The 57,151-nt window shown below is 41.1% G+C and carries 57 protein-coding genes, 1 pseudogene and 1 riboswitch (1 of these 59 running past the window's edge); of the genes and pseudogenes, 30 read left to right on the forward strand and 28 right to left on the reverse strand.

The genetic code is table 11. From position 1 onward, the window contains the following. The 3 genes from VB083_RS06720 to VB083_RS06730 form a co-directional block, all read left to right on the forward strand. Positions 1 to 929, forward strand: partial view of a permease gene (locus VB083_RS06720; RefSeq protein WP_213692193.1) — the 3' portion only. Its footprint begins 235 nt before the window's first position; the window shows 929 of its 1,164 coding nt (coding positions 236–1,164); its start codon lies beyond the left edge, outside the window; it ends in the stop codon at positions 927 to 929. Between the two features lie 67 nt (positions 930 to 996). After that, positions 997 to 3,132 carry a heavy metal translocating P-type ATPase gene (locus tag VB083_RS06725; RefSeq protein ID WP_323401888.1) on the forward strand — a complete coding sequence of 712 codons (2,136 nt, stop codon included), beginning with the start codon at positions 997 to 999 and terminating at the stop codon, positions 3,130 to 3,132. A 43-nt stretch (positions 3,133 to 3,175) separates the two neighbouring features. Next, positions 3,176 to 3,430 carry a (2Fe-2S)-binding protein gene (locus VB083_RS06730; RefSeq protein WP_307879621.1) on the forward strand — a complete coding sequence of 85 codons (255 nt, stop codon included), beginning with the start codon at positions 3,176 to 3,178 and terminating at the stop codon, positions 3,428 to 3,430. An 82-nt stretch (positions 3,431 to 3,512) separates the two neighbouring features. Here VB083_RS06730 and VB083_RS06735 read toward each other — a convergent pair whose 3' ends face one another. From VB083_RS06735 to VB083_RS06750, 4 genes are all read right to left on the reverse strand, one after another. Continuing rightward, positions 3,513 to 4,118, reverse strand: a complete 606-nt coding sequence (locus VB083_RS06735) for a hypothetical protein (RefSeq protein WP_213692195.1) — start codon at positions 4,116 to 4,118, stop codon at positions 3,513 to 3,515. A gap of 14 nt (positions 4,119 to 4,132) precedes the next feature. Next, complete coding sequence (locus tag VB083_RS06740; protein WP_213692196.1) at positions 4,133 to 5,260, reverse strand: VIT1/CCC1 transporter family protein; 1,128 nt, start codon at positions 5,258 to 5,260, stop codon at positions 4,133 to 4,135. 70 nt (positions 5,261 to 5,330) lie between these two features. Beyond that, positions 5,331 to 5,873: a phosphoribosyltransferase family protein gene (locus VB083_RS06745; RefSeq protein ID WP_213692197.1), complete on the reverse strand. Its 543-nt coding sequence runs from the start codon at positions 5,871 to 5,873 to the stop codon at positions 5,331 to 5,333. Positions 5,874 to 5,880: 7 nt separating this feature from the next. Further along, positions 5,881 to 6,984, reverse strand: a complete 1,104-nt coding sequence (locus VB083_RS06750) for an NCS2 family permease (RefSeq protein WP_213692198.1) — start codon at positions 6,982 to 6,984, stop codon at positions 5,881 to 5,883. Between the two features lie 183 nt (positions 6,985 to 7,167). Here VB083_RS06750 and VB083_RS06755 point away from each other — a divergent pair, with 183 nt between their 5' ends. After that, a complete protein-coding gene (locus VB083_RS06755) occupies positions 7,168 to 7,785 on the forward strand; it encodes an FmdE family protein (RefSeq protein WP_307879623.1) in 618 nt (205 codons plus the stop codon). Here VB083_RS06755 and VB083_RS06760 read toward each other — a convergent pair whose 3' ends face one another. The 4 genes from VB083_RS06760 to VB083_RS06775 all read right to left on the reverse strand — a co-directional run bounded on the left by VB083_RS06760 (position 7,786) and on the right by VB083_RS06775 (position 11,981). Beyond that, positions 7,786 to 8,541, reverse strand: a complete 756-nt coding sequence (locus VB083_RS06760; RefSeq protein ID WP_213692200.1) for an ABC transporter ATP-binding protein — start codon at positions 8,539 to 8,541, stop codon at positions 7,786 to 7,788. It lies immediately after the preceding gene. After that, positions 8,538 to 9,608, reverse strand: coding sequence for a FecCD family ABC transporter permease (locus VB083_RS06765; RefSeq protein WP_307879625.1), 1,071 nt, complete (start codon positions 9,606 to 9,608; stop codon positions 8,538 to 8,540). The genes VB083_RS06760 and VB083_RS06765 overlap by 4 nt, the downstream gene beginning before the upstream one ends. A gap of 9 nt (positions 9,609 to 9,617) precedes the next feature. Further along, positions 9,618 to 10,742 (reverse strand): iron ABC transporter substrate-binding protein, encoded by a 1,125-nt coding sequence (locus tag VB083_RS06770; protein WP_213699449.1) that lies wholly within the window; start codon positions 10,740 to 10,742, stop codon positions 9,618 to 9,620. A gap of 123 nt (positions 10,743 to 10,865) precedes the next feature. Then, entirely contained in the window at positions 10,866 to 11,981 is a 1,116-nt protein-coding gene (locus VB083_RS06775; RefSeq protein WP_213692203.1) for an MGDG synthase family glycosyltransferase, read from the reverse strand. Between the two features lie 129 nt (positions 11,982 to 12,110). On the opposite strand from VB083_RS06775, the gene VB083_RS06780 reads away from it, so the two are divergent. After that, positions 12,111 to 12,524: a PaaI family thioesterase gene (locus tag VB083_RS06780; RefSeq protein ID WP_323401889.1), complete on the forward strand. Its 414-nt coding sequence runs from the start codon at positions 12,111 to 12,113 to the stop codon at positions 12,522 to 12,524. Here the strand turns inward: VB083_RS06780 and VB083_RS06785 are convergent. Continuing rightward, a pseudogene (locus VB083_RS06785) lies at positions 12,521 to 13,087 on the reverse strand (peptide-methionine (S)-S-oxide reductase); the annotation flags it as partial. The gene VB083_RS06780 and the pseudogene VB083_RS06785 sit on opposite strands and share 4 nt — an antisense overlap. A gap of 310 nt (positions 13,088 to 13,397) precedes the next feature. Here VB083_RS06785 and VB083_RS06790 point away from each other — a divergent pair. Continuing rightward, positions 13,398 to 14,801, forward strand: a complete 1,404-nt coding sequence (locus VB083_RS06790) for a YfcC family protein (protein ID WP_307879627.1) — start codon at positions 13,398 to 13,400, stop codon at positions 14,799 to 14,801. 4 nt (positions 14,802 to 14,805) lie between these two features. Continuing rightward, complete coding sequence (locus VB083_RS06795) at positions 14,806 to 16,011, forward strand: M20 metallopeptidase family protein (protein ID WP_213692205.1); 1,206 nt, start codon at positions 14,806 to 14,808, stop codon at positions 16,009 to 16,011. A 47-nt stretch (positions 16,012 to 16,058) separates the two neighbouring features. Here VB083_RS06795 and VB083_RS06800 read toward each other — a convergent pair whose 3' ends face one another. From VB083_RS06800 to VB083_RS06825, 6 genes are all read right to left on the reverse strand, one after another. Beyond that, on the reverse strand, positions 16,059 to 16,928 hold the full coding sequence (locus tag VB083_RS06800; protein ID WP_323401890.1) for a DMT family transporter: 870 nt from the start codon (positions 16,926 to 16,928) through the stop codon (positions 16,059 to 16,061). Positions 16,929 to 17,016: 88 nt separating this feature from the next. Beyond that, positions 17,017 to 18,102 (reverse strand): NAD/NADP-dependent octopine/nopaline dehydrogenase family protein, encoded by a 1,086-nt coding sequence (locus VB083_RS06805; RefSeq protein ID WP_213692206.1) that lies wholly within the window; start codon positions 18,100 to 18,102, stop codon positions 17,017 to 17,019. 158 nt (positions 18,103 to 18,260) lie between these two features. After that, a complete protein-coding gene (gene dctP, locus VB083_RS06810) occupies positions 18,261 to 19,268 on the reverse strand; it encodes a TRAP transporter substrate-binding protein DctP (protein WP_307879629.1) in 1,008 nt (335 codons plus the stop codon). 75 nt (positions 19,269 to 19,343) lie between these two features. After that, on the reverse strand, positions 19,344 to 20,447 hold the full coding sequence (locus VB083_RS06815; protein WP_323401891.1) for an NAD/NADP octopine/nopaline dehydrogenase family protein: 1,104 nt from the start codon (positions 20,445 to 20,447) through the stop codon (positions 19,344 to 19,346). A gap of 19 nt (positions 20,448 to 20,466) precedes the next feature. After that, complete coding sequence (locus tag VB083_RS06820; protein WP_307879631.1) at positions 20,467 to 21,771, reverse strand: TRAP transporter large permease; 1,305 nt, start codon at positions 21,769 to 21,771, stop codon at positions 20,467 to 20,469. A gap of 1 nt (position 21,772) precedes the next feature. Continuing rightward, a complete protein-coding gene (locus VB083_RS06825) occupies positions 21,773 to 22,318 on the reverse strand; it encodes a TRAP transporter small permease (protein WP_213692208.1) in 546 nt (181 codons plus the stop codon). Positions 22,319 to 22,616: 298 nt separating this feature from the next. Here VB083_RS06825 and VB083_RS06830 point away from each other — a divergent pair, with 298 nt between their 5' ends. The 5 genes from VB083_RS06830 to VB083_RS06850 all read left to right on the forward strand — a co-directional run bounded on the left by VB083_RS06830 (position 22,617) and on the right by VB083_RS06850 (position 26,510). Further along, a complete protein-coding gene (locus VB083_RS06830) occupies positions 22,617 to 23,339 on the forward strand; it encodes a FadR/GntR family transcriptional regulator (RefSeq protein WP_213692209.1) in 723 nt (240 codons plus the stop codon). Between the two features lie 181 nt (positions 23,340 to 23,520). Next, complete coding sequence (locus tag VB083_RS06835; RefSeq protein WP_213692210.1) at positions 23,521 to 24,276, forward strand: transporter substrate-binding domain-containing protein; 756 nt, start codon at positions 23,521 to 23,523, stop codon at positions 24,274 to 24,276. A gap of 113 nt (positions 24,277 to 24,389) precedes the next feature. Beyond that, positions 24,390 to 25,061 (forward strand): amino acid ABC transporter permease, encoded by a 672-nt coding sequence (locus VB083_RS06840; RefSeq protein WP_323401892.1) that lies wholly within the window; start codon positions 24,390 to 24,392, stop codon positions 25,059 to 25,061. A 5-nt stretch (positions 25,062 to 25,066) separates the two neighbouring features. Next, entirely contained in the window at positions 25,067 to 25,846 is a 780-nt protein-coding gene (locus tag VB083_RS06845; RefSeq protein WP_416242167.1) for an amino acid ABC transporter ATP-binding protein, read from the forward strand. Further along, positions 25,839 to 26,510 carry an amino acid ABC transporter permease gene (locus VB083_RS06850; protein WP_213701666.1) on the forward strand — a complete coding sequence of 224 codons (672 nt, stop codon included), beginning with the start codon at positions 25,839 to 25,841 and terminating at the stop codon, positions 26,508 to 26,510. The genes VB083_RS06845 and VB083_RS06850 overlap by 8 nt, the downstream gene beginning before the upstream one ends. On the opposite strand, the gene VB083_RS06855 is transcribed toward VB083_RS06850, so the two are convergent. Together VB083_RS06855 and VB083_RS06860 are read right to left on the reverse strand one after the other, a co-directional pair. Then, complete coding sequence (locus tag VB083_RS06855) at positions 26,507 to 27,532, reverse strand: molybdopterin-binding protein (protein WP_323401894.1); 1,026 nt, start codon at positions 27,530 to 27,532, stop codon at positions 26,507 to 26,509. The two genes, VB083_RS06850 and VB083_RS06855, sit on opposite strands and share 4 nt — an antisense overlap. A 12-nt stretch (positions 27,533 to 27,544) precedes the next feature. Further along, a complete protein-coding gene (locus VB083_RS06860; protein WP_323401895.1) occupies positions 27,545 to 28,462 on the reverse strand; it encodes a 2-dehydropantoate 2-reductase in 918 nt (305 codons plus the stop codon). 142 nt (positions 28,463 to 28,604) lie between these two features. On the opposite strand from VB083_RS06860, the gene VB083_RS06865 reads away from it, so the two are divergent. The 6 genes from VB083_RS06865 (at position 28,605) to VB083_RS06890 (ending at position 34,356) form a co-directional block, all read left to right on the forward strand. Beyond that, positions 28,605 to 29,486, forward strand: a complete 882-nt coding sequence (locus tag VB083_RS06865) for a phosphate ABC transporter substrate-binding protein (protein WP_213692014.1) — start codon at positions 28,605 to 28,607, stop codon at positions 29,484 to 29,486. Positions 29,487 to 29,576: 90 nt separating this feature from the next. After that, complete coding sequence (gene pstC / locus VB083_RS06870; protein ID WP_213701670.1) at positions 29,577 to 30,443, forward strand: phosphate ABC transporter permease subunit PstC; 867 nt, start codon at positions 29,577 to 29,579, stop codon at positions 30,441 to 30,443. Continuing rightward, positions 30,440 to 31,282, forward strand: a complete 843-nt coding sequence (locus tag VB083_RS06875; protein WP_213692016.1) for a PstA family ABC transporter permease — start codon at positions 30,440 to 30,442, stop codon at positions 31,280 to 31,282. The genes pstC and VB083_RS06875 overlap by 4 nt, the downstream gene beginning before the upstream one ends. A gap of 2 nt (positions 31,283 to 31,284) precedes the next feature. Then, complete coding sequence (locus VB083_RS06880; protein ID WP_213692017.1) at positions 31,285 to 32,043, forward strand: phosphate ABC transporter ATP-binding protein; 759 nt, start codon at positions 31,285 to 31,287, stop codon at positions 32,041 to 32,043. A 21-nt stretch (positions 32,044 to 32,064) separates the two neighbouring features. After that, positions 32,065 to 32,131: riboswitch (Fluoride riboswitch) on the forward strand. Between the two features lie 50 nt (positions 32,132 to 32,181). Beyond that, complete coding sequence (locus VB083_RS06885; RefSeq protein ID WP_213692018.1) at positions 32,182 to 33,351, forward strand: cation:proton antiporter; 1,170 nt, start codon at positions 32,182 to 32,184, stop codon at positions 33,349 to 33,351. 33 nt (positions 33,352 to 33,384) lie between these two features. Continuing rightward, a complete protein-coding gene (locus tag VB083_RS06890) occupies positions 33,385 to 34,356 on the forward strand; it encodes a biotin--[acetyl-CoA-carboxylase] ligase (RefSeq protein ID WP_213699447.1) in 972 nt (323 codons plus the stop codon). Here VB083_RS06890 and bioB read toward each other — a convergent pair. Next, positions 34,338 to 35,318, reverse strand: coding sequence for a biotin synthase BioB (bioB, locus tag VB083_RS06895; protein WP_213692020.1), 981 nt, complete (start codon positions 35,316 to 35,318; stop codon positions 34,338 to 34,340). The genes VB083_RS06890 and bioB overlap by 19 nt on opposite strands. 217 nt (positions 35,319 to 35,535) lie before the next feature. Here bioB and VB083_RS06900 point away from each other — a divergent pair, with 217 nt between their 5' ends. Further along, positions 35,536 to 36,783, forward strand: a complete 1,248-nt coding sequence (locus tag VB083_RS06900) for a putative DNA modification/repair radical SAM protein (protein ID WP_323401896.1) — start codon at positions 35,536 to 35,538, stop codon at positions 36,781 to 36,783. After that, positions 36,780 to 37,580 (forward strand): TIGR03915 family putative DNA repair protein, encoded by an 801-nt coding sequence (locus tag VB083_RS06905; protein WP_213692022.1) that lies wholly within the window; start codon positions 36,780 to 36,782, stop codon positions 37,578 to 37,580. The genes VB083_RS06900 and VB083_RS06905 overlap by 4 nt, the downstream gene beginning before the upstream one ends. Here VB083_RS06905 and VB083_RS06910 read toward each other — a convergent pair. The 3 genes from VB083_RS06910 to VB083_RS06920 all read right to left on the reverse strand — a co-directional run bounded on the left by VB083_RS06910 (position 37,564) and on the right by VB083_RS06920 (position 40,377). Further along, entirely contained in the window at positions 37,564 to 39,177 is a 1,614-nt protein-coding gene (locus tag VB083_RS06910; protein WP_213692023.1) for a Na/Pi cotransporter family protein, read from the reverse strand. The two genes, VB083_RS06905 and VB083_RS06910, sit on opposite strands and share 17 nt — an antisense overlap. 136 nt (positions 39,178 to 39,313) lie before the next feature. Continuing rightward, complete coding sequence (locus VB083_RS06915; protein WP_213692024.1) at positions 39,314 to 40,102, reverse strand: inositol monophosphatase family protein; 789 nt, start codon at positions 40,100 to 40,102, stop codon at positions 39,314 to 39,316. Between the two features lie 20 nt (positions 40,103 to 40,122). Continuing rightward, positions 40,123 to 40,377, reverse strand: a complete 255-nt coding sequence (locus VB083_RS06920) for a hypothetical protein (RefSeq protein WP_213692025.1) — start codon at positions 40,375 to 40,377, stop codon at positions 40,123 to 40,125. 228 nt (positions 40,378 to 40,605) lie between these two features. On the opposite strand from VB083_RS06920, the gene VB083_RS06925 reads away from it, so the two are divergent. From VB083_RS06925 to VB083_RS06945, 5 genes are all read left to right on the forward strand, one after another. After that, positions 40,606 to 40,902 (forward strand): DUF6262 family protein, encoded by a 297-nt coding sequence (locus VB083_RS06925; RefSeq protein WP_307880086.1) that lies wholly within the window; start codon positions 40,606 to 40,608, stop codon positions 40,900 to 40,902. A 100-nt stretch (positions 40,903 to 41,002) separates the two neighbouring features. Further along, positions 41,003 to 42,022: an ABC transporter substrate-binding protein gene (locus VB083_RS06930; RefSeq protein WP_213695347.1), complete on the forward strand. Its 1,020-nt coding sequence runs from the start codon at positions 41,003 to 41,005 to the stop codon at positions 42,020 to 42,022. Continuing rightward, positions 42,022 to 42,945: a betaine/proline/choline family ABC transporter ATP-binding protein gene (locus VB083_RS06935; protein ID WP_213692028.1), complete on the forward strand. Its 924-nt coding sequence runs from the start codon at positions 42,022 to 42,024 to the stop codon at positions 42,943 to 42,945. Before VB083_RS06930 ends, VB083_RS06935 begins: the two co-directional genes overlap by 1 nt. Then, positions 42,926 to 43,777: an ABC transporter permease gene (locus tag VB083_RS06940; protein ID WP_213692045.1), complete on the forward strand. Its 852-nt coding sequence runs from the start codon at positions 42,926 to 42,928 to the stop codon at positions 43,775 to 43,777. The genes VB083_RS06935 and VB083_RS06940 overlap by 20 nt, the downstream gene beginning before the upstream one ends. A 108-nt stretch (positions 43,778 to 43,885) precedes the next feature. Next, positions 43,886 to 45,472 carry a DEAD/DEAH box helicase gene (locus VB083_RS06945; RefSeq protein ID WP_323401897.1) on the forward strand — a complete coding sequence of 529 codons (1,587 nt, stop codon included), beginning with the start codon at positions 43,886 to 43,888 and terminating at the stop codon, positions 45,470 to 45,472. Here the strand turns inward: VB083_RS06945 and VB083_RS06950 are convergent. From VB083_RS06950 to VB083_RS06970, 5 genes are all read right to left on the reverse strand, one after another. Beyond that, positions 45,469 to 46,539, reverse strand: a complete 1,071-nt coding sequence (locus tag VB083_RS06950) for an HD-GYP domain-containing protein (protein WP_213692030.1) — start codon at positions 46,537 to 46,539, stop codon at positions 45,469 to 45,471. The genes VB083_RS06945 and VB083_RS06950 overlap by 4 nt on opposite strands. Before the next feature lie 109 nt (positions 46,540 to 46,648). Continuing rightward, positions 46,649 to 47,494: a methyl-accepting chemotaxis protein gene (locus VB083_RS06955; protein ID WP_213695349.1), complete on the reverse strand. Its 846-nt coding sequence runs from the start codon at positions 47,492 to 47,494 to the stop codon at positions 46,649 to 46,651. A 1-nt stretch (position 47,495) separates the two neighbouring features. Then, the gene (locus VB083_RS06960; protein WP_213695350.1) at positions 47,496 to 48,272 is read right to left on the reverse strand and encodes an MBL fold metallo-hydrolase; all 777 of its coding nucleotides are present in this window, start codon (positions 48,270 to 48,272) and stop codon (positions 47,496 to 47,498) included. A 39-nt stretch (positions 48,273 to 48,311) separates the two neighbouring features. Further along, positions 48,312 to 50,771 (reverse strand): EAL and GGDEF domain-containing protein, encoded by a 2,460-nt coding sequence (locus VB083_RS06965; RefSeq protein WP_213695351.1) that lies wholly within the window; start codon positions 50,769 to 50,771, stop codon positions 48,312 to 48,314. 8 nt (positions 50,772 to 50,779) lie between these two features. After that, positions 50,780 to 51,208, reverse strand: coding sequence for an MOSC domain-containing protein (locus VB083_RS06970; protein ID WP_213695352.1), 429 nt, complete (start codon positions 51,206 to 51,208; stop codon positions 50,780 to 50,782). 126 nt (positions 51,209 to 51,334) lie between these two features. Between VB083_RS06970 and VB083_RS06975 the strand changes: the two genes are divergently transcribed. Further along, positions 51,335 to 51,766, forward strand: coding sequence for a thioesterase family protein (locus tag VB083_RS06975; protein ID WP_213692035.1), 432 nt, complete (start codon positions 51,335 to 51,337; stop codon positions 51,764 to 51,766). Positions 51,767 to 51,827: 61 nt separating this feature from the next. Here VB083_RS06975 and VB083_RS06980 read toward each other — a convergent pair whose 3' ends face one another. Then, the gene (locus tag VB083_RS06980; protein WP_323401898.1) at positions 51,828 to 52,700 is read right to left on the reverse strand and encodes an NAD(P)-dependent oxidoreductase; all 873 of its coding nucleotides are present in this window, start codon (positions 52,698 to 52,700) and stop codon (positions 51,828 to 51,830) included. Positions 52,701 to 52,796: 96 nt separating this feature from the next. Between VB083_RS06980 and VB083_RS06985 the strand changes: the two genes are divergently transcribed. From VB083_RS06985 to VB083_RS06995, 3 genes are read left to right on the forward strand one after another with little or no spacing between them, the layout of a single operon-like run. Continuing rightward, the gene (locus tag VB083_RS06985; RefSeq protein WP_323401899.1) at positions 52,797 to 53,861 is read left to right on the forward strand and encodes a class I fructose-bisphosphate aldolase; all 1,065 of its coding nucleotides are present in this window, start codon (positions 52,797 to 52,799) and stop codon (positions 53,859 to 53,861) included. After that, a complete protein-coding gene (locus VB083_RS06990) occupies positions 53,858 to 54,628 on the forward strand; it encodes a polysaccharide deacetylase family protein (protein WP_323401900.1) in 771 nt (256 codons plus the stop codon). The genes VB083_RS06985 and VB083_RS06990 overlap by 4 nt, the downstream gene beginning before the upstream one ends. Positions 54,629 to 54,658: 30 nt before the next feature. After that, the gene (locus VB083_RS06995) at positions 54,659 to 55,534 is read left to right on the forward strand and encodes a hypothetical protein (protein WP_213692038.1); all 876 of its coding nucleotides are present in this window, start codon (positions 54,659 to 54,661) and stop codon (positions 55,532 to 55,534) included. On the opposite strand, the gene VB083_RS07000 is transcribed toward VB083_RS06995, so the two are convergent. Beyond that, positions 55,531 to 56,154 carry a PHP domain-containing protein gene (locus tag VB083_RS07000; protein WP_323401901.1) on the reverse strand — a complete coding sequence of 208 codons (624 nt, stop codon included), beginning with the start codon at positions 56,152 to 56,154 and terminating at the stop codon, positions 55,531 to 55,533. The genes VB083_RS06995 and VB083_RS07000 overlap by 4 nt on opposite strands. Before the next feature lie 178 nt (positions 56,155 to 56,332). Between VB083_RS07000 and VB083_RS07005 the strand changes: the two genes are divergently transcribed. Continuing rightward, entirely contained in the window at positions 56,333 to 57,055 is a 723-nt protein-coding gene (locus tag VB083_RS07005) for a GntR family transcriptional regulator (protein WP_323401902.1), read from the forward strand. Positions 57,056 to 57,151: the final 96 nt, after the last annotated feature.

Genomic DNA, 57,151 nt, shown 5'->3' on the forward strand with positions numbered 1-57,151 from the left:
AGATTGTTTCGTACTCTGTTGCAGCCGTTTCAGGAACAATTCTTGCTGTCTGTTCATGTACTGTTCTCCCGCTCTTCGCCGGAATCTACGCTCGGGGAGCTGGAATTGGGCCTGCCTCAGCTTTCCTCTATTCAGGACCAGCCATAAATGTTTTGGCAATTATCCTGACAGCAAGGGTTCTCGGTTTTGAAATGGGTTTGGCACGTGCCATTGGAGCCATTGTCTTCAGCGTTCTTATAGGGCTCGCCATGGCTTTTATTTTTAGAAAAGAGGAAGAGAAACGTCAGGAAGGTTTCGCATCCGTACCCATAGAAGAGCCAACACGACCTCTGTGGCAAACTGTATGGACTATGGCCAGTATGGTTATTTTTCTTGTCTTTGCCAACTGGGCTGCTCCTAAACTGGAATCTGGAACGTGGGCAGCAATATATAACGTAAAGTGGGTTTTAGCCGGTCTCGCTCTGCTTTCCACTATCTGGGCCACCGTGAAATGGTTCTCCAGAGATGAACAAAGTGAATGGCTTGGCGCAACATGGGGATATGGCCTTCAGGTTTTACCACTACTTTTCTCAGGAGTGCTGCTCGCTGGTTTCCTGTTGGGACGCCCGGGGCATGAAGCTCTTATTCCGAGTCAATATGTTGCAGCTCTCGTCGGAGGGAATTCCATCTTCTCAAACTTCTTTGCCTCAATCGCCGGAGCTTTCATGTATTTTGCCACACTAACTGAAGTTCCTATTCTTCAGGGGCTTATGGGGGCAGGAATGGGGAAAGGTCCCGCTTTAGCCCTTCTTTTAGCTGGACCCGCTCTTTCTCTCCCTAATATGTTAGTTATTCGAAGCATCATGGGGACTAAAAAAACAATTGCCTATGTCTCTCTTGTCGTTATTCTATCCACTTTAGCAGGAATTATTTACGGAACCTTTTTTTAACGGCTCTGTTTAGCATTTATACATTTGCGCAGGGCTTCGAGAGCAAGCGAAAAGGATGTGAATATATATGCAACACTACAAGCTTAAAGAACTTAACTGCCATGGCTGCGCTTCTCTTATCGAGGCTGAAATATCGAATATTCCCGGCGTTACAGGTGCTCTCTTTGATTTTGATACCAAAATACTGAGAGTTGAAACTGCCAGTAATAATCTCGAAGACCAAGTCAAAGCTATCGTTAATCGTATTGAACCCGGAGTCACCGTGGAATCTCTTGATGAAGAACCTTTTCTTCAGATAAAAAGTTCAACTTCAACATGGAGAGTTCTCTATGAGCGATTTCAAGAAGAAGGAAAAAGCTTAGTTGCAGGAGCGTTACTTTTCGCCATTGGTCTCATTTTCAGAAAACAACTTTCATCAACGCCATACGCTATAGGAGAATATGGCGTTTTCCTCCTTGCCTATTTTCTGAGCGGCCAAGAAGTACTCTGGAACACTCTCAAAAATTTAAAAGCTCGAAAAGGTATGGACGAATTCTTCCTGATGTCTATCGCCACAATTGCTGCCATTCTTATTGGGGAACTTCCAGAGGCTGTAGCAGTTATGCTTTTTTATAGAACAGGAGAACTCTTTCAAGAGATTTCTGCCTCTCGTTCTAGAAGTTCTATCAAGTCTCTTCTGGCTGCCCGCCCTCAACACGCGCAAGTCCTCAGAGATGGGGAGGAAATAGAGCTAAAACCAGAAGATGTCCGCATAGACGATCTTATTATCGTCAGGCCAGGAGAAAAGATACCTCTTGATGGAATGATCGAATCGGGGTTTTCTCAAATCGATCAATCGCCTCTTACCGGAGAACCTGTTCCTATACAAGCCGAACCAGGCAAAAACGTCTATGGAGGAAGCATCAATTTACGCGGTGTTCTTACGATTCGAGTTACATCTCTCTTTGAGGAAACAGCCATAGCTAAAATACTCGAAATGGTAGAATTTGCCGTTGCCCGAAAGTCTCCGACAGAGCGTTTTATTACGACCTTTGCGAAGTATTACACACCAGCGGTTGTTATAGGAGCCGCAGCTGTTGCTATCATTCCACCCCTCGTAGGAAATGGCACATTCGCAAGCTGGCTATACAGAGCCCTTGTACTTCTCGTTATTTCGTGTCCCTGCGCTCTGGTAATCAGTATTCCACTCGGTTATTTTGGAGGAATCGGAGCTGGGTCACGCCAGGGGATTCTTATCAAAGGCGGTAACGTTCTCGATGCTCTTACTTCGGTAAAAACCGTTGCTTTCGATAAAACGGGAACCCTGACACAAGGAGTTTTTTCCGTAACCCAAATTGTTCCTCAAGAGGGCATTGAAGCAAAAGAACTTCTTACACTTGCTGCATCTTTAGAGCAAGGATCAAATCACCCTATAGCCCGTTCTATAACAGATGCTGTTAAAGAAAACAATCTTATCACTCCAGAATCTCTTGAAGAATTTGCCGGCAAGGGGTTACACGGTGTTATAGAAGGAGAAATTATAAACGTAGGGAATTCAAAGCTACTTGATGAAGAGGGCTTCAAAAACATTACAACACCTGAGCAGGGAACGATTGTTCATGTAACTCGCGGTAATCATTATCTCGGATATATTGTTGTTTCAGACGTTATTCGTTCTGACGCTTATCAAACATTACAAGCTTTAAAAAAAGCTGGCGTAGAAAAAACCGTTATGTTAACAGGCGATTCAGAAAGCGGAGCAAAATGGGTGGCAAATAAAGTAGGAGTCGACACCTATGCAGCGAACTTGTTGCCTCAAGACAAAGTTACTGAACTCAACAAGTTGAAATCGGAGTTGCCCATCAAAAATACAACAATCTTTGTCGGAGACGGCCTTAATGATGCTCCTGCGCTGGCAGCATCCGACATCGGCATAGCCATGGGGGGGTTGGGATCTGAAGCTGCCATAGAAACAGCCGACGTGGTCATTTTAGACGATGCTCCTTCTAAAGTGGCAGACGCTCTTCTTCTCGCACGGAGAACTCGGCATATAGTGTGGCAAAACATTGTTCTTGCCCTTGCTACGAAAGGATTTTTCATAGCCCTCGGAATAGCAGGCATAGCAGGGATGTGGGAAGCCGTATTTGCTGATGTAGGAGTTGCCCTTCTGGCTGTGTTGAATTCGACGCGGACAATGAACTTCACCTCGGCGAATACGAGATGAGATAAAGAAGAAAATTTTTGAATTTATAGAGGAGAGGAGACAGATGATGGACTGGGAAAAAGCACCTCGTGATACTGTCGTTTGTTACTGCAAAAATATCAATAAACAACAAATATTGCGTGCCGTAACAGATGGAGCAAAAACCTTGAAAGATATTCAGAATATAACCGGAGCCTGTACTGGAAATCAATGCGAGACATTGAATCCTTCTGGGAAATGTTGTTCAAGTGATATTAACGAACTTCTGCGTATCTATGTACCTGTTTTTGAACGACTTTCAAGTGGCAACTGTGGTTGAAAAAAATAGCGATTATGTCTCGTGGAGACAACAAAGATAAAATCGCATACTAAAGTAAGAGGGGAACAATATCGTTTCCCTCTTACTTTTTGACGGCTTCAATACATCGCGTCAAAGCACGATCATATATCTCTTTATCAGGACAATAGAGACGGAGAACCGTTTTATTTTTTTTCTTTAAGCCAATAACACGCCACTTTTCAAAGGGTTCTATTGTGTCAACACGATTCCAATATACTCTTTTCTCGGCTCTTTTCGTTACATCCAGGTCAGAAACAGGAAATGGACGAGTGGCAAAAAGAGGGGCATGAGAAACGGCACGTCCACGTACAGTTACATACAAAACGCCCTCTCTGTCGAGATAAAAGCGCCCATAGAAACGATTGCTGAAAAATAAAAGAGAAACGAGAACAAAAACACCACTAAACATTAAAGCGGCAAATCCCCCAACCTTAATAGCCAGCCATAAAGCATAAATGGTAAAAACGCCACTCAAACCAAAAATAGCAATAACGCCTATTCCCGTTACTACAATCCAAATAAAGAGGGCAAATATGATAAATTCTATAAGAACAAAAGGATTGGAAAGCATGGGAATTCCCGTTTCCCATGAAAGAGGCTTTTCTTCCCTTTCATTCCGATCACTTCCAGGTTCACGCAATAAAACATCTTTCATGTGCCGAGTCATGATCTTCCTCCCTTCTATCCTCCCAAACTTACTCCTATGAGCCTTCCTATAACATAGGTAACGCCAGCAGCACTAAGCCCAAAGAAAATCTGGCGCAATCCAGAGAAAAGAAGGCTCTTACCTGTAACAAGAGTAATACCGGCACCAATAAGGAAAAGGCCAATGGTACTTAATAGAGCGCTCAATATAATAGCAGCGGTTCCTTCAAGAAAAAAGAAGGGAAAAACGGGAAATATCGCCCCTATAGAAAACAAGAAAAAGGATGTTAAAGCTGCCTCCCATGCGGAACCGCCAAGTTCGTCGGGATCTATACCAAGTTCTTCGCGAGCAAGAGTGTCGAGAGCTGTATTAGGATCAGAAATCATATGATGTGCCATTTGACGGGCTTTTTCTGGAGCAATACCTTTGGCCTGATAGATAAGAGCCAACTCTTCCATTTCTTCTTCAGGACTCTCTTCAAGTTCTTCCTGTTCAATACCAATCTGATTCTCATAAAGTTCTCTGGAACTCTGAACAGAGAGCCATTCACCTAAAGCCATGGAAATAGCTCCTGCTAAAAGGCCTGCCAAACCTGTTATGAGAATAGTATGAGCACTCATTTCTGCACCAGCAACCCCCATAACAAGGCTTAAATTAGAGACGAGACCATCATTCGCTCCAAGTACGGCAGCACGCAGAGCATTGCCTCCTGTTGCCGGGTGGCGACCTTCAAGGCGGGCTACTGCCCCACCTTCAAGACCTTTACCTTCTTTAGATAAAACACGGAAAATTCGAGAGTGAGATCGCTCCTGAGCAGCCATGGATTGGGCAAGTGGATCGTTCTGCTCTGAATATGATGAACCGGCTTTACTTTCTATAGCTGCTACAGAGGGAAGAATAAAAGAGGTGCCCAATACTTTAGAAAGAAAGGTATATGTGCGTAAACGCCATCCTTTTTTGAATACGGGAACCACGCCGCCGGATTCTTCTATTTTTTTCACCCATTTGGCAGCGTGGCTCCGTTCAGTTTCTGCTAAGCGTTTATAAATATCTGCTAAAGACTCATTTTTTTCATGGAGAGTCATTATATCGTAAAGTTCTGCTGCTTCTAGTTCTTCTAAAAGATTTCGTTTATATCGTTTAAGATCATCTGATGCTGTCAATTTTTTCCTCTCCTTCCAGTACATAAAAAGACGCTTCCATTGTACATTCTGGAGAGAAAAGAGAAAAAGATTATTCTTTAAAAACGGGTAATTTTTCGAGATAAATTACATCTTTCCCATCGTAGCCACCCTCTTCGAGTAATACAGCCACCTTAGCCACAACTGTGCAATTGACATGAGAGAGAAGGTTTTCAAGTGCCTTTAATGATCCGCCAGTAGAAACAACATCGTCTACAATGCAAACTTTTTTATTTTCAAGTTTCGCTGCATCAAGTCCATCAAGAACGATAACCTGTGGTTCCCTAGTGGTTATAGACTGTACTTTCTCAATAACAGGATTCTCCATATATCCCTTAACTGACTTGCGGACAATAACATAATTTATACCTAAACGTCTGGCTATAGCATGAGTTAAAGGAATACCCTTTGCCTCGGGACAAACAAGGTAATCTACGCCTTCCGGCAATTTTCGATACAAGTCTTCAGCTGTTCGTTCTATAAGTTCAGTATCGCCAAGCATAACAAAAGAAGCAATAACAAGATCATCTGCAACACGTACTTTTTTTAAATTTCTGGTCAAGCCAGAAAGATGTAATTCGTAAATGTCTTTCACTTTATCATCACACTCCGAAGAAAAATTTGATCGCTAATCCTGCAAGCAAGCCGAAGAAGGGGTTCCAACGGGCAGAGACAAGGGTTGTCGCTGCAATGACCATACCCCATGGGCCAAAGCCAAAAGGCCCAGCAAATTCAGGTGCAGAAACAATAGCTCCCTGGATATTTGTTGCAAAAGTAACGAAAGTTCCAAGAATAAAAAGGAAACCGGCAATGGAAGAACGGTGCACATATCGTCCAATGACAGGAAGAAGTTTGAGAAGCAGAATCAACGCCATAAGAGCCATCATAATAACGGAGGCAAGAATGGGATTGGGGGCTGTTGCCGTTCCGGAAATAATAGCCTCTACAGGTCCACCGCCAAAAAGAGACGAGCCCATATCCGCCAAGCTGGAGTAAATAGCAAGGTGATCAATGTTGGTGTTAACTCCCGCAATATTGCCCGTAATTTTTCCAAAACTGATATTAGCTCCTATGTTGAGACAGGCAAGGGCAAGTCCACCAACTAGGATTCGAGGGTGTTTCCAAATTTGCCACTCGATATTTCCAAAATGGAAGCGTTCACGTGAAAGGTCGACCTTTACCTCTTCAAGGGCTACTTTTTTGCTGACTCGAAGATAGTTATATATAGCTGTGGAAACAAGAACTGAAATAATAATCGTCCAGGCCAGGTCTTTCGTTATAAGCCAAACGGCAAAGCCTGATATCATTGACGCTGTTCCGGACCAACGCTCAGAGTTCAGAAGTTCAACAGCGACATAGGCCAACATAATGCCGACACCGGCCATCATAGATGAAACGATGGTGGGGCCAATAAATTGCACAATGGCTTCATTCAAACCCAGAACTGAAGGAATTATAAGAAAGGCTGCACCCCAGAAAACGAGGCTTAAACGTTCTTTAACGTTACGTCCCATAGTTCCAGCCAGGGTAATCGTCTCTGCCTGAAAGGAAATTGTTGCGACAGAATTAAATGTAAGGGAACCTGCAATACCTATGATAAAAGCGATTGCCGTAGGAAAAGCGGCAAAACCAAAACTTAAAGCGAGTAATCCTTGAGGAATTCCGTTTACTACAACAGCTAGAGCTGTAAGAATATTGGTAAGCATAATGATCACGTTCTCCTTGTATAAGAGTTCAACTTCCGGGGGACCCCGAACGCAAACATTTTTACCCAAAAAGTGTTTTTTGTAAAGGTATAAAGGCAATATTCAGCTTTTCCCCTATTTATTGTTTAAGATATAATAGTGTTATGATTTTAAAAATTAGTAGCACGAAAAAGGAGGCAAAGCATGACTCTACCGACCATAACATCCGAAAATCTTGAACAGATTATCTCCTTTCACGGACACTGGTGTCCTGGTCTGGCTATCGGAATACGAGCTGCCCAGATTGCCCTTTCTCAAATTGGGCACAGTTCTGACGAAGAGATGGTCGCTTTGTGTGAAACTGATATGTGCGGAATAGACGCCGTCCAATTCCTTACGGGATGTACTCTGGGGAAAGGGAATCTTATTGTCCGACCATATGGGAAGATGGCCTTTTCTTTTTACAGAAGGAAAGATGGAAAAGCGATTCGTCTCGTTTTAAAAAAAGATTCCGGAAAGGGAACAGGCAGCTCCGACTATCGGGAACTTCAAAAAAAAGTCAACATGAACACTATTACAGAAGAAGAACGTCTTCACTTTGAAGAACTTAGAAAAGAACGATGTAACGCGATCATGACAATGCCCATCGACGAACTTTTCGAAATAAAAGAAGTACGAGAACCTGTTCCTGCTCACGCTCCAATGACAGGAAGTCTTACATGTGCTCTTTGCGGAGAAAGCGTTATGGAAACAAAGGCACGATTTTTTCAAGGAAATAGCTACTGCCTTCCCTGTTTCGAAAAAATCGTACCTCGTCCATAATCACCATGCAGGGATAATAACTGGAGTTCCATGAATAAATTCAATATCCACGTCAATATCGTAAATATCGGCAATAACAGAGGGAGAAATTTCTTTTTTACCTAAAACGTAGCGAATTTCTCCCTTTTTCATAAAAATAAAGCGATCTCCATATCTCAAAGCCATTGTAAGATCATGAATTGACATCACTGCCGAAAGACCATGTCCTTGAATTATATGCTTTAAGGTTTCCATAATTTCAATCTGATTTCGTACATCAAGACTGCTGATGGGCTCGTCAAGCAATAAAATCTGGGGCTCTTGCACCAAAGCCCTGGCAATCGTTACCTTTTGCAGTTCTCCACCGCTCATTTCATCAAGATAGCGAAGAGCGAGGTCATCAAGACCGAGAGTGTGAATAATTGCATCAACCTTTTTGATGTCACTCTCTGCAAGACGCCACCCAACGTACGGCCGACGGCCAAGGAGAATAGCATCAAAAGCCGTCAGACGAACTTTTTCGCAACTTTGAGGAACATATCCAATACGCCTGGCAATGTCTCGTCCCGACATATGAAGCATATTTTTCTTTTCTAAATGAATAGTTCCTTTTTGAGGTCGATTAATACCATTTAAACAACGAAGAAGCGTTGTTTTTCCAGATCCGTTAGGTCCAAGGATCATTACCATCTCCTGTCTTCCTACAGACAACGATATATCTTTTAAAATAAGATGTTGCCCATAAGCAAAATGGAGATCCTCAACCGAAAGAATCATGAACGGCCCCTCCTCAGAACAAGCCAGATAAAAAGAGGAGCTCCCAAGAAAGACGTCAGCACAGAAACAGGAAGGATACGAGGAGCGAGAATAAGCCTTGCAGCCGTATCAGCTCCCAAAAGAAGAAGGGCACCGAAAATAGCAGTTCCTGGAATAAGAAATCGATGGTCATCACCGATAATCAATCGAACCATATGTGGACATACGAGACCGACGAAACCTATAACACCTACGAAGGCAACTATTACGGCCGAGACAAGGGAAGCACAGAGCATTCCCATAAGACGAATTCGCTGCACCTGAACTCCCAGCCCCAATGCGGCCTCTTCCCCTGCATCAATAGCGTTGTAATCCCATCGATGAATAAAGAAATAAATGAGCACTATACCGATAAAAAGGCTCATAATCCGGAGTTCTTTCCATCCTGCCCTGGCCACATCTCCAAAGGTCCAAAAAACCATAGCCGCCAGCTGGGCATCATCAGCAAAATACTGCAATAACATTGTAGCTGCCGTAAAAAGCGAGGCAAGGGCCACTCCTGTCAAAGCCATTGATTCAGGTGAAGCTCCCCTCATTCTTGAAAGCAAAATAATAATTCCCGTAGCTATCAAGCTCGATAAAAAAGCGGCTCCAGTAGCAGCGAAGGGGCTAAAAATAGCAATAGCATCTGCTTGACTACTATGCATTTTCCCTGCCCCAAGAACCATAACAGAAAGTGCTGCTCCAAAAGCCGCTGCATTTGAAATACCTAAGGTAAAGGGAGATCCCAAAGGATTTCGCAAAATAGATTGCATTACGACACCAGCAACAGAAAGGGCCGCACCTGCAACAAGAGCAGCTAATGTCTGTGGAAGACGGACGTTCCAAATAATCAATCGCCACTTGCTCATTTCTCCTCTTCCTGTGAGTGTAGCAAGAACATCCATCGGAGGAATACGAACGGCCCCTAACGAAATTGACATAACCACCGTTACCGCCAGTAAGACAAGCCCCATACCAAGCCATAACCTTTTTTTAACCTGATATTCTTTATAGACTGGTGAAAGTGTTCCTTCTTCCAAATGCACGATTTGTCCCTACTTTAACGGAATTTTTTTGAATGCCATGTGGCTAAAGAGAGCGTTTATCTCTTCAAAAACACCTTTTCCTACAAGAAATGTATATATTTCATCAGCCTTTTGTGCTGGATCAATATCTTCAAAATGGTCAGGATAAAGAATCTTTCCTACAAAATATGCATCAGCAAGTATGGAACCGAAATTTTGAGTGTACCAATTATATGGAAGAACGCCGTACACATTTCCGCTCTTTACAGCCCGAAGCTCTTTGTAGACGGGGTCATTTTTTAATTCCCACACTGCATTTGTCTGCTCACCGCCGTTCAGAGTAGAGAGATCAACGAAAATGATATCGGGGTCCCATTCAAGAAGCTTTTCTCGCGCAATATCGGCGTGAGTATTTTTATTGGAAACACCGTGATCTGGAGAAGCTACATGGCGTGCTTTGGTAAAGATAAAAGGAGGATAGGCCAATTCTGTCGACCTAAATCCATGAGCACCCCGAGAAGCAACTCCACCGACATAACATGTTTTCCGTTCGGAATCGGCAATATTTTGTGTTCTTTGCTCCAGGTCAGCAATACTCTTTTCAAAATATTCAATAATCGCTTCAGCCCGATCGGCACGATCTACAATTTTGCCCATAATACGTAAAGAAGCATAGAGGTCTTCACGCAAATGTGCCAGATTACCATAATTTAGTCCAACAACGGGAATACCCGTCTTTTCTTGTAAAACCCGAGCCGGAATGCCAGCATCAGGATAGGTTTTAAAGATTACCTCAGGCAAGGGACTTAAACCAAGAATAAGTTCGGGATGGGCATTACCTCGAAACTCTCCCATAAGAGGCATATCTCTAAATTGAGGATTAGCTAAAGCGTAAGGGCGCGGTCCGAAATCTTTTCTTTTTTCATTATCTTCCACAGCAACTACGAGATCTTGCGCCTGCAAATATGTAAGAAGTCTGAGACATCCAGAACCAGAACAGACAACATGTTGAATTGAACTCGGAACCTCAATTTGCTGCCCGGTTCCGTCAGTAATAATCTGCAATGTGTCACTTTTTTCGGAAGCCATTCCTTGGAGAGGGAAAATTACTATACAAAAGAGAAGCATACTACACAACGTCTTGCGCCACTTCATAAATAACACCCCTTCTTCATAAAAAAGCTAAATGATAGCACGAACTTTGTAAATCGTAGCACATATAGGGTGAAAGAGCAAAATCATCTCTGGGGTGTTATTTCCCCTTTTCAATGCAACCTGCTAATGGTTATTCAAAGAAAGCAGAACAGTATCGGCAATCATCTTGGCAGCCTGAGGAGAGGCTAATTTCCGTGTCTCACAGCGCAACTCAAAAAGACGATTATGAGCTGTATGTAACTCCCTCACATGATGCACAACATCAGCAGCTGACCTCGCCCAAATTCCCGCTCCACACGATTCGATATACCGGGCATTATTTATTTCCTGCTTCGGAATAGGATTAATCATGAGCATGGGAACGCCGACGCAAAAAGCTTCACTCACGGTAAGACCTCCCGGCTTAGTAATCATAAGGTCGGCTTCCTTCATATAATGATCCAGATTATTGACAAACCCAAGAAGTTTGCAATGAAGCCTTTCTGGAATCTGTCGGCGTTTCAACTGATCAATAAGATCTTCATTTCGACCAGCAACGAGGGTAAGAGAAAGATGCAATCCCGTTTCAATCAATCCTTCAACAATATCCAAAACGATAGAATTAGGCACACTGCTTGCAACAAACAGAAGGGAAAATGGCGTTTGCGGTAATTTTTTACCAGTAAAAGTATTAAAGCAATCTGCGTATTTCTTCATTACGGGAATACCGGAAATTATAATTTTATTTTCAGGAATTCCGGCCCCTATAAGCTCTTTTTTTACAATATCTCCTCCGACAAAATATGTATCAACACCTTCATTCACCCACATTCTATGAAGGCCATAATCTGTCACCACTCCATAAATTTTCCCATCATACATACCTTGTTCTCTCATATAAGAAAGTACCGTGAGAGGAAAAAAGTGCGTACCCACACAAACATCGGGTTGATTTTCTGTAAGATAACGCATGAATTTCTTAACGTTTTCCATATTGATTTTCTCAAGTAACCGAAGAACGGCACTCTCTTCCCGATCCTGATCGGTTAATTCATACATGACTTTACAAGCGATATGGGCGTGTTCACTCACAAAAGCATAAACATCGCTATATGACCATTTAAAAAGATCACTTGAAAAATCAAGTAAATCCATAACTACATTTGGCACCTTCCGACTATCAAGTTCTTCTTGAATAGCCCTAGCCGCCGTTCTGTGTCCACTGCCGGCCGATACATAAACCAGATGAACCGGTCTCACAGTTTTCAACCTCCTTGTTTAATACAACCTCTTAGTGAATAAAAATAACTTTTGTGTATTATTATATCGTTTCTCTACAACGTGTTTTCTGTAAAAACACTGGTTTTAATAGTGAGGAGTTGAGTACATATGCTTGAAAAATTAGAAGGATCACACGGTTGTTTCGTTTGTGATACAAGCGGCACAAACCCTCGTTCGCTAATGCTTGAAATTTATTGGGATGAAGAAAGACATAATACCGTTATTTCCTTTACCCCCGATATTTCTCATTGCGGGTATGAGGGGGTTGTGCATGGTGGAATAATTGCCTCGATTTTCGATGACTCTATGGCATGGGCTATAAAAAAAGAAATTGGGAGCTGGGCGGTGACTGCCACGTTCGAAATACGATATAAAATGCCAGTGAAAGTAGGTGAGACCTATACTTTTCAAGGGAAAATAGAGACAGCACGAGGAAAAAAGATATGCACATCTGCGCTGGTCAAAGATTGCGATGAAAAGATATTGGCAACAGCATCTGCCTTGTTTATATTAAAAATCTAACGACTGAGCACAATATTTCTTAATCGTCTTTGTCCCTCTTCTGAAAGTTCTAACGAGGAAAGCTCTTTATCAAATGTTTCAATAGTTCCATATCCACCAAGGTAGCCATTGACTCTCGAGACAGCGGTTGACTTAAGAAATTCCTCAAGAGAGGAATAACGATGCTCATATTCACGAAAAAGCTCTCGGTTGAGCCTGAGCCAGTATTTCTGATGATATGCTTCAGCTAAATAAAAAGTTTGTAAGGGAAGAATCTGCGTTTTGACAGATCGTCCTGTTTCTTTTTCTATTCTCTCTTTCCAAGCTAAGGCAGCCTTTTGTTGTTTCTCGTTCGCATAAAAAATAGCAGACATATATTGTCTTGAAAAAAACATGCGTGTGGGATCGTGTCCTTGGGAAAACACATCAAGCAAATGTTCATACGAAATTTGTTCAGGATCATACTCGACCTGAATACTTTCTGTATGATCTCCAATATTGTGATATGTAGGATTCAATGTCGTTCCACCGGTATATCCCACGCGTGTACTTACGACACCTGGAAGGATCCCAAACTGGGCATCTGGCCCCCAAAATCACCCTAAAGCAAAAACAGCCCAAGCCAATACATTCAAGACTCCCATTTTATCGGCCTCCTTTATAGCTACCTAGGCCTACCCCCCATCCCTATTTTCACTATAATACACTAAATAAACTATATTTTGTTAATCTCTGCGCCAAGCACAACACTATTAATTTTTGGCATTGCATTTATTCCTTTAGAAGTGTAATATGACAAAATTGCAAAAAGTAGCAGAGAAAGGGGCCATCAAATTGTAGGTTTATGGTCAGGCATTTTCAAACTTAATTTTTTCATGAAAGGTGGTAAACAAAGTGGAGATATCGACAAAAAAGAAATGGTATGAACGCATTCCTCATCCCTACATCCTTCTCTTCTTTATCGTTGTTTTAGCTGGCATTATGACATATCTTGTGCCTGCCGGTGAATTTGAAAGAACTAAAATTGCCGGACGTATGGCCGTTGTTCCTGGAACATTTCATTATATTGCTCAATCACCAGTCAGCTTCTTCGATCTTTTTAAAGCAATACCCCTCGGGATGATCGCTTCATCGAGCATTATCTTTATTACCTTTATATCAGGAGCCCTTTTCAATGTTCTCGAATCTACAGGCGCTCTTGAAAACGGTGTTGGTGTTACGGTTAAAAAACTTGGAGCAGAGAGCTACAAGAAACTTATCTGGATTGTTACTCTTATTTTCGGCTTTTTGGGTGCAACAGTAGGTTTTGAAAATAATATCGCTCTTGTTCCTATCGCTGTTTTCGTAGCTATTGCTCTTGGCGGTGACTTGATGGTCGGCGCTGGTATGGCTGTTGCTGGAATAGGCATGGGGTTTGCTACATCCCCAATCAACCCTTATACAATTGGTACATCAGACATGATCGCCCAGCTTCCCATGTTCTCTGGCGCCGGTTTGCGATCTCTTTTCTGTTTTACAGCTGTAGCTATTACTGCTCATCACACTTGTCGCTACATGGCTCGTATTCTCGACGATCCAAGTCAAAGCCTTGTCGCCGATATTAGTACTGAAGGCCTTCGACTTACTCATCCTATTGAAGAGTATCACTTGAAAAAGTCGGATAAATTAGTGCTTACAAGCTTCCTTATCGGCCTTGGCATTATACTCTACGGCGTTTTTAAATGGAAATGGTACATCAATGAAATGTCAGCTATCTTTATAATGATTGCCATAGCAGCTGGTCTTTTCGCAAAAATGTCTCCTAGCGATATTATTAATAAGATGATTCAGGGAGCAGGGAATATAGCAGGAGGAGCGCTCGTCATAGGTGTAGCGCGAGGAATTCAGGTGCTTCTTGATATGGGACACGTCAGTGACACGATCGTTAATGCACTTGCTTCCCCATTACAGCATCTTCCTACAATTCTTTCAGCTATCCTCATGACACTTGTTCATAGCGTAATCAACTTCTTCATTCCTTCTGGAAGTGGTCAGGCTATGGCGACAATGCCTATTATGATTCCTCTCAGCGATCTCATTGGTATGACTCGTCAGACAGCTATTATGGCCTTCCAGGTTGGAGATGGAATTATGAATCTTATTTTCCCAACAGTCGGTGGTCTCCTTGCTATGCTTGCATTAGCTCGGGTTCCTTTTGATAGATGGTTCCGATTCTGCTTCCCTCTCATTATCAAAATCTTGTTGGCAAGCTGGATATTCTTGACCATTGCTGTTCTCATTAATTGGGGGCCAGCGTAAAGAAATGAAAGAAAAATTGATATATCGGGCCAAGGAAATAGAAAAAAATATTATTGAATGGCGTCGTCACCTTCACGCCTGGCCTGAACTTTCCTTCAAAGAGGAAGAGACAAGTAAGTATATTGCTTCTTTACTCACGTCTATGGGATATGAGCATATTCACATTGGCACTGCCGGTAGACCCACCGGAGTCGTAGCTGAACTTAACAGTGATCATTCCGGACTCTGTGTTGCACTGCGAGCTGACATAGACGCGTTGCCTATAACTGAAAAGACAGGGCTCTCCTTCGCTTCAAAAAACGAAGGCGTTATGCATGCCTGCGGTCATGATGCACATATAGCTATCCTTTTAGGAGCTGCTCAGCTACTTTCCGAAATTCGAGAAGAACTTCCTGGTAAAGTAAAGCTCATCTTTCAGCCTTCAGAAGAATCGGCCGATTACATTCAAGGAGCACGAGCCGTTATTGATGAACATGCTTTAGACGGAGTAGACGCAATTTTCGGTTTACATGTATGGCAACCTACCCCCAGCGGCGTTCTTGCATGGAAGGAAGGTTCTATTATGGCCTGTTCCGATCGTTGGAAACTAACCATACGAGGAAAAGGCGGACACGGGGCTTCTCCTCATCAAACAAATGACCCTACGATTGCAGCTGCTCATTTTATCGCAATGGCCCAGTCATTTGTAAGCAGAGAACTGGATCCTCTTAAAACAGCCGTTGTTTCTGTCGGAGAAATGAAAGCCGGGAATGCCTTTAATGTCATTCCAGATTATGTATCTCTTATAGGAACAGCTCGAGCCTTCGAACCTGAAGTCAGAGAAGCCATGGCTGGTAGTCTTGAACGAGTAGCAGAACATTGTTGCGCCGCGTTACGCTGCAAAGCAGAATTCATATATGAGAGGAATCTGCCTCCAACAGTTAACGATCCTGAGATGACACGTTTTGGGGTAAAGGCTGCTACGCTGGTTTTCGGAGAAAAGAATGTGATGGAAACTCAACCTACCATGGGGGGAGAGGACTTTAGCTACTATCTGGACAAAGTTCCGGGAGCGTTTTTCTTTCTCGGTATTGGGAATAAAGAAAAAGGCTTTACGTACCCTCATCATCATCCTCGTTTTATGGTAGATGAAGATGTTCTTTCCGCAGGATCTGCTTTTGAAGCCATTCTGGCATTCAATTATCTCAATTCCTGTTCGAAAAAGTTATAAAAAATAGAGGAACGAAGCTCCTTATTCAATTTAAAAGCGTCGTTCCTCTATTCATATTTTGCTCTTTGAACACAAGCAACCCCGCCAATAGCCAATGCTCCTCCAACAAGAGAAAGAACGGAAGGATTTTCTCCTAACCAAAACCATCCTAAGGAAATTGCTATGACAGGCGAAAGATAAAGCAAGCTTGCAACCCTGGAAGCAGGAAATTTGCATAAATCATAGGCCCATAATACATAGGCAATAGCTGTTGGGAAAATTCCTAAATACAAAACTGCACATGAAGAAGAGATTGAAGCAGAAATAACACTCTCAAACAAGTTTCCACTAAACGGAAGCATCATCAATGCTCCAAACCATATAACATATGTAGTTAAAGGAAGGGCTCCGTATTTGGAAAGAAGTTTTTTCTGATATATGAAATAAAAGCTTTCTGAAAAAGCAGCAAAGAGTATCCAGAGAGCACCAAATGAGAAAGAAATACCTCCCCCAATATTGAAAGCAAGAATTCCAGCTCCTAAAAAACTGATGGAAATACCTACCCAACCCTTTCCCCTCATCTTTTCCCTTACAATAAAAAAAGAAAGAATGGCTGTAAATACAGGTGCAGTGGCATTTAATAGGCTTATTGTCCCTGCAGTAACAGTCTTTGCTCCTGTATTGAGAGGAAGATGATAGAGCACCACACCCGTCAGTGAAAAGAATAAAATCATCGGCAGGTCTCGTATTTCAGGAAGACCGAATTTCTTTATCTTAGAGTAAATAACAAGTAACAGCGAGGCAATAATAAAGCGTAATGTTGCTATCTCCATGGGAGTATATCCAGAAAGAGCATATCGTATACTAGGAAAGGCTGATCCCCAGAAGAGAATTGGTAATGCTAAAGCAATAAAGGCCAAGAAATTCTGCTTCTTCACAGACAAAACTCCTCTACTTATAAAAAATAAAAGGAACTCTTTTTATCAACAATTGAAAATGTTGATAAAAAGAGTTCCTCTCAGATTGCTATGATATTAGCTTTATAATCTCATCAATTGACAGATTTGCTACTCCAAGGGATTCGGGAGTCGTTCCCTTTTCAATATAATCCGTGCCATGAAGGAAAGAAGTCATACGGATAGCTAGATCTGAAACAGGAGTTTCCATTCCAGCTTTATTTGCAAAAAGGCTTATTGGAACCAAGACGCCAGGAACATCTTCAGTTAAATATCTTCCTTTTACATTTTGGCCTACCAAATCTCTATAAGGTGTATCTTCACTATTTACATACTCGTAAATAGATTGGGAATCATTTTGACCGTAATACATCTTCAACTGAGAAAGGCACGTTTGTAAGTTAAGACCTAACTTTGCACCAATAGCCATTCGTTCATCATCTAGCTCTTTCATTTTTTCAGAGATAGATGGGGTTATTCCGTCCATATAATGTCTGTAAGTCTTACCATTTTTTTCAATTTCCCCATAATTGAAAAGAACTGGAAATGGGTGAAGTGTATAGTTTATGTTATCAAAATCTATTTCAAGAAGGTTTTGGGCCGGAAGATATTCTACATATCCCTTGAATACATCATTCATTACATCAAGCATTTCGGCATTCATAGATTGAGGAGAAGTTCCCATTTTCATTTGAAACTTTTTTTTGTAAACCATGACCGTATTATATGTATCAATTCTGCAGGCATATGGCATTGAAGCTGTCTCTGAGATAGATATTTTCTTTTCGACTCCAGCTTCTTTCATCATTTTTTTAAGACGCAAACCACTAAAGTTGCCAGGAACAACAATCACATTCTGACCATCTTCAAGATAAGGAATCATCTTTCTAAAAATAGGCTCATGGGCAAAAGATGGAACAATAACAAGGATATAATCGGCACCATCCATAGCCTCTTTGATATCCATGGTTACTCCTGCCAACTTGCCACCTACCTGTATATCACCTTCAAGGAACATCTCTTTTTCTTCTCTCAATTTGAGATAGTCTTCTGTTGCTTCAAGGGGTTCCCACATGACGACAGGATACCCTTTGGCTGCTATTTGAGCACACCACGCTCTGGCGCCGTTGCCACTTCCAAGAATAGTAAATTTCATTTGGATTTCCCCCTATAATGAATTTAAAAAATTATCCTAATTTCATAACATCCTATATTTGATCAGTTTCAAAAAAAGAAGAAGCTTCATTACCTTATTCTTGTCGCAGTTACAGTAGGAATCTGTGCCCGACCTACTGTAACTGCGTATATCAGAACTTACTGTATTATCGAGTCAACTACTTCCTGGGCCCACTCTTCTCCAAGATCTTTCATTATTTCGGGCCAGGCTTCAGCCTGAACTTTTTCAGCTATGACAGAAAGTTCTTCATCTGTAGGACGAACAATCTTAATGCCATAATCTTCAAGTTTTTTCTCGTTAGCAGCCTGATCTTTTTCTGCCTGAATAGCTCTCTTTGCTTCAAACTCAGCGGCAGCATCACGAACAACCTTTTTATCCTCATCGTTAAGCTTGCTGAAAAGCTCCATATTCATGTAAAGGTACCATTGCTCAAAATGAGTGTTCATAGGCAAATAATACTTAATAACATCTCTAAAGTTTGCATAGTATCCTTCCGCACCTGAACCAATAACACCATCCACAATGCCTGTCTGAATAGCTGTAAAAGCTTCAGAGAAAGGAATAGGAGTAGCTTGATACCCCTGAACATTGGCAAGAAGCTGGAATGATTTCAACGGCGGGACACGAACTTTTATCCCCTTTTTAACGTTAGGATCACCAGGTGAAACTGGATCTGCTTTTAAAGCTATACCGCCAAAATAAACCGGATAGGCAGCAAGATATTGAATATCCTGTTTTGCAAAGAGCTCTGCAGCTACATTCATAAGAGGACTTCCTGTTGCGTAATTTTTCTTTGCGCCTTCCCAGTTCTTTACAAGGTAGGGAAGATTAAGAATCTGAATTCTCTTGTCTGCGGCTACTCCAGGTGGCTGACAAGCCATCTCTATAGCGCCAACTCCTACGCGCTCGTGTACAACGGTATAGTCACCAAGCTGGCTAGCCGGATAGATTTCAATTTTTATACGCCCATTGGAATCTTCGAAAACCTTATCAGCAAACCAATGAAGGTCATTATCAATAGCCGTCCCCTGGGGACGTACGTGAGATAATTTCCAGACATACTTGGGTTTGTTCGCTGCAACACTTGCTGTCGCCATTGCAAAAATCATTGCAAAAATGGTCAAAGACATTACAAGTTTCTTCACTGCATATCGCCTCCTCCAAATTTTTTGCTCTCTCGTTTTCATTTTTTGAAAACGTTACGGCCCTTTCATAAATTCTTACCTGCGTTCCCCACAATTCACGAAATTCAAAACTTCCTGAGCTCCCAAGCCTTGTAATCCGAGGCAAGAGAAATTTCGACCAGTCTCTAAATAATCTTCATCTGTTAAAGATGAAAGAAGTGTGATAACACTATCGATAATGGGTGTTTCAACGCCTGCAGCACGTGCAAAACTTACAACAGGTACCAAAAGATTTGGAACATCTTCTGTAATATACCGATGCCTTACCTGTTTGGGAGCGTCTGCTCCGTGCCCCGCATAAATGGGGTTTTTCGAAAGAAGTTCATGCATGGAATTGCCCTGCACAGGATACGTTTTTTTAACCCATTCTGTAGCTCTTTCAAGATTCATGCCATAAGCCTTACCAACGGCAACTCTTTCCGAATCCATAAGTTCTTGAAGTTTGCCTACAGTGGGAGTAACGCCATCACAATAAAATCTGAAATCTCCCTGAGTCGACTCAATCCTGCCTATATTGAGAAGAACAGCTGCACAATGAACAATCATATTAAGATTTGAAAAAGCTATAGGAAGTACATTCTCCATTGTCCAAAGAGGAATAGGGAAAACATCACGTATCTCCTGCACAAGAGTTTCTGTTTTTTTACCAGGCAAAGCTGCAATAGAAAGCCCCTCTTTTAACCCCCAAACCTGAACCTTTCCAGGCTCAACCATCCTGCAGGCATATGGCAATGTATCAGTCTCCGCAAGGGTTACATCAGAAGTGACGCCTTCATCTTTTAAGAGCTTAAAAGCCTCAAGAGATCCAAAGTTCCCAGGGATAAAAACAACTTTCATCCCATCTGCAAGAAAAGGAAGAACTTCTTTCATAATTGGAATTTGGCCAAATGAAGGAACAACAATATATACGATTTCAGCTCCCTCTAAAACTTTGCCCATATCAGAAGAGGCTAACCGCAACTTTCCAAAACCTTCAATAGCTCCTGTTAATTGAATGCCTCCCGCTTTTTGAATGGGAATAAGTTTGTCAACAAATGATGGATGCTCATAAAGACTTACTTTATTACCCATCATAGCTAAGTGAGCACTTAAAGTTTGCCCCCCGTTACCTGCTCCTAAAACTGCGATTGATCTGTGCATTTGATTTTTAGCCTCCATTCTAATGAACGAATCCTAATAGCGTAGGAAGAAACATTGATAGATCAGGCCAAAACGATGTAAGGAAAACGACTGGAACATACCCTAAAAGTAACAACACCATCGCTGGTTTTATAATATCCATGAACTCAACATTACCTATTCTCATTCCCAAATACAGGATGCTCGCATAAGGAGGGGTAACGCCACCCATAGCAAGGTTTACTCCCATGATGGCAGCAAATTGTATGGGGTTGATCCCAATGCTCTGTGCCAAAGGCAGAAGAAGTGGTGCAACCAAAATAATCCCTGTTATATCGTTTACGATCATTCCTACAAAGAAAAGGAGAATATTTATGAGTATGAGAAGAATAACTTTGTTCTGTGTAACACCAAAGAGAAGTTCTACAAGGGCCTGAGGAACTCGCATCATGACAAAGGTCTGGCTCAACATGAGGCAGAAGAAAATCATTATCATAATGGCACCAACGGCCGTCGCAGAATTCCACGCAATCTTGAAGAAATTATTTTTATTAAGTCCTTTATAGATGAAAAAACCTACTGGGATAGAGTAAACAACAGCAACTCCAGCTGCTTCTGTAGGAGTCATTATTCCGCCATAAATTCCACCCAATATAATGAAAGGCATCATGAGAGCTGGCAAAGCCATCCACGTGCGACTTTTAATCTGTTTAAGTTTCTCCTGAGTAGAAAGTTTGGGTTCAATTTTAAGGTCAAACTTTTTCGCCCAAATGACATTGATAAAAGAGAAAAGAAAGGTTACGAGCAGGCCTGGTCCTATCGTAGCAAGGAAACAAGCAAGAATAGACGTTTCTGTAACCCATCCATACACAATCATGACAACACTTGGAGGGATAAGAAGACCAAGAATGGATGAATTTGTAACGAGAGCTGTAGCATATCCCCGAGGATATCCTTCCTGCTCCATTCTCGGAATAAGGATCGGGCCAACTGCGGCAACTCCGGTAAATCCACTTCCAGATATAGCACCTATAATCGCACAGCTCACAGAAGCTACAACACCAAGCCCACCACGTTTTCTCCCGACAAAGACATTTACAAAATCAAGCAGATATTTAGCTATTCCACTCTCACTCATAAGCGTTCCTGCTAATATAAATAAAGGCACACAGAGTAATACCGGGTTCGTTATTTGCCCCAATCCCCACAACATCATGCCCTTCATATTCACTCCGCCTATTAGTGCCATGTACATAAGACTTCCACCAAAACAGAAAGGAAGAGAGACACCTAATGTCAATAAAACGACAAGAACTACCAGCGCTCCAATTGCTACACTCATCATGTTAAATTTCTCCTCCCTCTACTTCAGCTTCAAGAAGATCCTGGCCGCCGCCATTTTTAAAGATATTAAAGTTATGGAAAATTTCGATAGCCGTATAGAACGTCATGACGATCATTCCAATGAAAACAGCAGCTTCCGAATAGATCAGGGGGATATACAACGTAGCGCTTACCTTCTGCATTCTGAGAGAATATTTGAGGAAATCGTATGCCCAATAGTTGAGCCACAAAATAATGACAAAAGATAATACTGATGCCAACATTCTGATGAAGAAGATCGTCTTTTCTTTTTTAACAAAGACTTCAAGAACTCTAGCTACAATCTGTGTTCTCTCACTTGAAGCGTTGATCGCGCCAATAAAATAGAGCCAGACTGTGGGGAAAAGAAGTATTTCCTCTATTCCCATGAGAGGAGCCTTAAAAACGTATCGCAAAAGTACCTGCGCAAAAACCAGAGCCGTTACAATCATCATCAAGATAAATAGTAAGAGATGCTGAATTGACTCTAATTTTCCAAGTAAGCCTGAGCCGTTATTGCTTCCTAACAAAATTACCCCCTCCTTATTTATTAAGAAATATCCCCATTTATTTGTGCAGAAAATAACAATGTACTATCTTCATGTTATCCTAATGTAGGATGATTGGAATAGTTGACATAATAGTATCAGCTCTGAAAAGTGTCAATATCACAAACTTTGGATAATGTATACTTATGTTATTTTAATACGATTATTCTGATCTAGAAGATGGGATATTCATATCTTGATATTTTCACATCTTTATGTTTTAGTTTTCACTTCCTAATGATATATTTATGACAATACATCTTCGAGAGGTGTGACTTCAGTGATAAAACCAGCAAGCAGAACAACTCTTTACCAAGAGGTCCTCAAACAAATGGTAGCGGCCATAAAAGAGGGCATATGGGTGGCAGGGGAGAAAATTCCTAGCGAAATGGAACTGGCAGAACTGTTTCAGGTTGGAAGAAATAGTATAAGGGAAGCAACAAAAGCTTTAGCCATCTTTGGCATTGTAGAGTCAAAACCTGGGCAAGGGACATTTGTTTCTCCAGACGCATTGCGAAAGATAAGCAATAACGAACTCATGAACTATATCTCTGACGATTCTTCATGGAAGGAGCTCATGCAAGTTCGGCTTTTGCTTGAGGTGCAAGCTGCCTATTGGGCTGCTGAAAATGCTACCGATGAAGATATTCAAAAGCTTTATACGATTATGGATTTAAGTACAGATGGGGGAACAAACGTTCGCCCCAGAGATCTAGATCACTTAAAGTATCATAGTGATTTCCATGAAGCTATTGCTGAAATAGGTGGAAATAGTCTTGTTTTGAAGTTACTACGATCTATTCGAAATGAAATAGACACGCAACGGCATAAATATCTTGATATAACAGAAGAAGACTGGAATAGAATGATGGAAGAACATAGGCAAATTGTGGAATATATACGAAACCATGAACCTCAAAAAGCAAGTCAGGCCATGCGTGAACACTTACTTAAAGGTTTATATAACGTAATACGCAATGAAGAGGAAGAAGATAAAGAATAGTTCAATATGCACAATACATGCCATTTTTTATAATTCATTTTTGTTGATACCCCCAACCCATCTTGTCTGTGCCTTTGGTTGACAGCTTTTTATTCTTTCACTATAATCTTTATTCGACTGGCACTTTAGCGTGATGAATTATCATCGAGAAAAATAATTATTTCGTTGAGGGGGTATAAGGATGAAGAAGTTAAGTGCTCTTTTTTTATGTTGTCTCTTCATAGTTTTAGGTGCAAGTGGCTTACTTGCCGCTGAGAAAAAAACCTATATTGTGGGAATTGATGGGGATTACTATCCCTACTCTTTTGTCGGACAAGACGGTAAGCCTACCGGTTTTGATGTGGAATCTATTGAGTGGATCGCTAATGAGATGGGGTTCGAAGTAAAAGTTCAACCTATGGCGTGGGATGGAATTATCCCTGCTCTTCTTGCAAAAAAAATTGATATGGTTTATTCAGGCATGACAGCCTCCCCCGAACGTAGAGAAGTCGTTACATTCAGCAAAGTCTACTGGATTATCAACCAGGCTGTCTGTGTCCAAAATAAATCTGATATCCACATGGGAAATCTTTTTGATGGCAAACATACCATTGGTACTCAGCGCGGTTGTACTGCTGCCATGTGGCTTGAAGACAACCTTGTAAAGACTGGAATTATTCCGAAAGAAAACCTTAAACTTTATGACAATTTCCCTCTGGCAGCCAAAGATCTCGAAAATGGTCGAATCGACGCAGCTATGATGGATGATGTTATCGTTGCCAAGGCTGTGGAAGGTAAGTCTCTCAAGGTTATTGGAACAATCTCCACTGGAGAGGAATATGCTGTTGCAATGCGAAAAGAAGACAAAGATCTTCAGGCTCTCATCAATGAGGGACTCGATAAGTTGATGACTTCCCCAAAATGGAACGAGCTTAAAGTAAAATATAAAATGTTTTAATCCGCTTTACCTCTGTTCATCATTATTTGAGCTAAAAGGGGAATGTCTTTCATTCCCCTTTTTTATGTTACGATTTAGATAAGGGAGAATTTTAAAAAGGGAGAATTTTAAAAATGGAAAGTATTACCGTAGTCATTGAATCCTTACCCTATTTGCTTCAAGGAACTCTCGTTACGTTACGAATAGTTGCCCTGGCCTTGGCTCTAGGACTCTGCATGGGGCTTCCTTTAGCTGTTGCCCAAGTTTATGGTTCTCTCTTTTTACAGAAAATCGTAAAGGGATATGTATGGATTTTTCGCGGTCTCCCTAATCTTGTTCTTCTCTTCTTATTTTTCTTCGGCATTTTCCCCTCTCTCGGAATAGACGCTTCCGCGTTCTTTACAGCTGTCGTTGTTTTGGGACTGCGAAGTGCTGCTTATCAATCGCAGATATTCAGAGGAAGCATCCTCTCTCTCGGAGAGGGACAAATGTTAGCTGCCCGTTCATTGGGGATGAGCAAAATACAGGCTGTTACATGGATTATTTTGCCCCAGGCCATTCGCTTAGCCCTGCCTGGTTGGTCAAATGAATATCCCATTCTACTGACTGATTCTTCTGTAACATACGCTATAGGCGTTCTTGAAATTTTGACACGGGCAAACCTTGTTGTCTCTCGAACATATCAGCCCATGCCTATATTTTTAACATGTGCCATTATATTTATTCTTCTTAATTATGGCGGAATGCGGCTGCTTCACTTTGTAGAAAATAAATTAAGAATTCCCGGATATGGAAATGGAGAATAATCATGATGAGTGATAAAACAGAAAATGTTATTTTACGTGTAGAAAATATCCATAAAACATACGGTGGAATAGAAGTGTTGAAAGGCATTTCTTTCTCTGTCAAAAAAGGAGAAACAAAGGTTTTTATCGGTCCTTCAGGTACTGGTAAAAGTACTTTGCTACGCTGTATCAATCAGCTCACGATTCCTGATTCTGGACAAATCTGGCTCCACGGGGAAGAAGTCACTCATTCAAAAAAGAACATTAATCTTTTTCGCCAAAAAATGGGAATGGTCTTCCAAAACTTTTATCTTTTCGACCATCTCACAGCACTTCGTAATGTAGAGATAGCCCTTATAAAGGTCAAAGGAATGGATAAAAAAAGTGCACGGAAAAAGGCTATGCAGGAACTTGAGCGTGTCGGAATGGCTGCTTTTACTGACCACTATCCCTCCCAGCTTTCTGGTGGGCAAGCTCAGAGGGTTTCTATAGCAAGGGCATTAGCTATGGATCCTGACGTTATGCTGTTTGACGAACCAACATCAGCGCTAGACCCCGAACTTATCGGCGAAGTGCTTGAAGTTATGCGTGATCTTGCAAAAGCTGGCATGACGATGCTCGTTGTTACCCATGAAATGGGCTTTGCCTGTTCCGTAGCAAATGAAATTATGTTTATGGAAGAAGGAAAAATCTTAGAAAGCGGATCGCCAGAAACGTTACTTAATACACCTCAATACGAACGAACTCGTCAATTTTTACGGAAATTGATGGATTTATACGGAGAGCTGGGGAAAAGTAATGAATAATCTGCTTTTTATTCAACAGGATGTGTTGCCAGCCTTACTAGAAGGGCTCGTAATGACCGTAAAGCTTATAATCGCCTCAATCCCCTTTGGATTAGCTACAGGAACATGTGTAGCTCTTGGACGTATTTACGGCAATAAGCCTATATCATTTCTCTGTAAGCTCTACGTTATTTTTTTTAAGGGAACTCCCCTCTTAATACTTCTTTTTATGCTCTATTTCGGCCTTCCATCCTTTGGTATTGCTTTAAGTCCTTTTGCTGCGTCTGTTTTGGGCTTTGTCCTCTGCAACGGAGCATATAACTCCGAATATATCCGAGGAGCTATTCAATCTGTTAAAGGCGGACAACTTATTGCGGCCCAGGCACTAGGCATGACTCGTCGACAGGCAATATGGAATATCATTTTGCCACAAGCGCTTAGACGGGCCATTCCAGGCTGTTCAAATGAAATGATTTACCTTATAAAATACTCTTCGTTAGCCTATATGCTTACTTACATTGAACTTACAGGCGCCGGAAAGATCGTAGCTGCCAGATCATTTAGATATACCCTTGTCTTCACCGTTGTTGGCATCATGTATCTCATAATGGTCTCTTTCGCAAGCTGGCTCCTCTCTCTTTTAGAAAAAAAGCTATATATACCAGGCTGGAGTCAGCATCGTTAATGCATTCTTGAAGCAAAAGAGCAAACTGGATAAAAACATGTTGTGCAACTTCGGCATAGTCCTCCTACGCCCCAACGGCGTATCTCTTTCTGAGTAGGAACAACTCCCGCAAACAGACGATCAAGAATGAGGTCTAAAGATGTGTGATGACAAGCGACAACACATGCCGGAGCACCGATAATATATGATTCATTTGTTCTGGCCAACATTAGGTTCGATCCTGGCAGTACGGGTATTCCTCGGAAAATGACATCATCGGCAATGTTGACAATTGCCTCTGGAGTTCGATCTTCAACATCAATACTCATTCCGCCAGTACAAATAATAATAGACGTCTCTTCTGCTAAAAAGCTGCGCACGGCTTTTGTTATTTCATCTTTTGAATCTCCCACTACAGAGTGCCCCGTAAAAGAAGCCCCATAAAACTGAATTTTCTTCCTTAATTGAGGTTCAAAAGCATCTTGCACAAGACCTTCAGCAATTTCTCTACCTGTAGTTACAAGGGCAACAGAATATGGTCTGAAGGGTAACACAGAGACAGGAGTCGCTAGTTTTTCTACTCGAGCAACCTGATCTTCCTTAACAATAAGAGGAGCAATTCTGAAGGAAGCCACACGCTCGCCTTTTTCTACAGAAATATTTGGTGGTAATGTAGCAAGAACCCAGTCGGTATCTTCATTAATGGCATGTACAACCTCTTCATCAAAGGAAAGCAACCCCCTGTGAGTTGCAAAAAGAGAACATTTTCCCTCACTTGGTCCCTCTAACGTCAGTCCAGATCCTTGTAGGCATCTTGCAAGGCGAAGAGACGCATCATCTTCATGAACCTCTCCTTCTTCAAGCAAGAGAACTGCCAGTTCCTCCCGCCCCATTGATCGAAGAATTGGAACATCTTCTTTTCTTATCTGGTGTCCCCGACAAAAACGAGCCCCCTTAAAACCATTTACCACATCCACTTGCGTAACATCATGAGATAAATGAAGCCCAACTGATTCAGAAACAGGAACTGTATGTACCTTCATGGGGTTCCTCCTCTACATTTTCAGCAATTCCTCATATACTCTCTCATAAACAGGAAGGGAAATTCCTTCATCTTGCGCCAAACGGACTACCGCTCCGACAAAAGTTTCCAATTCTGTAGAGCGACCTTTTGAAGCATCAAGTTCCATGGAAGAACGTGTATGAGGCGGAAAGGATTCTGCCTGAGCCAGAGCTTTGGCTACTGCATCATCGGGAAGGGCAACATTCCTTTTCTTTGCAAGATAATATATTTCCTTCATAAGATCGACAACCAGGTCACGACTTGTCTTCGCAGAAAGCACCGTTCCAAAATTCTCTGCTTTAAGAGTTGTAACAATCGCCATAGGACTCATAAAAATAAACTTTGTCCAAACTGCCCGATCTATGTCTTTGACCAATTCAAATAAAATGCCGGCGTTTTTCATCATATTTTCAAAAGGTAAATGCTTTTCAATGTCTCTATCTAATGGGCCTACTACCATTTTGCAGCTGCCCCCAACTTGCCTGATCACACCAGGGGATTCGATATATGCAGAAATGTAAACACATCCATTAAAGGGAATGCCCGTGAGTTTTTCTTTCTGAAGAATATCTACATTGTCTACACCATTCCCAAGTGGAATCAAAAGTGTTTTATCATGACACAAGGGATATACACTCTTTGCCAGAGAGGGCAAATCGTAGCCTTTGACAGCGAAAAAAATGACATCCACGAGACCTATCTCTTGAGGGCAATCCGAAATAATGTGAGGATGAGCGATAAAAGATTCATGAGGCGTTGTCACTTTTAGCCCTTTTTTCTGAATACTTTCCATATGCTCTCCCCGACATAAAAAGCAAATCTCGTGCTCCGATGACGCTGAGTAAGCAGCAGCAAGACGTCCTCCGAAATATCCTCCTACTCCGCCTAGTCCGGCAATACAGATACGCATAGAGAGACACTCCCTTCATTAATTTGCCTTTTTCATTCTATTATATTCGACATTATTGTGATCACATAGACAAAGTTATCTTTACAGATTACAATAGTCCAACATAAACTATAGGCATACTATTTATAGGAGGGAATTATAATTGAATAAGATTTTTCGTTTTTTATTCGCTTCTGTCATGATTATGAGTCTTATTATTGCGGGAAACCAGCTCGCTGTAGCCGCAGATGGTCAGATTTTCTTTAAAGGGTCATCTACTCTTGCCCCAGTTGTTTCACAAGTGGCACAGCAGTTTATGGGAAAATATGGTACATGGAATAAAGTTGAGGCATCTCTTCCCGACGCCAAAATCGAAATTTTTGTCTCCGGGGGCGGTTCTGGAGAAGGGGTAAAAGCCGTTCTTGATGGAACAAGTAATTTTGGTATGACAGCTCGTGCCGTTAAAGCAGAAGAGAAAGAAGCAATCGGAGATTATCACGAGTTCCATATTGGGACAGACGCTCTGACCATTTCGGTTCACCCTGACAATAAGGTCTGTCAGATAAAGCCCAACCTCACTAAAGATGAATTGATTAAAATCTTTAGCGGCGAATACAAAACATGGAACGATCTTGATCCGACATTACCTAAAGAAGAAATTGTTGTTGTTATTCGAGATATTGGCGGTGGAGCTCACGAAGTCTTCCAGAAAAGTGTTATGGGAAAAGTAGATGTAACACCCAATGCGATTCAATCTCCATCTATGGGAGCTCTCGTTACCAAAGTCATGGAAAACAAAAATGCCATCGGTTACGCTTCTTTTGGCATGGTTAATGTAAACAAAGGGAAAATTATTCCTCTTAAAGTTGATGGAGTGGAACCTACCGTTGAAAATATTCTTAATGGAACATATTATGTTTCACGGCCACTTCTTATCGTCAAGAAAGGGAATATGTCTCCTATAGAAAAGGCTTTTATTGATGAACTACTTTCTGCTGAAGGCATGAAAATTGTGGAGCAGATGGGATTCGTACCTGCAAAGTAAAATGTGCCTTTGATCATTAAGGTTTTCTCAAGGCCGGGGGGAATCCTCTCCGGCCTTTTCTCATAGCTATGTGAGGAGGCTTTTGAGAGCGTGAAAAAAGAACGAATTTTTGTATGGACTTGCAAGGCTATTACATTGCTGGCTATTTCTTTTTTATTCTTTATCTTTCTTTTTATTGCAAAAGAAAGCTTTATATTTTTTCAGAAGACGTCACTCCTTCATTTTTTAACGGGGTCACGATGGAATCCTATTGCAGATCCACCAGCTTTCGGCCTTCAACCGATGATATGCGCCACTGTTTATGTTTCTCTTCTTGCAGCACTTATTGCTCTTCCTATCGGTGTCGGAATGGCTATTTTCCTATCGGTTTTAGCCCCACAAAAAATCCAACGGATACTTCTTCCTCTTATTGATCTCATGGCCGGTATCCCATCTGTTGTCTATGGTTTTGTAGGCCTTATGATTATTGTAAAGTTTTTTGAGACTCGTTTTTCATGGTCCTCTGGAGAATCCGTACTTACCGGTTCAATTCTTTTAGCCATCATGATCTTGCCTTATATCGTCTCTACGTGCTGTGAGTCTATGACCAAAGTTCTTCATCATTATCAACAAACATCACGAGCCCTAAGTGTCTCAAAATGGCATATGATACGTTATTTAGTTATTCCTTCAGCAAAAAAGGCAATTCTAGCGGCACTAATCTTATCCCTTTCTAGAGCCATGGGCGAAACTATGGCTGTAATGATGGTGATTGGGAACAGCCCAATATTTCCTCATCTTTTTCGAAAAGCTGAGACTATACCTGCTCTCATCGCTTTGGAAATGGGGGGCGCTGCCGTTGGTAGCTTACACTATCAGGCTCTTTTCGCAGCTGGATTTATTCTCATGTTTGTACTCTTTGCCTTTAATTCTTTTTTCTTTTTTATCCGCAAGCGTATTGAGGAGGGAATAAAATGAGAAATAATAACGGCAAAACTTCTCACCTATCCCTTCGGCTATGGCTTTTTTTAAGCGTCTTTCTTGTTATGGCGTCTTTATGCGTTATTTTTGGATATATTTTTATTCAGGGAGGAAGCGAACTTTCCCTTTCTTTCCTTACAAATATGCCACAGGGTTTTCCTTTAGGCATAGATGGAGGAATATGGCCCGCTATTGTGGGGAGTTTCTGGTTTACTACGATTGCCTGCATATTCGCCTCCTTTCTGGCTCTTCCTACAGCAATCTTTCTTGCCTTTTACGCTAAAACAACACGAATTGTATCTCTTTGCCATTTTTTCATTCACTCTATGGCTGGAATACCTTCGATTATTCTGGGGCTATTTGGTTATACGTTTTTCGTCGTTACACTTGATTTCGGCGTATCGATCTTGTCAGGAGGACTTATTCTTGGAATCATGATCTTTCCATTTATTGAGGTGCGCGTCGAAAAAACTCTTTTGGAGTTCCCCAAGAATATTATGCAGGCCTCTATTAGTTTGGGCATTACAAAAACGTGGACACTTTTTCACCTGATCCTTCCAGGGTGCATTGGCAATATTGCCAGTGCCATTGCTCTTGGAGGAAGTTTTGCTATGGGTGCAACTGCTCCTATTCTCTTCACTGGGGCAGTTCTCTTCGCTCCATCCCCCCGTTCTATTTTTTCTCCAGCAATGGCTTTGCCCAACCATCTTTATATTCTTGTAGGGCAGGGGGTATCGATTTCCAAAGCATATGGAACCGCTCTCGTGCTTATTATTCTTTTACTCGTTCTCAACATAGTGCCCCTTGTTATAAAAATGTACAGAAAGGAGAGGTAAAAATGCTCCCTATTCTCGAAATTCGTCAGCTTGCCGTTGCATTCGATAATAAAAAAATTCTTAAAAAGATCGACGCAAATTTCTACCCGCATCAAATTACAGCTATTATCGGCCCTTCCGGATGTGGAAAATCCACATTTCTCAAAAGCCTTAATCGTCTCATAGAAGACGAACGAGGGGTGTCTCTGAGCGGTCAGATTCATCTTGATGGGGAGGATACTTTTACGCTAAGTCCTGAGGAAGTACGTCGTCGTATCGGCATGGTCTTTCAATCACCTACCCCCTTTCCTCTCTCTATTTACGACAATATGGCGTACCCTTTGCGTTATCATGGACACGGCGCGAAAAAAAATAAGAAAAGCCTTGATAGCATAATTCGTAATAAACTTGAGGATGTAGGGCTTTTCGAAGAGGTCGAAGATAATCTGGCGATGAACGCGACTCTTCTTTCTGGAGGACAGCAACAAAGACTCTGTATCGCCCGAGCTCTCACTGTAGAGCCAGAAATACTGCTTCTGGACGAACCCTGTTCCTCCCTTGACGTTAAGAACACACAAAATATAGAGATGATGCTTCGCACTCTATGCCAACAATATTCTATTATCATTGTTACCCATAATCTTTTTCAGGCACGTCGTATTTCTCATCAAACACTTTTCATGCTTGATGGGGAAATTATAGAAGCAGGTTCCACAAAAGATCTTTTTGAAAATCCTCGCGATAGTAGAACAGCGGAGTATATTTCTGGCATTTACGGCTAAAGTGTTATATAATACTCGCCTATAAGAATTGGTGATGGAGTTCACCATAAATGCTATAAACGACAAAGCTGATGACTCCTACAAGTGTAAGTGCTTGTAGGAGTCATTTTTGTATTCTATATGAAGGAGTGTTTTCTCATGGCTTTTAGTCTCGCTGTTATTTTATTATTCGCTCTACCAACAAATAAAATTTTTGAAACATTGAAAATGCCCGGTTTATTGGGAACCCTACTTTTAGGTATTGCTATAGGCCCATATGGTTTAGATTGGCTTCAACCTGAACTTCTAAATGTATCAGGAGATCTAAGAAGAATCGCCCTCATTATTATTTTGTTGCGCGCAGGATTGGGAATAAATAGAGATGACTTGAAGCAGAATGGGATCGCAGCCTTAAAGATGAGTTGTTTGCCTGGTTTACTAGAAGGAGCAACCATAGCATTTATCTCAGTAAAGCTATTAGATTTTTCTTTAATTCAAGGAGGCATACTTGGTTTTATTCTTGCAGCAGTATCCCCTGCTGTAGTTGTCCCTTCTATGCTTAATTTAATTAAAAGTAAAATCGGGACAGAAAAAAGAGTTCCAAGTCTCATTATTGCAGGAGCATCCATCGACGATGTTTTTGCTATCACAATGTTAAGTGTCTTTTTAGGTTTATATAGTGGAGCAAGCATAAATATTGGCATAAAAATATTGAGTATTCCAATTTCCATATTACTAGGTTTCATGGTAGGTATTGTAGGTTTTGTTGTAGTACATATTTTTAAGAAATATCAGATGAGAGATACCCAAAAAGTCTTATTAATTTTAGCTCTTGCCGTATTGATTTCCGAACTTGAATTTCTATTTAAAACCAAAATTGAAATTGCATCATTACTTGGCGTTATGACTATGGGGTTTATCATATCGGAGAAAATACCTTCTGTTGGAGAACGTTTAGCCCAAAAACTTAACAAAATATGGATTTTTGCCGAAATCTTGCTTTTCGTCCTTGTAGGTGCCCAAGTAGACGTAACATTAGCGCTTAAAGCAGGAGGAGTAGGTATTGTTATAATTGGAATTGGATTGATCGGTAGGAGTATCGGCGTTCTTTTTTCTCTTTTGGGAACAAATCTCAATTGGAAAGAACGGCTCTTTTGCATAATTTCTTATTCCCCGAAGGCTACTGTACAAGCAGCTATGGGAGCAATACCGCTATCATTAGGGGTTGAGTCAGGAGATATTATCTTAGCTATAGCCGTATTATCTATACTTATTACTGCTCCATTAGGGGCCATCGGTATTCGATACTCCGCTAAAAAGCTTTTATAAGAAAACTAATTAAAAATTGAAGGAGCGATCCTTTTGAAAAAACACATTTTAACTCTCTTAAAACAAGCTCAGGGAAACTATGTTTCTGGACAAGACCTCTGTGAACATCTTGGTGTAAGTCGAACTGCCGTGTGGAAACATATCAATCAACTTCGTGAAGAAGGCTACGCCATCGATTCTTCTGCCCGAAAGGGGTATAGGCTTATTGATGTTCCTGATCTCTTAAACGAATATGAAGTTGAACCGTTACTAACTACAGAAAATATTGGTCATCCTATTATTCATCTAGATGAAGTCACTTCAACGAATATCGAAGCCAAAAAGCAGGCTCGTGAAGGGATAAAAGAAGGAACCGTTATCGTTGCTGAGCACCAAACCGAAGGACGGGGCCGTTCGGGAAGATCCTGGTTCTCTTCTCCTGAGTGGGCTATTCAAATGTCTTTAGTCCTTCGACCTAAAGTATCACCAGCCTTTGCCGCATCAATTACCCAGGTTGGAGCTGCTGCAGTAGCAAAAGCATTGGAAAGCCTTGGGCTTTCCCCTCAGATAAAGTGGCCCAACGACGTTCTTATTGGGGGGAAAAAAATCTGTGGAATTCTCACAGAGATGAGTTGCGAACTTGATCATATAAGCCATATTGTTATAGGAATCGGGATCAATGTAAATACTCCCTCATTCCCTGAGGAAATCGCATCTGTCGCAACGTCCGTTCGTATAGAACTGGGGGGGAAACACTGCAACAGAAAAGAGCTTATGGCTGCCGTTCTGAACGCCTTCGAGCCTCTTTATATCGACTTTTTAAAAGGGGGATCCCAGCCAGAATATCTTTCTATTTGCCGCCACCTTTCAAATCTCATGGGACAATTCATTACATATGAGACATCACAAGGAATACGTTCCGCCCAAGCTGTCGACATCGACAATATGGGACGCCTTATCATTCGTCACGAGGATGAAACAACGGAAGCTCTGCTTTCCGGAGAAGTTCATATATTAAGATCGTGAGAACGGATTTTCAACGCTGAGTCTTGAAGCATTTTCATATCGCTTTCAACTGACTCTCCTGCTGTTGTTAAATAGTCACCAGTCAAAAGGCCGTTAATTCCTCCCCGCAATCCCAAGAAGACTTTTGTGCCAAGAGCCTTTCGCCCTCCTGCATAACGGATTGTAGCTTGAGGAAGTAAAAAACGAATAAGAGCTCCCGTAAGCAAAATTTCGTCTTGGTTAAGCAATGGATTTTTTGCGAAGGGAGTTCCTTCTATAGGAGAGAGAATATTTAAAGGAAAGGAGCTCACTCCTATGTCGGCAGCTAGAGAAGCCATTTCAAGCCTATCCCGCAAGCTTTCACCTAAGCCAATAATGCCACCAGAACAAAGTTCAAGATGTGCAGAACGGGCAAAAGAAAGGCTTTTCAACTTATCTTCAATAGAATGGGTTGTACAAATAGAAGGGAAAAAACGGGGGCTCGTTTCAAGATTGCAATGATATCGTGTAAGGCCAGCCTGGGCAAGCTTTTTTGCTTGCCTTTCCGTAATAAGCCCATGGGAACCACAAAGTTTGAGAGATGTTTCTTTACTCAAACGCTGATATATACGACATAAATGTTCAAGATCACTATCGCTTAAACCTCGTCCACTTGTAACAAGTGAAAAACGATGAACACCAAGCTTTTCATAATATTTAGCAGCTCTTAAGACTTCTTCCTCGCTAATAAGAGGTGTAACATTACAAGACGTATTCCAATGAACTGATTGGGCACAAAATGCACAATTTTCGCTGCATTTTCCTGAGCGAGCATTAACAATAGAGCATAACTCGACATCTGAATGTGAACAATTTTTCGTCACTTGATCCGCTGCAGAAAGAAGAGCTGAAAGAGGTTCCTTTGAGGATAATAAAAGAAGGTCTTTTATAGGAATAGGTTTTCCAGAATATATATTGTCCAAATACACATGAAGAATACTCATAGTTCTGTCAACCCCTAACAAAATATTAGTTGACAAAACTATAAAGGCTTCATCTACCTATGTCAATTCATTTTTAATTGGGCTAATAAGAGAGAAAAGATATAATTGAGTCTGGGAGAGGAGACTCCCCGGGAATACCCCCGAAATCGCATTCCCGGGGCTGCAGCCGTCCCCAAACCATAATAACAGTATCCTCAAAGAATGGAAGAGGAGAAATATGAACACGGAAGGAAAACTTGCAATTCTTGCTGATGCAGCCAAATATGACGTGTCGTGTTCTTCCAGCGGGAGCCGGCGTAAAAATACCACAGGTGTTGGAAACGCGAGCCTGGGCGGTATCTGTCATACATGGACTTCCGATGGGAGATGCGTTTCTCTATTAAAAGTTCTCTTCTCAAATGATTGTATCTTCGACTGTGCCTACTGTGTAAACCGACGGAGTGTCGATCGCCCCAGAGCAACATTTACGCCCGAAGAACTTGCAGAACTCACCATCAATTTCTATCGTCGTAACTATATTGAAGGCCTTTTTTTGAGTTCTGGCGTTTATAAATCTCCCAACTACACAATGGAATGTCTTATACGAACATTACTTTTGCTACGGAAAAAATACAACTTCGGAGGCTATATTCATACTAAGGCTATTCCAGGTGCTGATCCGCAACTTCTTGAAATTGCAGGACAATATGCCGATCGTATGAGCGTCAATATTGAGCTTCCATCAGAAAAAAGCTTAAAACTTCTGGCTCCTCAAAAAAGTAAACAAGCCATTCTCAAACCCATGAGTTACCTTTCATCACGCATAGAGGAAAGCCTAGAAGAAAAACCCACATGGAGAGGAAAAAAGAAGCCTCTTTTTGTCCCTGCAGGGCAAAGTACCCAATTGATTGTAGGAGCAACTCCTGAAAGCGACCTTTCTATTCTTCGTCTTTCAGAAAATTTGTACTCCCGCTTTAACTTGAAAAGAGTCTATTACTCTGCCTATGTTCCAGTGTCATCAAATCCTTTGTTGCCAGCTCTTTCTTCCCCTCCACTTCTTCGAGAAAATCGAATATATCAAGCCGATTGGCTTTTGAGATTTTATAAGTTTAAAGCTGAAGAGCTGCTTGATGAAAAACAACCTCACTTTAATCTGAATATTGATCCAAAAACGGATTGGGCATTAAGAAATCTTCATTTTTTCCCTGTAGAAATCAATAAAGCTTCCTACGAGGTGCTGCTCCGCATTCCTGGTATTGGCGTCATATCTGCTAAACGTATTATGACAGCCCGTAAAAATGGAATTATTCGCTTCGACCTACTCGCACGATTTGGTGTCGTTATGAAAAGAGCCCAATATTTCATTACATGTAATGGTGTCTTTCATGGAGATCGCTCTATGAATGAAAATCACCTTCGCGCACACTTTGAAGCGCCGTCAAAGAGTGATTTTGTGAAGAGGCAGCTTTTCTTATTTCAGCTATGACAACGTATATTTATGACGGCTCATTTAATGGCATGCTTTGCCTTATATTCGAAGCTGCATTACGGCAAAAAAGACCTCAAAATATTATTGCTCGGTCAAAAGAGGGACAACAAAAAAACCTTTTTGAAGGAGTTGAAGTTGAGACACGATCAAAAATTGCTCAAGCGGTCTATCACGTTCTAGAAGAACACACAAACGGGGAGACATTAATCACCGTTTTTTACGCACTTCATGCTCACCTTTCCCATATCGATTTAAGCGTCTTCAATTATCTAGAGCTTGCGTGGCAAAAAAGGAAAAACATTAACGGTCTTCTCTCTGACGAACGCGTTCTTTATATACTTGACGCACGTCGAAAAGTTTCACGTGAACGCCACATGTTCTGTGGGGTTCTTCGCTTTCGTGATGTAGGCGGTATTTACTACGCAACGATAGAACCAGAACACTATATCCTTCCCCTGCTTGGAGGGCACTTCGAAAAGCGCTTCCCTCACCAGAATTGGATTATTCATGATGTAAAACGAAGCAAAGCTCTCATATATGACCAAAGGGAATGGTATGAAACTGAATTTTCACCACGATCCATTCCTCAAAATACAAGTGACGAACAAACATACCAAGAGCTATGGAAAACCTTTTTCCATAGCGTCACTATTACCTCGCGGACTAATCGTGGCCTTCAAAAAAGAAATATGCCATTGAAATATTGGAAATATCTGACTGAAATGGAAGAAAAAATCCCGGAAACTTCACAAGAAGTCCCCGGGCAAGAAAATCTACCTAATGATGAGTTTTAGCAATATCCAACGCTATAAAAGACAAATTGTGAGCATGATCTCCTATTCGTTCGAGATTGCTCAGTATATCAATAAAGATAACACCTGCAGAAGGATTGCATTCCCCCCTGTTTAGCCGTCGAATATGGCTCTTTCGAAGGGTTTTTTCCTTTCTGTCCACTTCGACCTCTAAAACATCAATAACTTCGTGAGCTTTCTTTACATCTTCATCAGCAACCGATTCCAAACTCAATGTCACCGAAGTAAAGACGGTATTGAACATATCTTCGAATTCCGCCATAGCGACAGGAGAGAAATCGAGTCGATGTTCCTTCTTGTAATCATAGAGCTCTATCAAGTTCTGACAATGGTCTCCCACGCGTTCTATGTCACTAATGCCATTTACATAAGCAGAAAGGACAACTGATAGCTCGCTTGACAGCCCTTCTTGCCATATTTCTGCGGAATATCTGGCTATGGCATGAGTTAGTTCATTCAATATTTTTTCAGACTCATTCACTTGCTCAATCATTTTGGGATCGTCGTTCATAAAAGCTCTTTTTACATCCTGCAGCATTGAGAGCGCGATAGCTCCCATATGGGCAATTTCTTTTTTTATGGCGTCTATTGCTGCTGCTGGGGAGGCTGAAACAAGTTTGGGATCGAGAAACTGGGGACCGACACTGAGCGCGCTGCTTTTCCCTGGAACAAGTTTTTGAATGAGTTTTACAAAAGGAGAAGTAAACGGAAGGAACAAACATGTATTTGTCACATTAAAAAGAGTATGAGCATTGGCTAATTGCCTTGCAATATCTGGTGATGTTAGTGAAACTACTGTTTTAAAAAGAGGTAAGGCCATCATAAAAACGCTAACACCTATAAGGTTGAACATTACGTGAGCGGCAGCCGCTTGTTTCGCAGATCTGTTTGACCCCAAAGAAGCAATGACTGCAGTGATTGTCGTTCCTATATTATCGCCAAGAAGAATCGGAATAGCAGCGTCTAATGATAAGAGACCTTGGCTCGCCATGGCTATTGTAAGGCCGATGGTAGCGGAACTTGCCTGAACAACCATAGTTACAATTGTTCCGACTAGAACTCCAAGAAGAGGATTATGACTAAACATCATGAAAAGGTCTTGTCTCCCCCTCAAGAAATCCATTGCCCCTTCCATTGTTTGCATGCCAAGGAACAAAAGACCAAAACCAACTAAACCATTGCCTATGTACTTCTGCTTTCTGGATTTGCCAAAAACAGCCAAAATCATTCCAATACCGATAACAGGAAGGGCGAAATTTTTAATCTTAAACGCTATAATCTGAGCGATAACCGTCGTTCCTATGTTGGCTCCCATAATAACGCCTACAGCTTGCTTCAGGGTCATGAGACCCGCATGTACAAAGCTTACAGTCATTATGGTTGTTCCGCTACTGCTTTGAATAAGAACTGTTACCAATGTCCCAATAAGAACCCCACGAACAGGGGTGCTCGTGAGAGAACCTACTAACTGGCGCATTCTGTCTCCTGCCAGATCTTGCAAAGCATCGCTCATAAGCTTGATGCCAAACAAGAACAGACCAACGCCCCCTAAAACCTGAAATGCATTTGAGAGTGGCACCGCACAAATCCCTCCGAAAATAAAATTATAAAAACATCGCTTAGTGAACGTATAGTAAAAATCCACGCTAACTCTAACATACTCTACTCTAAGAATGCTAGTTTTTTCTGCTAAAAGCTACAAATCAAAAAAATTTCTACTTTAAAAATCTGCTGATAAAACTCTGCAATTCTGTATGTATCAATTTATTTGTGCAAAGAATATGCTGGTTATCGAGATCTTGTATGGGTAATCCTTTCCAATTAGACGCTTTTCCGCCAGCTTCTTCCATAAGCAAAAGTCCCGCATAAAAATCCCACGGTTTCAAATCCATTTCGAGATAGCCGTCCAAACGTCCACAAGCCACATAAGCCATGTCAAGGGAAGCAGCCCCTCGCCGCCGTACATCGTGGCACTTCTCGTAAATTTTTGTCACAATGGAAATTTCTTCTTTGCCCAATTTTTTATCGTAGGCAGTACCAAAGCCAATAAGACTTTCTGAAAGAGAGCCAGTTTGAGATACGCAAATGGGATCCCCATTTAAATAAGCCCCCTTATCTTTTACTGCAGAAAAAAACTCTTCGTTTATGGGGTCATAAATATACCCTTGTTGGATTGTGTAATTTTCAATATAGGCAAGAGAAATGGCAAAAGCCGGATACCCGTGGTAAAAATTTACTGTTCCGTCAATAGGATCAAGAACAAAAGCTTCTCTCTCCAATTGAAAGGAACTTCGAGACGAAGAAGACTCCTCTGCAATAATCATACTTCCAGGGAAAAATTTTCTTAGCTGTTCTGTGATAAAAGATTCAACCTTCATATCTGTAAACGTAGTGTAATCAGACTGAGAGCGGCGAGAAGCAATATGAGTGTCTCTCTCTTTCGTTATGATTTCTCCTGCTTCATATAAAAGAGACGTTATTATTTTTACAGTAGAATTTTCCACTCCTATTTTCTCCTTTAAAGTTACTTTTCCGTCAAAATAATAGAAACATGCTTATTTCTATGTTTTTCTGCTTTTTTTAAAAATTCAGTAACAATCTCAAAAGGCAAATTATATTCTACCGCTATCTCCGTTATATCATCCCCTATTTTTTGCCAAAAAAGGTGAGGTTTCATGGCTCTTTTTTTCTCCTCTTCACTTGGCACAATTGAATAGACCAGCAATTTTTTTCCGTTGGGAGATTCTGTTGAAACTATAATTTCCCATGAATATCTCATTATTTTTCCTCCTCGTGCCGATCCTCTCTGAAAATTGAAGGCGACCTCGATAATATAATGAAACCCTTAGGAATGAAAGGGGTAAAAAAGTTTCAATAATGCACTACTTTTTCACAATTCAATCAATAAACCTTGACCTCAGTTTTATCACGTGTTATTATTTCCCCGCTACTTCTGTAGCGAAAATGACGCATAGAATACAGAATAAAAGGAGGAAGGTGAAAGAAGCTGGGAGATAAACAAACAACAAAAAAAGAGAAAATAGAGCTTATACAGGCAGTGCAAGAAGCTCTTAAAGAATTAAAGACATCGCAACAACATATTGATTTTAAGGCTGTTTCGCAAAAATTGGGCATAGCCCGTTCTACCCTTTATCGAAATCCCATTGTAAGGGAAGAAATCACTGCTGCTCGAGAAGCATCTCGGGCCACGTCAACGTCCTTATCGGAACTCCAGGAAGAAATACGACATCTCAAAGAAAGAGTTCAAAAGCTAGAAGAACTCTCTCGTCAATGGGAGCCCTAATAAACTCCCAATTCTTTCTATCAATACGTGCATGGCGCCACTGTCAGAAAATGTTTCTGATGTTTAATTTTTATATTCCACGAAGGAGGTTAGAGTTTTAATGAAAACTCATCTTTTGAAAAGAACCATCGTGGCTGCAGTTTGTATGGTATCTGTTATGTTCTTGGGATCAATCGGTGCAGAGGCGGCGCGCCCTGTAACTTTTATTGATTTCAGTTGGGACAGTGTGCAGGTGCATAATCGAATTGTTGGCTATATCTTAACCTACGGTTATGAGAAGAAAGTCGACTACATGTTTGCTGAGTCTCTTCCAGGTCTTATGGGAATTGAACGAGGGGATGCAGACATTACTATGGAACTTTGGGCAGACAATTTTCCTGAGTGGTGGCAAGAAGCTCAAGAAAAAGGAAAAGCAAAGAGTCTGGGACTAAACTACCCTGACGCACCCCAAGGTTGGTATGTTCCTCGCTACATTGTTGAAGGAGATAAAGAAAAAGGCATAAAGCCACTTGCTCCAGACCTTAAAAGCGTCTTTGACCTCCCAAAATATTGGGAACTCTTCAAAGATCCAGAAAAACCTTCAAAAGGGCGCTTATATAACGGCCCTGCCGGCTGGAATATAAACTCCATCAATTCAGAGAAGGTAAAAGCCTACGGATTAGATGAAAAATTTACCGCCTTTGATCCAGGTTCTCAAACTGCTCTAGCCGCAGCTATTGCTTCCGCTTACGAGCGAGGAGAACCAGTTTTAGCCTATTATTGGGAACCTACAGCAATTATGGGCATGTACGATATGGTAAAACTTGAAGAACCGCCATACAGCAATGATTTATGGGGAACAACGTATCGCTGTGCTTGCCCCTCAGTCGAAGTACTTGTTCTGGTAAACACAAAATTTGCTGAAGCAAACCCCGAAATCACAAAATTCTTAGAACGTTATGAAACAACTCTTGATCAAAACAATAAAGCCCTCGCTTATATGAAAACACATAACGTTGATGCTCACCAAGCAGCCATCTGGTTCCTTAAAACCTACAGTGATAACTGGAAAAATTGGGTACAGGACGAAAACGTTATAGCAAATGTAGAAAAAGCTTTGCAAGAGGAGGCGATAAAATAGTGAATTCCATCTCTAAAAAAAAGAAAATCTTAGAAATACATGATCTTTGGAAGGTCTATACAAAAACAGATATAGATATTGATGTAGAGAACGAAGATATTATTACGGAACTTGATGAATCTGATGATGCTGTTGTGGCTGTAAGGGGTGTTTCTCTTACAGCCAGGCAAGGAGAAGTCTTCGTTATTATGGGACTTTCTGGAAGTGGAAAATCTACTCTTATTCGTTGCATTCTTCGCCTCATAGAGCCGACATCCGGCGAAATATGGGTTAATGGACAAGAAGTCACTTCTCTGTCTCAAAAAGGCCTCACGGAATTCAGACGAAAACAGATCGCCATGGTCTTTCAGCACTACGGACTTCTGCCTCACAAAACAGTAATTAACAATGTAGAATTCGGACTGAAGCTCCAGGGAATCCCGGAAAAAGAACGAAGAGCGCGTTCTAAAATTTCACTTGAACGCGTCGGCCTTAAAGGATGGGAAAATTACTATCCTGGTTCGCTGAGCGGAGGGATGAGGCAGCGTGTCGGTATCGCAAGGGCTCTTGTTATGGATACACCTATCCTTCTTATGGACGAGCCTTTCAGTGGTCTTGATCCTTTGATCCGCCGAGAAATGCAAGATGAATTAATTCGATTACAAAAAGAGCTTAAGAAAACTATTTTCTTTGTAACTCATGATCTTGATGAAGCAATGCGAATGGGAGACCGTATGGCTGTAATGAAGAATGGATCTATCGTACAAATGGGAGCTCCTGCTCAAATTCTCGCAAATCCTGCAGATGAATACGTGGCCCGTTTTGTTCAGGATAAACGGCGCCAAATACAGATGGCTGATGAAGGAGCCTTTATATCTGATGATGAAAGCATTGATGAAATACCTGATGAAGGAGTGATGAATCATATTTCCAGAAACGTTTGAATTTCATGTTGCAAGTCATGTTAATAACGGCGTAGACTGGCTTCTTCAAGCCTTAGCCCCAACTTTTGATAGTATTTCCAGCGGAATTCTTACTATACTTTTAGGAATTGAGAATTTCTTGCACATCATCCCCTGGTGGATATATATAGTTGTAATTGCTCTCCTCGCATGGAAAGCAACACAGCGTCTCAGTACGACAATTACATTGCCGATAAGCATATTGTTCATAGGGATATTCGGCCTTTGGGATTTAGCAATAGGAACACTTGCCGTTGTCATTGCCGCAGTGTTTATTTCCTTACTTATTGGCATTCCCCTTGGTATCCTCATGGCAGAAACCAAGGGAGTGGAACCCGTTATGAGACCAATTCTAGACGCCATGCAGACAATGCCAAGCTTTGTCTATCTTATTCCGGCCATGATGTTTTTCGGTCTCGGGAAAGTCCCAGCTGTTCTTGCAACCTTAATTTACTCTCTTCCTCCTGTTATACGCTTAACGAATCTTGGGTTGCGGCAAGTACCTAAGCCGGCTCAAGAAGCAGCGATCGCATATGGAGCAACAAAATGGCAATTGCTAAAAGAAGTGCGAGTTCCTTTAGCTATGCCTACGATTATGGCAGGAGTCAACCAAACAACAATGATGGCTCTATCAATGGTTGTCGTAGCATCTATGATCGGAGCCAGAGGACTGGGACAGGAAGTTTTACTTTCTATTAACCGTATTGATGTGGGACGTGGTTTTGAAGCCGGAATCTCTATCGTTATTATGGCAATTACCATTGACCGTATAACACAAGGTTTCGCCAAAAAATGGGACCCCATCAAAAGATAAATATATGGCTCAGAAACCTATATTTAAGCCGTCTTCTCCTAAAAGAGGACGGCTTATCCTATATAATAAGCATGTAAAAATTATGTACCTTTGAAAACGAGGATAAGAATGGAACAAATATTTTATGATTGGCAATTTAAAGCATATACAAAAATAGAAGGGCAAAATGCTGTTCTTTCTGCTCCGACAGGGGCAGGTAAAACTCTTGTTGCATATCTTTGGGCAGGACTTTTAACAACAGAAGGAAAAATTCAAATGCCCAAAGATACTTCGCGTATTATATTTACCGCTCCTATTAAAGCCTTAAGTAACGAACGATATATGGACCTTCGGCGCATGGGGTTTGATGTAGGAATAGAAACTGGCGATTTCAAACGAAATGAAGAAGCTCCGATTATTTGCTGCACACAAGAAATCTATACGTTGAAATATACGAAAGATCCCGATCAAAAACTTATTATTGATGAATTTCATTATATTTTTGAAGATCCGGACCGTGCCAGAACCTATATTGACGGCATTCGAGAAACAGCACCAACAACGTCTATTCTTGTTATGTCTGCGACCTTCAGCCAACCAAACGTTATAGGTCATTACCTCGAATCAATTACCGAGCGCAATTTTATTGTGTATGAAAGTCAAGAGCGAGCAACTGAGCTTGTTTTTACCCCTAAGAAACCTGCTCAACTCTTTTCTATTCATGATGCTCTCGTTTTTGTTTTCTCCCAACGTGGAACTATGGATTTGGCCTACAACATTGCTAGAACTAGGCGACGCCTTCCCAAAGAACAACGAAGTCGTCTCTATGAATTAGCAACTATTCTTGACGTTCCTAAAGTTCAAATGCCCCTTCTGTGTGGCGTAGGAATTTATCATGGAGGAATGTTACCTAAAGAAAAGCTACTTGTAGAATCAGCTTTTCGTGAACGCATTCTTGATGTTGTTGTAGGAACAAACGCTCTGGCATTAGGTGTCAATCTACCTGCTGAAACAGCTATTTTTGCTCAACTAGTTCAATTTCACGATAACGCTCCCATAAGCAAAAATGAATTTCTCCAAATGTCGGGACGAGCCGGAAGAAAAGGCCTTTTCGATACAGGCTATGTTACATGGTTAGCGAATTCCCCCTGCGAACATCGCGGATATAACACAGGGGAAGAATTTAAAAATTTGCTTCATATGTCTCCAGAGGCAGCTTCTGTATCTCTTCGGCCAGCTTGGGGAGCCTTGTTACGACATGAAGTTCATATTGACGACGAAGCCGATTATATAAGCCGTTTTTCCTTACCTGAGATTGATCCTTATATTTTACGCAACGAACTGAGGCAAGGATTAAAGCGCATAGATAGAGCATTACGCCGTATGGTAAAACCTCATCAAAGAAAACAGTTTAGGATTCTTTTAGCCAATATTTGGTATGAAGAGATGAGTGCTGATGAAAATCTTGAAATGGCTCGTCTTTTCTTTGCCGAAGAACGGCCAGAAGCTCTTTTCGCGGCCCAACTCGTTGCCCCTTACGAGCGGAATTATCTTCAAGCTCTGCTCAAGATCAAAAGGTATGCTAATCACCTTCCAAATGGGTATTTCTTTAGGGGGATGCGCTCTCTTAATCAAACCGTTGATGACATAGACCCAACTATTTATGGTTTTGAAGAAAAAATTAATGAAATAGAAGGATCTTCGAAAAAAGCCTAAGCAGAGAAGGATTTGCCAATATCGCTGAGGCAACGACGTATAAAAAGATCTTTTTGACATGCTAAATCTACAATCACAAGATCTCGTACAGCATCTCCATGAGTATTGATTCGAAGCATGAGCTTAGGGCGCAATATATCTCGGCCTGCAGAGGCAATAACAATTCCGATGCTGTAATCTGAAAGTTCGACAATCGTTCCAGGCGGATAAAGCCCTAGGGAGCATAGAAGGACCCCAACGATTTTTTTATCAAAATGAGTATCAGCGTTTTGTATAATCATTGAGAGGGCCTGGCGAGTTTCTAGAGAATCACGATATATACGCTTTGTGGTAAGAGCATCGAAAACATCGGCAACAGCCGCAATACGGGCTTCAAAAGGAATCTGTTCTCCTCTTAACTTATCAGGGTAACCATTTCCTTTCCATCGTTCATGATGATGGCGTACTATAGCAAGAACACGTTTATCAGAGACCCCAGACTCTCGGAGCAACCTTTCTCCTTCTTCTGGGTGTCTGTTTATAATACTGAATTCACGCGGAGTGAGAGGGCCAGGCTTGTTAAGGATATCAAGACTTATACATGCCTTGCCCACATCATGTAGCAGTCCCCCCATTACTTGCCTTTCAACCACTTGTATTTGATTTGGAAAGAGACGAGACGTAATAAACCCACTAAGAAGAGCTACGTTCAACGAATGAATAAAGGTATACTCATCCCAATTTCTTACCCTGGCCATAACAAGAAGAACTTGCGGAGTGCTCATCAGCGTTTTGGCAAGAGAGCGACTATTTGATATAAGAGATGATAACTCCTCAGAACTAGGCTCCCTACCTGAACGAAAGCGTTCATATACATCTTGAATCTGTTGAATTGTCACTTTCGCCAAATGTCTATCAAGAGCAACGAGATTCAGATCAGAATCTTGAAGAGCCATCTGGAAATCTTCTTTTGAAAAATGTATCTCCTTCTGAATAGGAACTGAGCGAATGCCCCATTGTATTAACGTATCAGGTAAACGTGGAAAATTCTGCATAACAACTTTGATATCGCTATGTTTTGGGAGCAAAAGAAGACCACCGGGGGCAATTATATCCTCCGCCAAATGTCCCCATATATGATGAAGCTCTGAGACAGCTATCTGCTGTATCAGAAAAAGTCCCCCCTTATATCCAAGATTAAAGTTTAATATTTTTCAAATTCTTTTGGGCTGTCACAATAGCTGAAATAGTAGCTGTCATAGATTCAAACTTTTTTGAAGCATCATCCATAACTCCAATTGAACGTTCCATCTCTTCTGAACTTTCGCTAATTTGAAGTCCTGAATCTTTCATTGTCTGATGAATTTGTTCCATAAAGTTTTTATTTTTTATCAGATAGTCAGAAAAAGAGACAAGAGTGCTCCGAATCATCTGAAACATGTCTCCCACTTTTTGAACGCTCTCCATTGCTTCGTTTACAGAGCTCGAAATCTCGCTGACCTTCGTCGTAATGTTCTCAGAAGCTCCTTTGGTTTCTGCTGCTAACTCCTGAACATTTTTAGCAACTATGGCAAAACCTCGTCCATGTTCACCAGCCCTTGCTGCTTCTATTGAAGCATTTAACGCCAAAAGATTGGTTTGCTTTGCTATACGCTGAATCTCTTTCGACATTTTTTCTACTTCGAGAAAAGACTCAAGAGTTCCATAGGTCGTCTGAACAGTATGCCGCACATCATCGCTCATACTCTCAAGATCCGTTCCTGAACGATCAAGATCTTCCATAAGCTTTTTATTCATTGAATTGATTTCTTCAACACTCTGACTGGTCTGTTGGCTCTTCTGATCAAAATCCTGAACAACCATTTCCAGAGAGCGGCTTAAGCGCATAAATTCCTGAGCAGTCTGCTGTATTTCTCCCTCAACCCGCTGCACTCGTCGTACCAAGACATCATCAAGTTGGGCCATGAAAGAATTCATCATGGTATCAGCAAAAAAAGCCGACCCCAAACGACGAATCACTTCTTCGTACTTTTTATCGGCCATATTAAGCACCAGCTCCATAAACAGTATCAAGGAGATCAGTTCCACATCGAAGATTTTCAAACCACGAGAAAAATTTTTTTACGTTTTCTCCTTGAATAACTGCTCCATGTTGAGGGGCAATAGCCTGAATATCTAAAGATGACAATTGCTTTACCCAGCGACGGCAGACAGCATTAGAAGCCATATAGCGCTTATGAAACCCTTCCATATATTGCAGATGATCCTCAAAGTTTTCGACAATCGCATATCTTTTCCCCTTTGGGAATATAGCTGCACCAATATCGCCAGTAAACAGAATCTTCGATATAGGATCGTATAGGGAAAAAGCCCCCGTAGAATGAAGAAAGTGTGAAGGGATGAGTTTCATCGTCTTTCCATTAGAAAAAGAGAGAGCCCCTCCTCGATCAGGAATCGCAGTGATTCTTTTATGGTCATAAATACCAAAATGAGGCAAAAATCGAGTCCAAAGAGAAGAAATATATACCTGAGCTCGATCGGTCATAGAGAGCCATAAAGTAATTCCTGAAGAAACATCAGGATCTTGATGGGAATAAAAAATGTGGCGAATACGGTGTAAATCAAAAAGCTCTGCAACATTGGCCAATACCCGAGGAAAGACATGAGCTCCACCTGGATCAAGTAAAAGAACCTCTTTTCCTGAAACGATCACATATTGATTTGTCTGAACAACACCTTCCTCTTCCTGCTCTTCCCACGCTAGAAGGTAAAAACTATGATCGTCATGTTCATATAGAGAAATCGAACTTCGATGCTCCATGGAGACATCTCCTCCGTTCATAATAGTGATCAAGGTACGTTAAATTGTATTATTAATTATAAAGGATACCAACTCTTTTTCCTCAAGAGGCTTACTAGTAACATATCCTTGAATAGCATCGCAATTGATATCTTTCAAAAAATCAAGCTGTTCATGTGTTTCCACACCCTCCGCAATGGTACCCAGCCCCAGAGAATGAGCCATATTAACCATTGTTTTTACGAGGACTTCTTTTCGGCGATCTATTCCTATTCCATCGATAAAAGATTTATCGACCTTAATGACATCTATCGGAAATTGGCTTAAATAGGCAAGAGAAGAGTATCCCGTGCCAAAATCGTCCATATAAATACGGCATCCGAGAATCTTCATTTCTCGTAAAAGATCTAAAGAAGCGTCTACATTTCGCATAACACCAGATTCAGTAATTTCAAATCCTATTTCCCCAGGTTTGATAGAGTAGGCTTCAAGAATACGCCTTACCTCAGAAATAAAATTCTCCTGCAAAAGCTGCCGAGTTGAGATATTCACACTTATTTCAAGGGGAGGATTTCCCTGTTTCTTCCATTCCTGCTGATGTCTGCACGCCATCATAAGGATTTCCTCTCCAAGGGGCAATATCAAACCTGTTTCCTCTGCTACAGGAATAAAATATGAAGGCATAATAAGGCCTTTTTGGGGATGCTGCCAACGTACCAAAGATTCAAATCCATTGATCATACCTGTTTTAAGTTGAAGCTGTGGCTGATAAAAAAGTACAAAATTTTTATTCAAAAGACTCTCTCTCAGATCATTTTCAAGCAAAAGACGATAAGAGGCCCGCTCTCCAAGTTCCTCTTTAAAAAATTCGTAGGAATTTAACCCCGTTTCGCGGGCTTTATGAAGGGCAATATCTGCTTTTTGTAACAAGACTTCTGTAGTAGTGCCATCATCAGGAGCGATGGCAATTCCGATACGAGCTGTTAAAAATATTGGTCGCTCTGCCAAATGAAAGGGCTCTTTGAAACAATGAAGCAACGCCCGCGCCATATGCGCTATATCAGCCACTCGCTGCGCCTGATGAATTAAAATATAATAATCATCCCCGCCTATTCTGGCCACAGTATTAGATTCCCCCACTGTCTTTTGAAGACGTTGGGCAACTTGCTGTAAAAGCTGATCCCCCGAAAAATGTCCCAAACTTTCATTTACATTTTTAAAGCGATTAATATCAAGAAAGAGAACCCCCGCAAAAAAACCTTTTTGTTCAATATTTTTCAACTCTCGATCCAATCTATCAAGAAACATTATTTTGTTAGGTAATCCTGTAAGCTGATCGTACAAAGATTTGAGACGAATCTGAGCATCTTTAGTTTTCATTTCAGAAAGATCGCTAAAGACCGAAATATATTCTGATATTTTCCCATTTCCATCATATACAGCTGCCACAGAAAGCCATTCAGGGTAAACTTCTCCACTTTTTCTACGGTTCCAAATTTCTCCTTCCCAATAGCCCTTTTCAATAAGTTCCTTCCAAAAATTTACATAAAATTCTCTAGGGTGTTTTTGAGATTTTAAAATCCTGGGATTTTTCCCTATAGCCTCATGAGCTTCGTATCCAGTAATTGTCGTGAAAGCGGGGTTTACCGATTTAATTGTGGCATGAACATCGGTAACCACTATTCCCTCAAGAGTATGTTTCATTACTGCCAAAGCAATCTGCAAGTCTTTTTCCCGCTTCTTCTCTTCTGATATATCTAGCAAAACACCTATAACACGAGATAGCTCTCCATTTTCATAAAAAGCTTTCGTTTTAGAAGCAATTATCTTTTGCTCTCCATCAGGCGTCACTATTTTGAATTCCTCGTTTTCGGAGTTTTCCCTGATTTCTCCGCCACGAAGAAGGTGATCAAGAAGATGGGCTACGTATAAACGATCTTCTACATGAATTCGTGAATAAAAAGATCTAAAACTAGGTGTAATTTCTTTACGCTCATACCCAAGAATACGATAGAGATGGTCGCTCCAGGTTAATGTCATGGACGAAGGAATCCATTCCCAATACCCTAAGTGCACTAATTCCTGAGCATGAGAAAGAGAATTCTCCTTCTGAAGTAATTCTTCATTATGTTCTTTGTCTTTTGTTATATCCATGCCGACAAGCAAAACACATTTTCTCTTGTTGACGCTATCCTCAAAATACTTGGTATGAGTGGCAAAATACAACCTCTTTGAACCGTGAATATAAAAAGAAACATCCTCTATCTCTCTATCTTTTTCAAAAGAAGCGATATTATTTCTTCTATACCAACCATCAAGCTGTTCAAATAAAAAACCATACACTTTAGTCAACTCAAAAAGCGAACGTTCTTGGCACTCTTCGTTTGTAACGTGGAACAACCGACATAAAAATTCGTTACCCCACACCCACCTTGCGGATGAATCAAGAATGAGGGCTATTCCTGAAAATTGACTAAAAATATTTTTAATTTCGCCGTATTCTATGCACTGAGTGTTCATTTAGATATCTAGGCTGAAATAGAAACGGGATCTCCAGGGAAGACATCCCCCTGTTGAATAACTTTGAGGAAATAGCCGCATATAGGCAATAGACACCATCCTTTATAATCATACGAATGGGGTTCTTCTGGTTTTTTGCCTTTTTCAATAACTTGAAGTTTAGCTGTCGCCCCTACGTTAAGAATCGAACCAATAGGAAGCTCTTCGGGTAATCCTTCTATCAGGAGATTTTCAGCAAGAGAGCCAGGCGGAAATGCGAATTGAGCTTCTTGCTCTGCTTTTTCTACGTCTTCACGCCGAAGCAAACTAACTTCTCTTTCATTTATGTTAAAGTGAGAATCTCCTTCGATCCCACCAAAAGTAAAATGAGCTTTTTCCACTCTTTGTTTAGCTTCGTTTCGCCGATTACTTATACATATGGCAAGAACTTTTCCCATTTTTTATGTCCCTCCTTACTCTTTTCTAATTTAACATAATACACTAAAGCAAAAATGAGATAAAGAAACAAAGTTAAATATAGGAAGTGATACAATAAATAAAAATACTATAAAGGAGGGCTGATGATGTTCGAAGTTAAAGATATTCTTGCACCGGGCCTTTTTGCCTCTGTGAAAAAAACAGTTGAAATAGATGATACCGTAGGGAATATGAATATACACCTCAACCAGCTTCTATCCACTTCTGCCTGTGTTCAAGCTATAATCGGTGCCTGCATAAAGGCAGTAGATCACCTTTTACCGGAAGGATATATTACTATTGGGAAATCCATTGAAGTTGTTCATGAAGCAACCTCTATGTTAAATGTTACAGTAGAATTCAAAGCGATTCTTAAAAGAGTAGAAGGGAACCGCCTCTTTTTCGATATTACAGCCTCCGATGCCCTTGGGCAAATCCTTATAGCCCACCATGAACGGGTCGTTGTAAATCGTGTTGCCCTAATGGATCGTGCAGTAGAAAGGGCTGAACAGCTTAACAAAATACGAGAAATGCTTTAGTCCATTTTTTATTTGCATAAAAAGAGAGGGGCTTGTTTATAAATAAACCCCTCTCTTTTCTCTATTTTTTCTTCTCGTTATAAAATCTGAAAAGAGCTTGCGTTCCATCATCCTCATACCCCTCATGTGCCAGTTTCTTATACATTGAAAGAGACATCTCAAGACCGGGAGTATCAAGTCCTAATCTGTCTGCCGATTCAAGGGCAATTCTCATGTCTTTTATAAAATGTTTAATATAAAATCCCGGATTGAAATCACCGGCAATCATGCGAGGGGCAAGATTTGAAAGTGACCAACTTCCAGCGGCTCCCTGAGCAATACTTTCAAGAACCTTATCTGGATCAAGACCTGCTTTAATAGCATAAGATACGGCTTCACAAACACCAATCATATTTGAAGCAATAGCAATTTGGTTCGCCATCTTTGTATGTTGTCCACTTCCTGCCGCCCCTTGATAGACGATATTTTTACCCATTACCTCAAAAAGAGGACGAACAACTTCAAAATCTTCTAACTCTCCACCAACCATTATTGATAACGTTCCCTCTCTCGCACCTCTATCTCCACCTGAAACGGGAGCATCTAAAGCTTTCAAGCCTTTTTTCTGAGCCGCCGCATGAATGCGCACTGCTAAATCTGGACTCGAAGTTGTCATATCTATAAGATAGGTTCCTGTTTTCGCATTTTCTAGAAGCCCCTTAGCTCCTAAATACACCTCTTCAACATCTCTGGGAAAACCTACAATCGTAATAACACATTCGCACTTTTCTGCAAGGGAAGCAACATTTTCTTCCCATATAGCCCCTTTCTCAACCAATAATTTTGCTTTTTCGCTGGTTCTGTTGTAAACATGAAGGGTGTATCCTGCTTCAAGTATATGCCGAGCCATACTTCCTCCCATGACTCCAAGACCTATAAAACCTATATTCTTCATTGAACAAGTTCCCCCTTTCAAAATTCTTCAATACGAGTATAACGTATGATACGATTGGTATAATAGCTTTACCAAATAGGAAAGAAGGGATTTACCATGTCGAAGTATCTAGACGATATTAAAGAAATACTTGGATCCGACGCGGACTCTCTTCTCAATTATACGTGCTGGGGAATTCCAACTGAAATGCTTACTCCGCCAAGCCCTGATTTTGTCGATCATCTCGCCGCAAATACGAATCGTCCTATCCCTGTGTTACGTTCATTACAAACGCTCTTTGACACAGGAAGATTAAAAGGAACCGGGTACCTCTCCATTCTTCCCGTTGATCAGGGAGTGGAACATTCCGCTGGTGCAAGCTTTGCCCTCAATCCAATATACTTTGATCCCGAACATATTGTCAGGCTTGCATTGGAGGCTAAATGCAGCGCTGTAGTGAGTACCCTAGGAGTTCTTGGTTCCGTAGCCAGGAAATATGCCCACCGTATTCCTTTTATTCTAAAAATCAACCACAACGAACTTTTATCATATCCTAATACATACGATCAAATTCTTTTCGCATCAGTCAAACAAGCCCAAGATATGGGAGCCGTAGCCATAGGTGCCACAATCTATTTTGGAAGTCCGGAATCAAGACGACAAATTCAAGAAGTATCGACGGCCTTTCACATAGCGCATGAAATGGGGATGGCTACTATTCTATGGTGTTATTTACGTAATAAAGCCTTTAAAACAAAAGAAAACGACTATCATTTGGCAGCAGATCTCACTGGGCAGGCTAATTATCTAGGCGCAACTATAGAGGCAGATATCGTGAAACAAAAGTTGCCCTGTATCAATGGAGGTTTTCGTGATCTTCATTTTGGAAAAACTTCTCCTGAAGTATACGATAAATTAGTGCCTAATAATCCGATAGATTTACTCCGCTATCAGGTGGCTAATTGTTATATGGGACGAGTAGGCCTGATTAGCTCCGGTGGGGCATCAGTCGGGTCTAATGATCTGAAAGAAGCCGTTAAAACAGCAGTCATCAACAAAAGAGGAGGAGGCATGGGGCTTATTCTTGGAAGAAAAGCTTTCCAGCGTCCTTTTAGGGAGGGCATTCACATTATACAAAACGTTCAAAATGTCTATCTTGAAAAAGAGATTACTTTAGCATGATCAAAAGAGAAAAATATTGTAGCGTTCTTGTAACGGTCCTTCTATTCTCTGCACTCCTATGGGGAGGAATGGCTTTTGCTTCGTCTTCACAAGAAACAGTTCCTCTCTTATGGGGTGAAGATATTCCTGGCGTCATGACACACTTCAATACTCGGGAACCAGTCTTGGCCCTGACACTCGATGCTTGCGGAGGGAAACGAGGAAGTGGTTTTGATAAAAAGCTTATAACCTGGCTTAAAAAACATAACATACCTGCAACACTCTTTCTTACAGGACGCTGGATTGATGCCAATAAAAAACATGCTCAAGAGTTAGCTTCTTGTTCTCTCTTTGAGATAGAAAATCATGGAATGAATCACCGTCCATGTTCTGTATCTGGACGTTTAGCATATGGTATTCCAGGAACAAAAAATGTATCGGAAGTCATAAATGAGGTTCAAGATGGAGCCGATACTATAAAAGAGATCATAGATCGCAAAACTCGTTTCTTCAGATCTGGGACAAATTATTATGATGAAATCGCCATTGCCACTATAGAAAAGCTAGGATATAACGCCGTAGGCTATTCAATAGCAGGAGATGAAGGGGCAACACTCTCTAAAGAAGCTATTATTATAAAACTTCTTAAAGCAAAACCAGGAGACATTATTCTCTGCCATATGAACCATCCTGAAAGCGATACAGCTGAAGGGCTGATTGAAGTGATTCCCATACTCCAAGAACGCGGTTTTCGTTTTGTCACTTTAAAGGAATATCCGTTGCAATAATGATCATATCCTTATAGAGGAAGGGGAAAAATGATAGGATCAGCTATTTTATTAGGGGGGGTTTCTTTTATATTGCTTCCTCTTGAAATGGCAGCAGGCCTTTTTGCTGCCATAACTCTTTGGCTGACTATTTATGCTGCTCCTTTTTTCTGTCTTTACATAGGGTGGCTTTTTGGTATGTTTCTCGGTTTTGTTCGTGCCGAAACCAATCTCTGGAGTATTCTTGCACTGATCCCTGTAGGAATATGGTTTCTTGTAAATTGGCGCCTCACACTAGCTAAAGAGATGCCTCTTTTCGTTAAGGGACTCAAAGAGCCTCTCGCTCGTCGAAAGATGTTCAGATATTGCGGTCTTATTTTCCCATGTGTAATTTATCCCCTTTGGGGGCCAGGCGCTCTGAATAAATATCTTATGATTGCAACAGTCGCTGCATTTATCATCGAGAAGATTACCAATTACGTACCATTCTTGAAAAAATGGTTCAAGTCGATCTCCTCTCAAAAAGAAGAAAGAGATGAACGGTCTATATCATCAACAACATGTTACTTACTTGGAGCATTCATTGCTTCTCTCTTTCCTGACCCTGCTTCTGTACAAGCTCTTATGATGGCAACCATGGGAGATGCCTGGGCCGTTCTTGTCGGCAAACGTTGGGGAAAATTAAACTGGCTTGAAGGGAAAACACTCGAAGGAAGTCTTGCTTGCTTAGCCGCCGCTCTTATGAGCGGTTTTATTTATGGAGCTCTTGTCCCGGAAGCGCAGATCCCATGGCTCATTCTTCTGTGGGGGGGATTGGCCACTCTGTTTACAGAAGGGTTTTTCAGGTTCGAACTCGATAACCTTTTAGTAGCTCCAGTCAGCGCAGCAATAATGACCGCCGTTATATGGATCGCTTACCTTTTCTAAACCTTGATAAACCGATCTACATCATAAACAACTGGATAGACATTACCTGTGCGGATAGCACCTATAAAATCTTCTTCAGTGTGTACCACTCCAGGGAAAGCAGTAGCATAACGTCCTACTCGCTCAACAAGATGGGCATCACTACCACCAAGACGAGGTAAACGCAGTTCCTCAGCAAGAACGTGTGCTTTAAAATTATGAGTCAGGCGGGTACTCCCGTTGAAAGCCTCTATTCCGCTCAAGCCAGGAAGCGAACGTATAAAATTGCCCATTCCACGCCCGTTATCCCGAAAAGGATGAGCACTTACAGCAACGCCTCCCTGCTCTTCCACAAGAGAAAGAACGTCAGGCGCATGCATCTTTTTCTCAGGAACAGCATCAAGACCAAAAATTAACAGATCTCCCTCGTATGTAAGCAACTCAAGACCAACAAGAACCAGGAAATTGTGTTTCATGCTCAATTCCTGAGCATAAGAACGCATACCCATACTTTCATGATCTGTAACACAAATTCCATCAAGCCCCATTTTTTTGCCTTGTTGAATTGCCTTCTCTATAGGTAAAAAACTATCTGAAGAAAATTCTTCAGTGTGAAGATGCGTATCGATAACCAGGGTCATTTCCTCCTTACTTTTTATTCATTATATCTATTATAAAAATATGTTATGTCCATAAGAATTATAAAGCAGCCTGTCTTCATGTCAATAGATAAAATTGAACACGCAAATAACCTTGAATTCGTTACTGTATGTTAATATGTTTTCGCAAAGAGATTGTGGCGAATAGGGAGGAGAGGTCGTGGCAGAAAAGAAAGGAGCTAGCGACAGAGCTTTTCAAAAAATAATTAATCTTGTTTTATCCCATGAACTTAAACCGGGAGATCGAATATATGAAACAAACCTGGTGGATGAACTACACATGAGCCGAACGCCCATACGTGAAGCACTTTCACGCTTAGTTTCTACAGGATTTTTAGAAAAAACTTCCGGGCAAAAAGGTTACGTTGTCCCTCTTTTATCTCCAGACGATATGGAACAAGTTTACTATTCAAGAATTGTTATTGAAGGGAAAGCTGCACGTAGAGCGGCCCAAAACGCCGATCAAAAAGCAACAGAGGATTTAGTTCGCCTTAATGAGGAAGAAAAAAGGAAATACCAGGCGAATGCGAAAGACGAATATGCAGCTCTTAATGAAAAATTTCATATGGCTATCGCCGAAATGTCTGGGAATACATATCTTTATCGATATATTCAACAGCTCTTTTGGCGTTCTAATCTCTATGTTTTCTTTTTCATGAGCTTCTACAATTTAAAACAACCAGAAAGTAATGGGACAGAGACAGATATTCGATTAAGCTATAAAGAACATGAAAAAATAATAGAAGCTATTCTGGCAAAGGATGGATTTGCCGCAGAAAAAGCAATGCAAGAGCACTTGATCACAGCATATAATTCAATGCTCAACCCTCAGAGCAAGCCTGTAAGGGGCCATAGTTTGCTTCCTGATAACGTGATAAAGTGAATGGCGGGAATCCCAGTCCGTACGATTGGCTCCCGCCAATTCAAAGATAAATGGGCTCACCCTGTCCAATAGTAGTGGCGGAATGGAAGTTGCGGC

The organism is Aminobacterium sp., assembly GCF_034926885.1.
Taxonomy (GTDB): Bacteria; Synergistota; Synergistia; order Synergistales; family Aminobacteriaceae; genus Aminobacterium.

Excerpts from the sequence above, each read along its gene's own strand:
- VB083_RS06835 (WP_213692210.1), top strand. The coding sequence starts at position 23,521 with ATGAAGAAGTTAAGTGCTCTTTTTTTATGTTGTCTCTTCATAGTTTTA.
- VB083_RS06980 (WP_323401898.1), bottom strand. The coding sequence starts at position 52,700 with ATGAAGAATATAGGTTTTATAGGTCTTGGAGTCATGGGAGGAAGTATG.
- VB083_RS06840 (WP_323401892.1), top strand. The coding sequence starts at position 24,390 with ATGGAAAGTATTACCGTAGTCATTGAATCCTTACCCTATTTGCTTCAA.
- VB083_RS07000 (WP_323401901.1), bottom strand. The coding sequence starts at position 56,154 with ATGACCCTGGTTATCGATACGCATCTTCACACTGAAGAATTTTCTTCA.
- VB083_RS06750 (WP_213692198.1), bottom strand. The coding sequence starts at position 6,984 with ATGCTTACCAATATTCTTACAGCTCTAGCTGTTGTAGTAAACGGAATT.
- VB083_RS06880 (WP_213692017.1), top strand. The coding sequence starts at position 31,285 with ATGCTCCCTATTCTCGAAATTCGTCAGCTTGCCGTTGCATTCGATAAT.
- VB083_RS06885 (WP_213692018.1), top strand. The coding sequence starts at position 32,182 with ATGGCTTTTAGTCTCGCTGTTATTTTATTATTCGCTCTACCAACAAAT.
- VB083_RS06985 (WP_323401899.1), top strand. The coding sequence starts at position 52,797 with ATGTCGAAGTATCTAGACGATATTAAAGAAATACTTGGATCCGACGCG.
- VB083_RS06815 (WP_323401891.1), bottom strand. The coding sequence starts at position 20,447 with ATGCACAGATCAATCGCAGTTTTAGGAGCAGGTAACGGGGGGCAAACT.
- VB083_RS06780 (WP_323401889.1), top strand. The coding sequence starts at position 12,111 with ATGCTTGAAAAATTAGAAGGATCACACGGTTGTTTCGTTTGTGATACA.
- VB083_RS06795 (WP_213692205.1), top strand. The coding sequence starts at position 14,806 with ATGAAAGAAAAATTGATATATCGGGCCAAGGAAATAGAAAAAAATATT.
- VB083_RS06770 (WP_213699449.1), bottom strand. The coding sequence starts at position 10,742 with ATGAAGTGGCGCAAGACGTTGTGTAGTATGCTTCTCTTTTGTATAGTA.
- VB083_RS06735 (WP_213692195.1), bottom strand. The coding sequence starts at position 4,118 with ATGACTCGGCACATGAAAGATGTTTTATTGCGTGAACCTGGAAGTGAT.
- VB083_RS06755 (WP_307879623.1), top strand. The coding sequence starts at position 7,168 with ATGACTCTACCGACCATAACATCCGAAAATCTTGAACAGATTATCTCC.
- VB083_RS06930 (WP_213695347.1), top strand. The coding sequence starts at position 41,003 with ATGAAAACTCATCTTTTGAAAAGAACCATCGTGGCTGCAGTTTGTATG.
- VB083_RS06900 (WP_323401896.1), top strand. The coding sequence starts at position 35,536 with ATGAACACGGAAGGAAAACTTGCAATTCTTGCTGATGCAGCCAAATAT.
- VB083_RS06970 (WP_213695352.1), bottom strand. The coding sequence starts at position 51,208 with ATGGGAAAAGTTCTTGCCATATGTATAAGTAATCGGCGAAACGAAGCT.
- VB083_RS06975 (WP_213692035.1), top strand. The coding sequence starts at position 51,335 with ATGTTCGAAGTTAAAGATATTCTTGCACCGGGCCTTTTTGCCTCTGTG.
- VB083_RS06945 (WP_323401897.1), top strand. The coding sequence starts at position 43,886 with ATGGAACAAATATTTTATGATTGGCAATTTAAAGCATATACAAAAATA.
- VB083_RS06860 (WP_323401895.1), bottom strand. The coding sequence starts at position 28,462 with ATGCGTATCTGTATTGCCGGACTAGGCGGAGTAGGAGGATATTTCGGA.
- VB083_RS06760 (WP_213692200.1), bottom strand. The coding sequence starts at position 8,541 with ATGATTCTTTCGGTTGAGGATCTCCATTTTGCTTATGGGCAACATCTT.
- VB083_RS06850 (WP_213701666.1), top strand. The coding sequence starts at position 25,839 with ATGAATAATCTGCTTTTTATTCAACAGGATGTGTTGCCAGCCTTACTA.
- VB083_RS06995 (WP_213692038.1), top strand. The coding sequence starts at position 54,659 with ATGATAGGATCAGCTATTTTATTAGGGGGGGTTTCTTTTATATTGCTT.
- VB083_RS06855 (WP_323401894.1), bottom strand. The coding sequence starts at position 27,532 with ATGAAGGTACATACAGTTCCTGTTTCTGAATCAGTTGGGCTTCATTTA.
- VB083_RS06820 (WP_307879631.1), bottom strand. The coding sequence starts at position 21,771 with ATGATGAGTGTAGCAATTGGAGCGCTGGTAGTTCTTGTCGTTTTATTG.
- VB083_RS06990 (WP_323401900.1), top strand. The coding sequence starts at position 53,858 with ATGATCAAAAGAGAAAAATATTGTAGCGTTCTTGTAACGGTCCTTCTA.
- VB083_RS06920 (WP_213692025.1), bottom strand. The coding sequence starts at position 40,377 with ATGAGATATTCATGGGAAATTATAGTTTCAACAGAATCTCCCAACGGA.
- VB083_RS06845 (WP_416242167.1), top strand. The coding sequence starts at position 25,067 with ATGAGTGATAAAACAGAAAATGTTATTTTACGTGTAGAAAATATCCAT.
- VB083_RS06965 (WP_213695351.1), bottom strand. The coding sequence starts at position 50,771 with ATGAACACTCAGTGCATAGAATACGGCGAAATTAAAAATATTTTTAGT.
- VB083_RS06960 (WP_213695350.1), bottom strand. The coding sequence starts at position 48,272 with ATGGAGCATCGAAGTTCGATTTCTCTATATGAACATGACGATCATAGT.
- VB083_RS06725 (WP_323401888.1), top strand. The coding sequence starts at position 997 with ATGCAACACTACAAGCTTAAAGAACTTAACTGCCATGGCTGCGCTTCT.
- bioB (WP_213692020.1), bottom strand. The coding sequence starts at position 35,318 with ATGAGTATTCTTCATGTGTATTTGGACAATATATATTCTGGAAAACCT.
- VB083_RS06955 (WP_213695349.1), bottom strand. The coding sequence starts at position 47,494 with ATGGCCGATAAAAAGTACGAAGAAGTGATTCGTCGTTTGGGGTCGGCT.
- VB083_RS06805 (WP_213692206.1), bottom strand. The coding sequence starts at position 18,102 with ATGAAATTTACTATTCTTGGAAGTGGCAACGGCGCCAGAGCGTGGTGT.
- VB083_RS06905 (WP_213692022.1), top strand. The coding sequence starts at position 36,780 with ATGACAACGTATATTTATGACGGCTCATTTAATGGCATGCTTTGCCTT.
- VB083_RS06875 (WP_213692016.1), top strand. The coding sequence starts at position 30,440 with ATGAGAAATAATAACGGCAAAACTTCTCACCTATCCCTTCGGCTATGG.
- VB083_RS06730 (WP_307879621.1), top strand. The coding sequence starts at position 3,176 with ATGATGGACTGGGAAAAAGCACCTCGTGATACTGTCGTTTGTTACTGC.